At 39.0% G+C, this 43,193-nt stretch carries 35 protein-coding genes; 27 read left to right on the forward strand and 8 right to left on the reverse strand.

All coding sequences use genetic code 11. The features are described from left to right. Nucleotides 1-165: 165 nt before the first annotated feature. From F3D68_RS09265 to F3D68_RS09315, 11 genes are all read left to right on the forward strand, one after another. Nucleotides 166-1,464, forward strand: a complete 1,299-nt coding sequence (locus F3D68_RS09265; RefSeq protein WP_151194156.1) for an RHS repeat-associated core domain-containing protein — start codon at nucleotides 166-168, stop codon at nucleotides 1,462-1,464. Nucleotides 1,465-1,567: 103 nt separating this feature from the next. After that, on the forward strand, nucleotides 1,568-2,791 hold the full coding sequence (locus tag F3D68_RS09270) for an RHS repeat-associated core domain-containing protein (RefSeq protein WP_151194157.1): 1,224 nt from the start codon (nucleotides 1,568-1,570) through the stop codon (nucleotides 2,789-2,791). After that, entirely contained in the window at nucleotides 2,788-4,011 is a 1,224-nt protein-coding gene (locus F3D68_RS09275) for an RHS repeat-associated core domain-containing protein (protein ID WP_151194158.1), read from the forward strand. The genes F3D68_RS09270 and F3D68_RS09275 overlap by 4 nt, the downstream gene beginning before the upstream one ends. A gap of 73 nt (nucleotides 4,012-4,084) precedes the next feature. After that, on the forward strand, nucleotides 4,085-5,332 hold the full coding sequence (locus F3D68_RS09280; RefSeq protein WP_191092781.1) for an RHS repeat-associated core domain-containing protein: 1,248 nt from the start codon (nucleotides 4,085-4,087) through the stop codon (nucleotides 5,330-5,332). A 138-nt stretch (nucleotides 5,333-5,470) separates the two neighbouring features. Further along, nucleotides 5,471-6,838: an RHS repeat-associated core domain-containing protein gene (locus F3D68_RS09285; RefSeq protein ID WP_151194160.1), complete on the forward strand. Its 1,368-nt coding sequence runs from the start codon at nucleotides 5,471-5,473 to the stop codon at nucleotides 6,836-6,838. Between the two features lie 104 nt (nucleotides 6,839-6,942). Continuing rightward, nucleotides 6,943-8,145, forward strand: coding sequence for an RHS repeat-associated core domain-containing protein (locus tag F3D68_RS09290; protein WP_191092782.1), 1,203 nt, complete (start codon nucleotides 6,943-6,945; stop codon nucleotides 8,143-8,145). Between the two features lie 159 nt (nucleotides 8,146-8,304). Continuing rightward, nucleotides 8,305-9,417: an acyltransferase family protein gene (locus F3D68_RS09295; protein WP_191092783.1), complete on the forward strand. Its 1,113-nt coding sequence runs from the start codon at nucleotides 8,305-8,307 to the stop codon at nucleotides 9,415-9,417. Between the two features lie 30 nt (nucleotides 9,418-9,447). Continuing rightward, nucleotides 9,448-11,469 carry an alpha/beta hydrolase family protein gene (locus F3D68_RS09300; protein WP_151194163.1) on the forward strand — a complete coding sequence of 674 codons (2,022 nt, stop codon included), beginning with the start codon at nucleotides 9,448-9,450 and terminating at the stop codon, nucleotides 11,467-11,469. A 305-nt stretch (nucleotides 11,470-11,774) separates the two neighbouring features. Then, nucleotides 11,775-14,132, forward strand: a complete 2,358-nt coding sequence (locus F3D68_RS09305) for a glycosyl hydrolase family 18 protein (RefSeq protein ID WP_151194164.1) — start codon at nucleotides 11,775-11,777, stop codon at nucleotides 14,130-14,132. 88 nt (nucleotides 14,133-14,220) lie between these two features. Beyond that, nucleotides 14,221-15,306 carry a glutamate 5-kinase gene (gene proB, locus F3D68_RS09310; RefSeq protein ID WP_151194165.1) on the forward strand — a complete coding sequence of 362 codons (1,086 nt, stop codon included), beginning with the start codon at nucleotides 14,221-14,223 and terminating at the stop codon, nucleotides 15,304-15,306. A gap of 30 nt (nucleotides 15,307-15,336) precedes the next feature. After that, complete coding sequence (locus F3D68_RS09315) at nucleotides 15,337-16,596, forward strand: glutamate-5-semialdehyde dehydrogenase (RefSeq protein WP_151194166.1); 1,260 nt, start codon at nucleotides 15,337-15,339, stop codon at nucleotides 16,594-16,596. Here F3D68_RS09315 and F3D68_RS09320 read toward each other — a convergent pair. Further along, the gene (locus F3D68_RS09320) at nucleotides 16,593-17,993 is read right to left on the reverse strand and encodes a D-alanyl-D-alanine carboxypeptidase family protein (RefSeq protein WP_151194167.1); all 1,401 of its coding nucleotides are present in this window, start codon (nucleotides 17,991-17,993) and stop codon (nucleotides 16,593-16,595) included. The genes F3D68_RS09315 and F3D68_RS09320 overlap by 4 nt on opposite strands. Nucleotides 17,994-18,283: 290 nt before the next feature. Between F3D68_RS09320 and greA the strand changes: the two genes are divergently transcribed. Genes greA through F3D68_RS09335 form a run of 3 tightly spaced genes read left to right on the forward strand, consistent with a single transcriptional unit; the run spans nucleotide 18,284 to nucleotide 20,517 of the window. Further along, nucleotides 18,284-18,763 carry a transcription elongation factor GreA gene (gene greA, locus F3D68_RS09325; RefSeq protein ID WP_224728282.1) on the forward strand — a complete coding sequence of 160 codons (480 nt, stop codon included), beginning with the start codon at nucleotides 18,284-18,286 and terminating at the stop codon, nucleotides 18,761-18,763. A gap of 16 nt (nucleotides 18,764-18,779) precedes the next feature. Beyond that, nucleotides 18,780-19,673 (forward strand): DMT family transporter, encoded by an 894-nt coding sequence (locus F3D68_RS09330; RefSeq protein WP_151194168.1) that lies wholly within the window; start codon nucleotides 18,780-18,782, stop codon nucleotides 19,671-19,673. Nucleotides 19,674-19,731: 58 nt separating this feature from the next. Continuing rightward, nucleotides 19,732-20,517: a helix-turn-helix transcriptional regulator gene (locus tag F3D68_RS09335; RefSeq protein ID WP_151194169.1), complete on the forward strand. Its 786-nt coding sequence runs from the start codon at nucleotides 19,732-19,734 to the stop codon at nucleotides 20,515-20,517. A gap of 3 nt (nucleotides 20,518-20,520) precedes the next feature. On the opposite strand, the gene F3D68_RS09340 is transcribed toward F3D68_RS09335, so the two are convergent. The 3 genes from F3D68_RS09340 to rfaD are packed head-to-tail and all read right to left on the reverse strand — an operon-like array spanning nucleotide 20,521 to nucleotide 23,656. Further along, a complete protein-coding gene (locus F3D68_RS09340) occupies nucleotides 20,521-21,405 on the reverse strand; it encodes a polyprenyl synthetase family protein (protein ID WP_151194170.1) in 885 nt (294 codons plus the stop codon). Then, the gene (gene waaA / locus F3D68_RS09345) at nucleotides 21,399-22,673 is read right to left on the reverse strand and encodes a lipid IV(A) 3-deoxy-D-manno-octulosonic acid transferase (protein WP_151194171.1); all 1,275 of its coding nucleotides are present in this window, start codon (nucleotides 22,671-22,673) and stop codon (nucleotides 21,399-21,401) included. Before waaA ends, F3D68_RS09340 begins: the two co-directional genes overlap by 7 nt. Next, the gene (gene rfaD / locus F3D68_RS09350) at nucleotides 22,670-23,656 is read right to left on the reverse strand and encodes an ADP-glyceromanno-heptose 6-epimerase (protein WP_151194172.1); all 987 of its coding nucleotides are present in this window, start codon (nucleotides 23,654-23,656) and stop codon (nucleotides 22,670-22,672) included. Before rfaD ends, waaA begins: the two co-directional genes overlap by 4 nt. Before the next feature lie 159 nt (nucleotides 23,657-23,815). Here rfaD and ppk2 point away from each other — a divergent pair, with 159 nt between their 5' ends. From ppk2 to F3D68_RS09380, 6 genes are all read left to right on the forward strand, one after another. Next, nucleotides 23,816-24,634 carry a polyphosphate kinase 2 gene (ppk2, locus tag F3D68_RS09355; RefSeq protein WP_151194173.1) on the forward strand — a complete coding sequence of 273 codons (819 nt, stop codon included), beginning with the start codon at nucleotides 23,816-23,818 and terminating at the stop codon, nucleotides 24,632-24,634. Nucleotides 24,635-24,902: 268 nt separating this feature from the next. Next, complete coding sequence (epmA, locus tag F3D68_RS09360) at nucleotides 24,903-25,826, forward strand: EF-P lysine aminoacylase EpmA (protein WP_151194174.1); 924 nt, start codon at nucleotides 24,903-24,905, stop codon at nucleotides 25,824-25,826. An 89-nt stretch (nucleotides 25,827-25,915) separates the two neighbouring features. Continuing rightward, nucleotides 25,916-26,875, forward strand: coding sequence for a transaldolase (gene tal, locus F3D68_RS09365; RefSeq protein WP_411955180.1), 960 nt, complete (start codon nucleotides 25,916-25,918; stop codon nucleotides 26,873-26,875). Nucleotides 26,876-26,882: 7 nt separating this feature from the next. Then, nucleotides 26,883-28,088, forward strand: coding sequence for a flavodoxin-dependent (E)-4-hydroxy-3-methylbut-2-enyl-diphosphate synthase (ispG, locus tag F3D68_RS09370; protein WP_151194176.1), 1,206 nt, complete (start codon nucleotides 26,883-26,885; stop codon nucleotides 28,086-28,088). Between the two features lie 2 nt (nucleotides 28,089-28,090). Next, the gene (locus F3D68_RS09375; protein WP_191092784.1) at nucleotides 28,091-28,831 is read left to right on the forward strand and encodes a Fic family protein; all 741 of its coding nucleotides are present in this window, start codon (nucleotides 28,091-28,093) and stop codon (nucleotides 28,829-28,831) included. Between the two features lie 47 nt (nucleotides 28,832-28,878). After that, nucleotides 28,879-30,915 (forward strand): NADPH-dependent 2,4-dienoyl-CoA reductase, encoded by a 2,037-nt coding sequence (locus F3D68_RS09380; protein ID WP_151194177.1) that lies wholly within the window; start codon nucleotides 28,879-28,881, stop codon nucleotides 30,913-30,915. On the opposite strand, the gene F3D68_RS09385 is transcribed toward F3D68_RS09380, so the two are convergent. From F3D68_RS09385 to F3D68_RS09400, 4 genes are all read right to left on the reverse strand, one after another. Next, complete coding sequence (locus F3D68_RS09385; protein WP_151194178.1) at nucleotides 30,912-32,165, reverse strand: linear amide C-N hydrolase; 1,254 nt, start codon at nucleotides 32,163-32,165, stop codon at nucleotides 30,912-30,914. The genes F3D68_RS09380 and F3D68_RS09385 overlap by 4 nt on opposite strands. A gap of 38 nt (nucleotides 32,166-32,203) precedes the next feature. Further along, nucleotides 32,204-33,037 (reverse strand): 4-hydroxybenzoate octaprenyltransferase, encoded by an 834-nt coding sequence (ubiA, locus tag F3D68_RS09390; protein WP_151194179.1) that lies wholly within the window; start codon nucleotides 33,035-33,037, stop codon nucleotides 32,204-32,206. Between the two features lie 225 nt (nucleotides 33,038-33,262). Further along, nucleotides 33,263-33,838 carry a chorismate--pyruvate lyase family protein gene (locus F3D68_RS09395; protein WP_151194180.1) on the reverse strand — a complete coding sequence of 192 codons (576 nt, stop codon included), beginning with the start codon at nucleotides 33,836-33,838 and terminating at the stop codon, nucleotides 33,263-33,265. 60 nt (nucleotides 33,839-33,898) lie between these two features. Next, the gene (locus F3D68_RS09400) at nucleotides 33,899-34,186 is read right to left on the reverse strand and encodes a helix-turn-helix domain-containing protein (protein WP_151194181.1); all 288 of its coding nucleotides are present in this window, start codon (nucleotides 34,184-34,186) and stop codon (nucleotides 33,899-33,901) included. A gap of 759 nt (nucleotides 34,187-34,945) precedes the next feature. Between F3D68_RS09400 and F3D68_RS09405 the strand changes: the two genes are divergently transcribed. From F3D68_RS09405 to F3D68_RS09435, 7 genes are all read left to right on the forward strand, one after another. Continuing rightward, nucleotides 34,946-35,251: a hypothetical protein gene (locus tag F3D68_RS09405; protein ID WP_151194182.1), complete on the forward strand. Its 306-nt coding sequence runs from the start codon at nucleotides 34,946-34,948 to the stop codon at nucleotides 35,249-35,251. A gap of 193 nt (nucleotides 35,252-35,444) precedes the next feature. After that, the gene (locus F3D68_RS09410) at nucleotides 35,445-36,050 is read left to right on the forward strand and encodes a fimbrial protein (protein ID WP_151194183.1); all 606 of its coding nucleotides are present in this window, start codon (nucleotides 35,445-35,447) and stop codon (nucleotides 36,048-36,050) included. A gap of 150 nt (nucleotides 36,051-36,200) precedes the next feature. Beyond that, a complete protein-coding gene (locus F3D68_RS09415; RefSeq protein WP_151194184.1) occupies nucleotides 36,201-38,645 on the forward strand; it encodes a fimbria/pilus outer membrane usher protein in 2,445 nt (814 codons plus the stop codon). 22 nt (nucleotides 38,646-38,667) lie between these two features. After that, nucleotides 38,668-39,249 carry a fimbrial protein gene (locus tag F3D68_RS09420; RefSeq protein WP_151194185.1) on the forward strand — a complete coding sequence of 194 codons (582 nt, stop codon included), beginning with the start codon at nucleotides 38,668-38,670 and terminating at the stop codon, nucleotides 39,247-39,249. Between the two features lie 33 nt (nucleotides 39,250-39,282). Then, nucleotides 39,283-40,158 (forward strand): molecular chaperone, encoded by an 876-nt coding sequence (locus F3D68_RS09425; RefSeq protein WP_151194186.1) that lies wholly within the window; start codon nucleotides 39,283-39,285, stop codon nucleotides 40,156-40,158. 32 nt (nucleotides 40,159-40,190) lie between these two features. Then, nucleotides 40,191-41,012: a molecular chaperone gene (locus F3D68_RS09430; protein WP_151194187.1), complete on the forward strand. Its 822-nt coding sequence runs from the start codon at nucleotides 40,191-40,193 to the stop codon at nucleotides 41,010-41,012. Between the two features lie 247 nt (nucleotides 41,013-41,259). Then, nucleotides 41,260-42,534, forward strand: a complete 1,275-nt coding sequence (locus F3D68_RS09435; RefSeq protein ID WP_151194188.1) for a hypothetical protein — start codon at nucleotides 41,260-41,262, stop codon at nucleotides 42,532-42,534. Nucleotides 42,535-43,193: the final 659 nt, after the last annotated feature.

Genomic DNA, 43,193 nt, shown 5'->3' on the forward strand with positions numbered 1-43,193 from the left:
TCATAATGCAAAGAAGCGAGGAAAAGCATTAATTTTCTCGTTGTTAGAAAACGTCCTTTGTAAAAAACTAACGGTGCAATAAGTATGAATTATAATCTCCTTGCAACACAAATAGAGCCAAAAATAAAAAAGCAAATGACGGCAAGTCATAAGAGGATGGGGTAAGTGAATAATAAACGACATCAACAAATTGTGGTCATAACTGGTTGTATGTTAGCAATGCTAACTGCTCAGATCAGTTTCGCTCAAAAGCCGTTAACATCGGGTGAAAATGATATTTATTATGTGAATAATGGCAAAAATAATAGTATAACCTTGGATAAACCAACTAATAGTAATGCAGCAGTTGCCATTCAAAGCACGACAGATTATCAAGCCTATGGTGTGCATTCTGATACGTTTAACACCAATGTAGCAACGAACTTTAGCTACAATAGTGAGTATCAGGATCCGGTCTCTGATTTAGTCTATTTAAGAGCACGTGATTATGATGCCAATACACAACGATTTATCACGCAAGATAGTGCCAATGTCTGGAATAAGTATAACTTTGCTGACAGCAATCCGATTATGAATATTGATCCAAGTGGACATATGCCAGCATGGCTTAACTATACCTTAAACATAGCAGGTTTTTTTGGAGGAATTGTTGCAGGAACTGCCGCATTTTATTTCAGTGCTGGTACAATGCCTATGATCGCTGCAGTTTTTGGGGCAGCTGCAGGTGCTACAGGTTTTGCTGCCCAAGCACTTGGGAATAACTCAGGATTGCAGACAGCGTCACTGGTGCTAGGGATTACGAGTATGGCGTTTGATCTTACTTCTGGTTTTAGTGTAATGGGGAGAGGGAGAGAGGCTAACGATCTTGATGGTATTAGATTTAATCCCAGTTTGATAGATGGGTTTAATAATGATTTGAGTGAAGGACCAATCCAAGCTGCGATACGGCAAGAGAATGACTTAAGGCAAATGAAGGCATTAAATGTATTTAGACGACACTGGTTTGCTCTGCGTGCTGATGAAAATATAACAAATAGTGGTCTTGCTTATAGATTACCTATTCTATTACAACAACGAGAAGACATAGCTACTGCAAATGAGCTAAGGGGAGTGCTTCAGCAATCCACTTCTTTAAATGATGCACTGGATTTACCTATTTCATTTCCAACTAAATTTGAGAGACTTTTTGTCAATACTAGAGCTAAATTTATTTATGATAATGGTGCATTAAATATAGTGGGGTCAAGAGGGATTTCAGATGATTACGATATTAATCTCGGAGTATTTATAAGTACTCATAATCGAATAGGAGGAGGTAGAGAGGTTTGGGTGTTACCATCAGGCATGAGAGCAAATGCCGAAATAACCCTACCCAGTGGACGCCTACTGCCATTAAGTATAGAAACAACCGAGTTTCGTGGGTGGTTTCTAGCGATTGTCGATCAGAGATATACTCAGATATAGAACAGCCTGACTGCCTTATGTAGCAGCTTGTGAAGAAATAAATATTCAAGAGTCTTTTTGAGTGCGTTGTGGTTTTTAATATAAAAACGATATTGGGTAAAATATGAGAATTAAAATAATATGGTTACTAGGCTTAATAAGCCAATTAACTTTTGCGCAGATTGTTTTAGCTAGTGACCTTTATTATCTTGGTAATGGTAAAAGCAATAATGTAACGCTAAGCTTATCATGTAATGGGGGGCTTGAAGCCAATATTCACGCCACGACCGATTATCAAGCCTATGGTGCGCATTCTGATACGCTTAACACCAATGTAGCAACGAACTTTAGCTACAATGGCGAATATCAAGACCCTAGCTCTGATTTGGTGTATTTAAGATCACGTGACTATGATGCAGGAACACAACGATTTATCACGCAAGATAGTGCCAATGTCTGGAATAAGTATAACTTTGCTGACAGCAATCCGATTATGAATATTGATCCAAGTGGACATATGCCAGCATGGCTTAACTATACCTTAAACATAGCAGGTTTTTTTGGAGGAATTGCCGCAGCTTATTTCAGTGCTGGTACAGTGCCATTGATCGCTGCAGTTTTTGGGGCAGCTTCAGGTGCTACAGGTTTTGCTGCCCAAGCACTTAGGAATGACTCAGGATGGCAGACAGCGTCACTGGTGCTAGGGATTGCAAGTATGGGTTTTGATGTCGCTTCTGGGATTTCTTCAGCAGCTGGTGGAGCAGGTGAAATCACAGGAGTTCAATTGACTGATCGTGTAGCTCAAGATTCTACTGAGACTGGAATATCACCTATAGCATCTAGTGAACAACTAGATCCTAGATCCTATAATTATTCACCTCAACGACTACGTGAGGCTGACCTTGGGCGATTAAAAGAATCTTTACATAATCAAGGCATCTCCCTCAACATAGATCGCTCGACTTTTATTCAAGAAGGTTACGCCGTCTACAATAAATACAATTATGATGCCATTGTACCATCGATGAGAACGGCAATGAGTAATGTAGAAAGTTGGCTTAAGAATGATATGAATGTAATATCTGATGAACAAAAGACTATGCTGAAAGCTCCTGAATCTAAGAATTTGTTGCTATATGATTTTACTGAACAAGCATATTTTTCTGATTTGGTTGATAGCCATATAACCAATTTGACATCATTTGTTGATATATCTGCATTCCATTCGGCTAAGGCATTTCCTCAATTGAGAGCTACAGTACTTAATTATGAAGATCCTATTTCATATTCTTTGGTCGATTTCAATGATACATCATTAGATGCTTCTTTATTTGGTGCTTCTTTATGATATCTAAGAAGCTTTTAGAGTTGAGTGCCTATTTATTTATGGTTGGAATGGCGCAGATCAGTTTTGCACAAGAATCGTTAACAACAGGCGCAAATGATATTTATTATGTGAATAATGGCAAAAGTAATAGTTTAATCTTGGATAAGCCATTCAATAGCAATGCAGCAGTTGCCATTCAAAGCACGACAGATTATCAAGCCTATGGTGCGCATTCTGATACGCTTAACACCAATGTAGCAACGAACTTTAGCTACAATGGCGAATATCAAGACCCTAGCTCTGATTTGGTGTATTTAAGATCACGTGACTATGATGCCAATACACAACGCTTTATCACGCAAGATAATGCCAATGTTTGGAATAAATATAATTTTGCTGATAGCAATCCGATTATGAATATTGATCCAAGTGGGCATTTATCTTTTGGCTCTGTATGGAAACATTCATCAACTGGACTCTTGATGACACTGGTCATGACTGGCGTTATACTCACTGGAGGATCTCTGGGTATTATTGAGCTTGCTAGCATAGGTGCTGAGAGTGTTGCGACTTCAGACGTAGCAGGAGTTGCAACAGAGAGTCTTGAAGCTGGTGCTACTGCTACTGCAGAGTCAACTGATGTAGCGGAAGAATCATCTGCAGCATTAACGCAATCTGCAAATGATGATGTTCAAGCGTCTGAAGCGGGAGTTGATACTCAACAAGCTGATATCGATGCACAACAGGATTCTGTTGTTGGTACACAGGAGCGAGGGAGTGCCGAAGCTACTAACCGAAATGAACCAAAGTTTTTTCCATGTATATCACGCAAAACCGAGTTGCGTCTTGGTTTATTTGCTGAAGCATTAAGTGCTGTTGGTGTGGCTGGCACCTATGGCAGTCATTTTTCACCATTCTTAAAAAAATACGAACTACTATGGACTATTTTAGACTATGGTGGTGGTGGCGTTGCATTTGGATTGATTAAAGGGTTGAAGGTTGCAGAATATGTTGAAAATCCTAGTGAGCCACCAGGTTGTATTTTGCGTGTAGTAAATTATGTTATGCAAAAATTTAGAATGATTTTTCCACGCAATGCTCAAACGAATTTTATTCGTTCAGCTTCTGCAGGAGTGGCGTATATGGCCGTGAAATCACCATTCCTTTTGCTGAGTTATACAGGCGCTGAGGGTCTTTATAATCTGACTAATCATGGGGAAGATTTGCCTGATTGGGTTTAGGAATCAATTTGCATAACGGTAAACAAGTTATTATTGAAAGCGTCAATAGAACTAATGGTCACGGATGAAACATATGAATAAACTACCAATTATTTCGGTAACTATCGGTATCTGTCTTATAGCATTAATAACAACACAAATAGGTTATGCTCGTATAGCACAGCCTAGCATCAGTCTCTATTATCTTACTAATGGCAAAAGCAATAATGTAACGTTAACTTCATCTTCTAACGGCAATACAACAGTTGCTATCCAAGTCACGACAGATTATCAAGCCTATGGTGTGCATCCAAATACACTCAAGACAAATGTGGCAACAAACTTTAGCTACAATGGGGAATATCAAGACCCTAACTCTGATTTGGTGTATTTAAGAGCACGTGACTATGATGCCAATACACAACGATTTATTGCACAAGATAGTGCCAATGTTTGGAATAAGTATAATTTTGCTGATAGCAATCCGATTATGAACATTGATCCAAGTGGGCATATCAGTTTAAACACTATTGGGCTGTTAATGACAGTTGTTGTATCCTTAGCTAGCGTTCCTGTTACAGATGGCACCTCGTTGATTGTGTTAGCTGAAACAGGAGCAAGTGTTTCTAATATTTTGTTTGGTATTGGTGACATCATTCAGCATAGGTACTATGCTGCAGCTGGTGATTTTGCTATGGCTATAGGCGGCATGATCGGTGTCTATTCAGCCCAAGATAGTATATTTCCATTAGGGAGAAAAGTTTTGCTATCTAAACAAGCTAGAGAATTCTCTGCCACGGAGGAAACAGGTCTAGATATCAATAGTGAAGGGTTAAAGGCTAGTGAAAAGTTAAACGATGCTAAAGTGACTAGAAGTAGTGCGGGATCAAATCTTTTATTAGGCGTTGGTTCAGGGTTGAAAACATATCAAGACAACGATGGGAATCATTTTAACTTGAGTGACTTTGCAAGATTTACATTAATCAATGGTGCAACAGGATTTGCAGGTGGTCTAATCTATGGGAGGGTGAGTCGTATAATGGGCAACAATAATAGCATGGTTAAAAAAATTGTCTATGGGGCATTAAGAACAACACTTAATGGTGCAGTTGGTATGACAGGCAATATGATTAATAGTGCAATTAATCATGATATCAACTGGACAAATACAGCAGTTAATCTTGCTGCGGCACCACTTATGGGTGCATATTCTGGATTCTCACAAACTTACTTAGGTAATTATCCCAATAGTAGGTTAGCAAAAGCGATGAGATTTACTTATCTTAATTTAAAGACACCAATATTTGGTGCTTTGCTTAGTGGAGATATATCTGAGTTATGATTGAAGTATACGTTTATTTTGCCTGTAGAAAATTAGATATAACAGGATAATCTCGTGATTGGGTTAGGTAGTATGTTTGAATAAATGTGAAACAAATCAAATTAAATTAAAAATGTCTCATATTGAACGAGGTAGGTTATGAAGTTTAGAATTCAGCTTATAAGAAAGAAGTCGATGATTAGCGGCGCTTTGTCAGTTTGGTTACCATATCTTATTATTTTAGGTATTATTGTTAGTGTTGAAAGCTCCTTTTCCAAAGAGGTTGGGATTAACAATAATAATGCAGTCAACTTATATTATGTCAATAATGGCAAAAGTAATAACCTAACCCTGACTCAGCTAACTAATGGTAATACAACGGTTGCTATAAAAGGTACGACAGATTATCAAGCTTATGGCGTGCATTCTGATACGCTCAACACAACTGTAGCAACGAATTTTAGCTACAATGGAGAATATCAAGATCCTAGTTCTGATTTGGTGTATTTAAGAGCACGTGACTATGATGCAGGAAAACAACGATTTATCGCACAAGATAGTGCCAATGTATGGAATAAATATAATTTTGCTGACAGCAATCCGATTATGAACATTGATCCAAGTGGGCATCTAAGTAAAGAAGGATGGAATACCTTAATAGGGATAACTCTGATAGGACTTGGTCTTCTTATTCCATTAGGAGCTGTCGCTTTTACCCCAGTGGCTGAAGCTACAGTCGCATCAGCAGAAGCTACAGTCGCATCAGAAGAAGCTACAGATAGTTATGTAGCTGCAACTGAGATTGCTTCAGAAACTGCTGGCGCTTCCAATGAAAGTAGTGAGACTGCTCTAGCGAATGATAGTGTCACTAATAGTGAAGAAGTTTTGTTTAAAAGTCAATCAACAAGATATGGAATAAAGTCTTATCCTGTTACTCTTGTCGGCAATGGAATACAGGCACTTATTCAGAAAAAGACAATGGCGCTAAATGCATATTTAGAAATGGGGCTTGAGGATATTGGCGGTGCTTTTGGTACCTTAGGTATGATAGACCCTAAATGGGCTAAACTTTTTGGTGCCATAGATAACGGACTTGAGGGGGTGGCGACGGCATTATCTGCTGAGACTGTTGGTGGTTCATCAATGCTTGCAGGGATACTTGGTGGATCTGCATCAGGGGGAATAAGCGGATTTGTGGGCGGTTTTTTTGTTGAGAATATGTGGAAGGAAGGTTTTTTAAAGTATGAGGTAAATGTAGGCACCAAGTTTGGTGCCTCTCTTGCCATATTTGCGGCACGAGGCGAAGCAATGGAAGTGGCAAGAGAAGGAGTAATGTCAGTACTGTCATGGAAAAATGAAATGTCTTTTAAAAATATCTTAATATCCTCTGGGGTTACCGCCGTTGAAGGTGGGGTGTTTACGGCGGCGGAACTAAATTTTCATAGCTTGGAAACTGTGCGTAGTTATGCGTTTACTTATAATGTGGGCGGGGCGGTTTTTCAGGTAGGTATTCCGTTTTTAATCTAATAAATAAGGCAACCTATCATCAGATAGGTGTAGGTAAAATGAAATCATATCTAATAAATACAATAATAGTAAGCACCCTTGCATTTTTAACCTTAGCTGGAATTGTGAAAAATAGTTTTTCCCAAGAGGTTTTTATAAGGGATGATAGTCACACTAACTTGTATTATGTAAGTAATAGTAAAAGCAATAGTTTAACCTTAGATAAGCCAGCTAATAGTAATGCAGTAGTTGCTATTCAAGGCACAACAGATTATCAAGCCTATGGCGTGCATTCTGATACGCTTAAGACAAATGTGGCAACAAACTTTAGCTACAACGGCGAATATCAGGATTCTAGTTCTGGTTTGGTGTATTTGAGAGCACGTGACTATGACGAGGGAACACAACGATTTATCACGCAAGATAATACCAATGTTTGGAATAAATATAATTTTGCTAATAGCAATCCGATTATGAACATTGATCCAAGTGGGCATATGCCAGCATGGCTTAACTACACCTTAAACGGGTTAGGGATTGCTGGTGCAATTGGTGCAATTATCGCAGGTGTTGCTAGTGGTGGTGCAGCATTGCCATTGATCGCTGCAGTTTTAGGGGGAGCTTCAGGTGCTACAGGTGTTGTTGCCGAAGCAGCTGGGAATGACTCAGGATGGCAGACAGCGTCACTGGTGCTAGGGATTGCGAGTATGGGGTTTGATGTGGCTTCTTTCGCAACAACTCCTGTAGCGGCAGTTGCTGAAACTCCTGCAGTGCCAGGTGTTGAAATTCCTGCAGTGGCAGGTGCTGAGGAAGGTGTTATACAATTTAATACACCAGATACAATTGCACAAGAGTTACAGAGGAATGAAGTTGTAATCATTGCTACAAGAGCTAGCCAAGATGGTACATATAAACACCATGCTGCATTTGATGTAGTTACAATTACTGATCGTGCTAACATGTCCATTAATGTAATCAGATATCATGTTGCTGATATACGTAACCTTACCGAGTATAAAGCTGTTACAAACTATACTCATGACTTCCTGTCAAATAAGCCAGTCGGTATTGGCTCCACAATCAGAAAGATTAATTCAGTTGAGGATTTAAATAGTAGTTATGTAAGATATTTCAATAGTAATTTCAGTTTTTATATCGTTAGGCGCCCAGTTGGCGAATTTAAAAGAGTTTTTAATTTAGTACAAAGTGATTATCTTAGTCAAAATAGACCTTTTTACGCTGAGGTTATTCAAGATGGCTTTAATCCATCAACTGACGTATGTAGTTGCAATACGTTCGTTGATGATATCTTAGAGCGTTTAAGATAGAGAGTAAAGTTTGCCCTACCTGTGGGTAACTATGTTGTAGCCAGAATCTTCCCTTTGCCATTTGGCTGCTTTTGGGATGTATAATATACCTCTAAAATGCCGCTGCATATTTAATATGCTCAAAGTGTGTGGAAGTAACTATAAATGAAAGGAGTATATGTGTCTGCAATAGCAACTAACAAGCGATTAGATTATTTAGATAACCTTAAGTGGGTATTGATTTTTATGGTGATTGCTCATCATACGTGTATTGCTTTTGGCGGACCAGGTGGTGGTGGCTATTATTGGGTGCCGGCATCAAGCAAGTTGTCAAAGGAAGTATTCCTAGTTTATTTAACCTTTCAGCAGTCATTTTTTATGACGTTATTTTTTGCGATTTCATCCTATTTTTTACTGCCTGCGCTATTAAAGAAAGGCAATAAGGTGTTTCTTATTGATCGCTTGAAGCGCTTAGGAATTCCATTATTATTTATGGTTTTAGTTTTTGTGCCCATTATGAATTTATGGCGTGAGTATTTATATGCCGAGCCTCTTCATTTTTCAATCAATCTCCTAGATGTAGATCAGCTTTGGTTTGTAAGAACCTTATTAATATTCACAGTGTTTTTCTTGATTTATCATAGAGTGTTTGCTGCGAAAAAAGATGTTCAGCACTCAGTGGATCGACCATTAACTCATAAAAGGATATTGAGCTTTATTATATTGTTGACGGTTGTACAAATTGTGGCAATGTATACTATTCCGATGATTATGTCGCCACATACACTTGGGATAGTCATGCCTTTTTTCAGTGCAAGTGGGTTACCTGATATGATGATTTATATATTTTTCTTTGGCCTTGGGATAAAGGCTTGGAAGGAAAATTGGTTGGCGTCACTCACTGTGAAAATAGCATTGCCATGGTTTGCTGGAGCGGTGGTCGTTTTTGTCGCTGCAGTGATCTTTCATGTGTTTGGCTATGATCATGTCGCTACTGTAATTATTAATGTTGTAGGTAGACCTTTGATTTGCTCTGGCATATGCCTTTTCTTAATTGTACTGTTTAAAACATGCTTTAACAAACACAGTTGGTTAACTAAAAACCTCGCCTTAGCAGCTTATACGGCTTATATTTTGCAAAGACCTTTTATCACAGCTGCAACGCTAATAGTAGCAAAGCTTCATCTAGGTTCTATTACAAGCTTTTTTATTGCGGCAGTTATTGCGATTGTCAGCACTTTCTTTGTGTCACATTTCATTCGCCAACTTCCGGTTTTGCGCAAAATATTGTAATCTACAGCGTAAATTCTACTGGAGTGATTCATGCTTAGAAAAATTGCACTATGTGCTTATTTGAATATCGTTGGCATCATGCCGATATATGCACAAATGGCTGATGTTAATATACCTAAAAAGTCAATGCAGCCATTAACAGCTGAGGCATCATTATCACAACCTTGGTTTGGGTTTGTGTCACCTTCAGATGATGCTAAAGAGGCAGTTTATATACAGAAGAAAGGTGAAGAAAACAAAAAAACGGGTAAGTGGCAGTGGCGTTATCAGCTTTTTTACGTCAAGCATCTTGATGCTAGCGCTATGACAGCCGCGCAAAAGCTTTTTAATTTTAATTTTAATGTATTGAGTGTCTCTTGGTTTCCAGATGCACGTAAGTTATTGCTTGTTAAAGAACAGCATGATCAATTAAGCCTGTGTGTTTACGATGTGAAGCTTAACAAGTTATACCCACTACAAATGCCTGTGCAAGAATTAGTAAGCTATCAAATTTCACCCAATGGGCAAATGATCGCTGTGAGTGTGCATGAGGATAAGCGTGATAATTTTTCGGTACTCGATCCAGCGACAATGTATGCAGGTAATAAACTTTATGTGTTAATGCTGTCAAAAGATCAAACGCATGTTCAAAGCATTAAAGCGTTAAGCCAGTCAGGTGATTATGTGATAAATGATCGTTTGACGTGGTTAAAAGATAATAGCGGTATTATCTTTGTTAGTGTACATTCATTGGCGCCAGAGCGCTCAAGAAAGCGCGCGATTAAAAGTGTTGATTTAGCAGGGCATGTGATGAGCTTAACAAAAAGTGAAGCTTATTATGATCAGACAGTTTTATCACATGACGGTCAAAGTCTTGCCTATTTTTATAATCAATTGCCAAAAGGCTATCAATATGCGGATTACCTTCTAAGATACAGCAATCAACTGTGTATTTTGAATTTAAACGACCATAAACAGCGATGTTTAAAGCCTTTGTTTGAGGGTGGTGCCGAGTTACTCTCATGGGATCAAAAAGATGAGAATCTGTTGATGGTGCAAGATGATCATTTAACGAAGCGTCTTGTCAAAGTTAATATCAAGACATCAGATACTTTGCCTCTGAACCGTGATGAATCAGTTGTAAGCCCTGTTATTAACAACCAAGCAACAGCGATCGGCTATATGCAAATGAATAGCAATAAAGCGCCTGAAGCAGTCGTTAGTCGTTTAGATGAGTTTTCACCAGAAGTGATCAATCCGCAAAGAAAACTGCCTTATGCATTAGGGCAAACAGAAATAATCCATTGGATTGGTAGCAATAAGGAAAGTATCGAAGGCTTTGTAACATACCCGCCAAACTATAAGAAAGGGCAAAAATATCCACTGATTGTTGCGGTGCATGGCGGACCTGCTAATCATTGGTGGGGCAGCTTTATTGGCTCCCCTCATACGCTAGATACACCTTTTTGTGTGGGCTGTATGGCGGCAGAAGGTTATGTAATCTTTAGACCGAATGTGCATGGTAGTACGGGCTATGGCGTGCCATTTATGGCATCTAACTATCAGAAAATTGGGCAAATTGACTTGGAGGATATTACTCTTGGTGTTAAGCATTTAATCGCCGAGGGGATTGTTGATCCTAAGCATATTGGCATCTGGGGTTGGAGTTATGGTGGCTTTCTTGCGGCAGTAGCAATGGAGCGTGAAAGTCTTTTCAAAACGGCAGTCGATGGCGCTGGAGTCAATGATTTGGTGAGCCTTGAGGGTACTTCGGATTATCATACACTGACTTATCTTATGGGGGTGCCTTTTTGGCAAGATGCTAAACCTTGGGTAAATATATCACCGATTTTACATGTGGATTCAACTCACGGTAGCATATTGATTCAAGGGGGTGATAGAGATAGTGAGGTGCCGCTTAGTCAATCGTTAGAATTATATTATGCTTTAAAACAAGCGCATAAAAAGGTCTCACTAAAAATCTATCGTGATCAAGGGCATGAGTTCTCAGATCCTAATCAGCTATTAGCAGGGATGAAAGATACGGTAAATTGGTTTCGGGAAAATCTCTAAATACCTAATGTATATAAAAATCTGGTGCTGATGCAATTAAAGAACAACAAATATCAGAAACCATGATGATAAATTTTAAAGTTTTTTGTGATACCCCTGCCATTTGGACTCTGTTGGCGCAAAAAATAGTTATTTATACTGTTTCGCAGTGGAGAGTATCACGTTTTCTCAAGGGAATGAGGCATTTAAAAATATGATTATTAGGTGATTATTGGCATGCTAATTTTGCGAATTGCGCTTTAGTGATATTTTTAAATTTTAGCAAGATAGGAAATTTATATAACCTAAATGTAAGGACTATAATAATGATAAAAAAACTGTTAAACCGTAAATTAATATTGGCATGTGCCAGTGTCTTAACTTTGCCGATATATAATCATGCAGCTAGTAGATATTATTCAACAGCAGCAGCAAAAAAAGATCTTGATGGCCTAAAACTCATTAGCTGCTCGGGAGGGGATAGTTATTTTAATGCAAACTATATCAATACAGAGAATAAAGCTTTGGGGCTTGATGGTGTTCAAATAAGTTACCCATCACCATCTGTGTTAAAGGCTCAGCAAATACATGTTTTAGCAGGAGGAAAGGTTATAGATACCCCAGAGCCATTATATCAAGACGGTGTTGTTGAAATGGTGCCGAATTTTGCTCAAGAAACCTTAAGCCCTAACGGGGTTTTAAGTATTACTGTAGTTGCTGCTTGGCCTGCATTTAATATACCTTCAGATCTATGTGATCATTTAACTTTATCACGGGGGAAGGCAAGTACGGGTAATATCAGTATTCATAATAAAACCTTAAAGCCAGTCGGAGCAAGTGGCAACCCGAACGTGGAGATTGATAAAAAAGATGGAAGTAAATTAGGTGATTATATAGTGCCTTGGGGTGAAAATTTTGGCGTCAACAATATAGTCCCTGGGGAATATACGATAAAAGCGCCAGTTTATATAGTTGACAATTCACATGTTTACGCTGCAAATGTTAGCCCAGCAATCTTAACCGTATTGAAGGGTGAAACCGTTGAGGCTGATGTTAGTTATAGTTTGCTAGCACTTGATGGAAAAATAACATTGCAAGCACATAAACCTCAAGCACTCCAAGGTTATAGTGAAAATCCAGTCGTCACATTAACTGATACGGATACAAAAAGTTTACTTACAACAAAGACGGTACGCTGGGATGAGGTCGCTTCCATTGATGGTTTAATGGCAGGTGATCATTATACGCTTTCAAGTAGTAATATTGTCTATAATCAAAATCTATGTTCTGCAAGCTTTTCTCCTGCATCAATCACAGCTTCTAAGAGTGGAAGCAGTGTGTCATTAACTTATCAATGTCAACCTATTCCTACGGCTTTGGCAGAGGTAATGGTTAATGGTGCGCCTAAGACGCAATCTAGTGTTAATGTCCACTTTACGCCTGAGGATACCGCGCGATACAAAAGTATTACTCAAGCAGTTAAACTTGTGGATGGTAAAGGTAGTGCAAAAACTGGGGCAAGTTTTGCTGTTGGGCAAACTTATAATATTTCAGTTGATGGTATTGCAGGCTATACGCCAGATATTAATCCAGCCAAAATAAAAGTGACTAAAGATGGATTTAAAGAACAAATTACTTATGCTAAAGCATCTGATCAGGTAAGGGTTGGTTATTTGCCACAATCATCTGTGGGACCAAAGGCAAATATGAATGTTAAAATATCCGATGCTGTCAAAATGGGTTACAACATGATTATTGTTGCCTTTGGTGAGGACAAAGCAACTGCAGACATGCAGTATACTTTCAATGTTTTTCAAGCTTATAATGGTTGGAATCCTATAGATGACAAAGTCAGACAAACGATTCTTGATGACATTAAATCTGCTAAAGGAAATGGACTTAAACATGTTCTTATTTCGGTGGGTGGCTCCGCTAATACGTTTACCTTAGCTTCATCACAGACTGAATTGCAAGAGCAGGCTGGTAAAATATGGACGTTCTTAGAAGCAAATGGTTATGATGGTATAGACTTTGATCTTGAATCAACATTTAATGGTGATAATTTACATACGTTGATTGGCTATCTTAAGTCTGATGCACAAAAAGCAGGGAAGAGTATCATCATTACAGCAGCGCCGCAATTAAATATGGTTGGAGATGGTTCAGCTGCATTGGTATCCACTGCAGTCAGTCAAGATTATGATGCCGCAATTAAGGCAGGTGATTTTGATTATCTTATTATTCAGGAGGGCTTTACGGCAGGTTATACAATAAATGGTACGAGTGAGAAAGACCCTGAATTTGGTATTAATAGCTATCTTTATTTAACCCATCAATTAAAGTTAAGCACAGGCAATCAAAATGAGGCACCTGTCACAAAGCCATTTGCATACACTATTCCTGCTAATACTAAGCTTTTGATAGATCCATTGGCTGGACCTAATTCTGTGGCACCTGCAACAAATACTATATGGCATGTTTGTGATGCTGAGTCATTGCAATGTCCAGACGATTTATGGAGTAAATTAAAAGCAAGTTATACGCAATTAAAAACAGAGTCACAATTTGGTGGACCCGCTGTATGGGATATAAGTCATGATGCGTATAATCAGTGTGCGTTTAGCATGAATATTAGTCCTATATTTGGGATCAGTCAAGGAGACATTGTTTGTCCTAAGATATAGCAAATTGGTTTAGGCAAAATCTGTAACCCGTGGCAGAATAATAAGCAGTTATAACTTGGAAAGTTAAGAGCACAAGAGCTTATTATCTATGAATTTAAGTGGCTACAAACGCATAGTGATTAAAATCGGCTCATCGCTGTTAGTTGATGATAATTACGAAATCAGAAAAAAGTGGCTTGAAAGTTTAATCGCTGATATTGATCAGTTATACAAACAAGGCATTGAAATCATTATTGTCTCATCGGGTGCTGTGGCATTGGGGCGTAAGGTGCTTAACTGCATGGGGCGTAAATGCACCCTAGCGGAAAAGCAAGCCGCTTCAGCGATTGGGCAAATTAAGTTATCACAAGTCTATCAATCACAATTTGCAGCCTTTGATATTCATAGCGCACAAGTGCTATTGAATATCGATGATATTGAAACGCGTCAACGCTATGTCAATGCGCAAAATACCTTGGAAACGCTGCTTAGATTTCGCGTAATTCCGATTATCAATGAGAATGATACCGTAGCCACGACTGAGATTAGCTATGGTGATAATGATCGTTTAGCCGCGCGTGTTGCGCAAACGATCAATGCCGATTTGTTGATTTTATTTTCAGATATCGATGGACTATATACCGCTAACCCAAATATGGATAAAACAGCCCAGTTTATTAAAAGCGTTGATGTGATTAATGACGAGATCAAAGCGATGGCAGGAGAAAGTCATACCAAGATTAGCTCAGGTGGTATGATCACTAAAATTCTAGCTGCTGAGATTGCGGTTAATAATGGTTGTAATATGCTGATTTGTAATGGCAAGGCACTTAAGCCATTAACAAGCTTACAAAACACGGGACGATTTACGTTGTTTAAGGCGCAAAAAATTGATCAAAGTGCTAAAAAGCGCTGGCTGGCGCATCATGTGAAACATAGTGGTGCGCTTACTATTAATGAGGGGGCACTGCGCGCACTACGTCTTGGTAAAAGTCTGTTAACTGTTGGTGTGATTGAGTGTGTCGGTAATTTTAAAGCAGATGATGTGCTTACGATAAAGGATGAGCAAGGCAACACAGTAGCAGTTGGTGTGGCAATGTTGCATGCAGAGGTATTAAAGCAGGTACTATTAGCTAAAAGTTATACGCCAGAGACAAAAGTGATTGTTCATCGCAATAATATGGTATTGGTTTGAGAGAGAATTCAGTTTTAGGAGTTAAGATAAGTGGTAAATGAATATCAGGCAATAGAAACACTGTGCAAACAAGCTAAACAAGCAACATATCACTTGGCGTCAAGCACGAACGATATGCGTAATCAAGCATTGTCATTAATCGCTGATGAGATTGTGCACAATACGGATAATATTCTAAAAGGCAATGCCAAGGATATTGAAAATGCAACGGCAAAGGGCTTAAATAAAGCCATGCTTGATCGCTTATTGTTAACGCATGAGCGAATTGTCGCGATGAGTGATGGCTTGCGTGAGATTGCAAAACAACCAGACCCACTTCATTGTGTGCTATCACATGTGCAAAGACCAACAGGACTTGATATCAAAGCAGTCAGTGTGCCACTAGGTGTCATTGCAGTCATTTACGAGTCACGTCCAAATGTCACCGTTGATGCAACTGGACTGTGTTTAAAATCGGGCAATGCCGTAATTTTAAGAGGTGGTAGCGAGAGCTTTTATTCAAATCAAGCGATTATGCGCGCAATACAGATGGGATTGGCAAAGTCAGAGATTGCCAGTGATGCCGTACAAATGCTGCCAACTCAGGAAAGAGCTGCGATCGAGTATCTGGTAGCTCAAGAGCAATATCTTGATGTGGTTGTGCCACGTGGTGGGCGTGCGTTGATTGAATATTTGACAAAGCATAGTAAAGTGCCTTTGTTTAAGCACTTAGATGGGATATGTCACACCTATGTCCATCATGCAGCTGATTTACGCAAAGCACTTAATGTGTGTGTCAATGCCAAAATGCGTCGCCCTGGCATTTGTGGCGCAACAGAGACGATTTTATTGGATCGACAGTTGCCAATTGAGCATATTGAAGCACTATTAACCGCATTGGATAAAGCAGGGTGTGTTCTGCGTCTTGATCAGGATTTGTGGCAGCAATTTTCACAATATGAAAAAGCAACAGAGTCTGATTGGTCAACGGAGTATTTAGACAGTATCGTCTCAATCAAGCATGTTGATGATGTTGCAGCAGCAATTGAGCATATTAATCATTACGGCTCACATCACACCGATGCGATTTTGACCGAAGATCAAACAGCTGCACAATTTTTCATGCAAAATGTTGATAGTGCCGTCGTGATGCATAACACCTCAACGCAATTCTCAGATGGTGGAGAATTTGGCATGGGCGCTGAGATTGGGATATCAACAGGCAAGCTTCACGCTCGAGGACCTGTTGGCATTAAACAATTAACCACATTTAAATATCAAGTAGTGAGTGATGGCAGTGTACGTGCTTAAGCAAACCACAAAGACACAGTGCCCTTAATGCGTTGCCATAATGAGCCAGTTGCATCATCTTTTAATGCAACGACTGGGAATGTCTCAATGGTTTTGCCTTTATAAACCATATCAACACTTCCAGCATCAGTGCCTGCTGTAACTGGTGCAACAAGACCTTTAGGGTTCTTGTGTAATACAAACTGAATATCTTTGGCATCGATATAGCTTGGGAAGCTAATTGCTACGGGTTTTTGCACACCGATATCGACGGTGTCACTCTCGCCTTTGTAAATGCGGATATTGCCTAAGGCGTAATTAGCTGGATAGAACGTTTTCGTCTGGAAGTTAGAAAAACCATACTCTAGTAATGTCTGGCTATCACGAGCGCTTTGCAAAAGGCTGGTTGAACCAATAACTACAGAGATTAAGCGATCATGATCAGGCTTCACTGCTGAAGACACAAGCGAGTAACCGGCAGAGTCTGTTGAGCCTGTTTTGATACCATCAGCATAAGGATAAATATCTAATAATTTGTTGTAATTACGGGTAACAAAACCATTCATGCTAACACTAGACATTTTGTAGTAATGATAGTATTGCGGGTAGTCATAAATAATATGTTGCGCAAGAACAGACAAGTCACGCGCTGTCGTGTATAAGTTAGGGGCTGGTAAACCCATAACATCACTAAAATGCGTGTTATTCATGCCTAGTTTCTTCGCTGTGAAGTTCATAATATTGACGAAACCTTCTTGTGTACCGGCAAGCGTCATTGCTAAGGTGACTGCAGCATCATTACCTGAGGCAACAATGGTGCCTTCTAGTAAGTCCTGGATAGTCACTTCTTGGGCTGCTTTTAAATGCATGCTTGATCCTGCGGTATGCCAAGCAATGGCAGGAACTTGTACTTTTTGATCAAGCTTGATGCTACCTGCAGCTAGCTTCTGCTCCACGATATAAAGTAACATCATCTTGGTTAACGAGGCAGGCGCAATACGCATGTTGGCATTTTTCTCAGCTAAGATATTACCTGTTTTAGCATCAATCAGTAGATAGCTTTTAACATTAAGCATTGGCGGTGTAACAATTTGATTGTGCCAGATCGCAGTTGCCGGTGTAATATTCGGTAATACCAAATTCGCAGGTGCAGGTGGTACTTGCACCTCAAGTGGAACATTGGCACTGGATGAAACTGCACCATAGGCATTAAGTGGCACACCCATATAATTAACAGATGTCGCGCCATAAGTATTAGGTTCATTTTGTGCCGCGGGTTGCGCTACTTGTGTTGTTTGTGTTGATTGTGTTTTTTCTGCTGTTTGTGCTTTTACTGCATCTTGAGCAAATGACAGTTGCGTGGCTAGCAAAGCGATAGAGGATGCTGCAATCAAAGAAATTTTTTTAATAGTAAACATGTTATTACCTATTATGTTGACGTTTGAATTTATAGTGACATTTCAATGCAGTCATTATACTGATCTTAAAAGTCTTTTAAACATAAATACGGCGAAACTTAGCGATTGATTTTGATCCGATGGATAGACATTTTAGAAATTGCAAACAAAGCACGCTTCGGTATAATACATGCCAGTGAATAAAAGATGAGTAAAAGAGTTGAACAATGCCTAGCATGTTGCATGCTGGGCGTTTTTTATTATTTAGATTTAAAGTAAAGACTAAAAGATAAAAGAATTAAGGATAAAAAATGGCAGTACGAATTCCAATGACTGTTGCCGGTGAAGCGGCGTTAAAAGCAGAGTTACAAGATTTAAAAAGTGTTCAGCGCCCAAAGGTGATTGCTGCAATCGCTGAAGCACGTGAGCACGGTGATTTAAAAGAAAATGCCGAGTATCATGCCGCACGTGAGCAGCAGAGCTTTATCGAAGGGCGCATTCAAGAGCTTGAGGCGAAGCTTGGCAATGCGCAAGTGATTGATATTGCTAACATGACTAATAATGGCAAAGTGATCTTTGGTGCGACGGTTACCTTGATAAATATTGATAGTGATGAAGAAATAACCTATCAAATCGTCGGCGAAGATGAAGCGGATATCAAATACAATAAAATCTCATTAAGCTCACCATTAGCGCGTGGGCTCATTGGCAAAGAAGAGGGTGACGAAGCCAATATCGCAACGCCTTCAGGTGTGGTTGATTATGAAATTGTGACGGTTGAATATCGATAAGGTGTGATCGTTAGCAATGAATTATATTTTACTGTTATTTATCGGGGTTATCTGGGGTGGTCAGTTTGTTTTAATCGACTTCTCGTTAGCCAATTACACGCCTGAGCAGCTTGCTTTATTACGAACATTTTATGCCGCAGTTTTTTTGATTGTCTTTTGTTTGGTTGCCAAAAGAAAACGCTATAAAAGAGACCTTAAAACATGGTCTAAAGTTGCAGCAATTGGTGTGCTTGAAGTGGTGATTCCATTTACTTTGGTGATGTGGGGGCAACAATCTGTTTCAGGTAGTATGGCATCGATTTTGATGGGCACGATTCCATTTTTCACGATTATCTTAGTGTTGTTAACGCGTGTTGAGCGCGCAACAAAAGCTAAGTTTGTCGGCATGCTCATTGGCTTTATTGGTTTATTGGTTTTATTTGCGCCTGATTTAATGACAACAGGGCTATCAAGCGCATTATTGCCACAATTAGCGATTATGCTTGGCGCTTTATCGTTTGCTAGTGCGTTAATCATTATCAGAAGTTTGCCCAATGAAGATGCATTTTTGCTATCACGTGATGCGTTTATCATTGGTACGATAATTATGCTTGGCATAAACCTTGGCAATGGCTCGCTACAAGGTATGCACTTAGCCCTACATCCTTTTATTGCATCGATTATCTTAGGTGTGTTTTGCTCGGGGTTGGTTTATGTGCTGTATGTCAGTTTAATTAAACGTGCAGGCGCTGGGTTTTGCTCATTATCGAACTATCTTGTGCCTTTATTTGGCAGCGTGCTTGGTGTCATCATTATGGGCGACCATATTAGTATCAACATGATATTCGCTTGCTTGTTGATTTTATTATCTATTGCTGTTGAGCCAATATTGAGCCTGTTAAAGCGCCAAAGTCGCGCAAATGCAAGCTGACATTAACACACAGTAAGCTATACTTGGTCGCACGGACACTGAAAATGAATTTCAGTTTATGAGAAAACATGTCATCACTTCGTTGCTAAAAATACAAGAAGAAGACCTTGAAGCGATGCTCTATGATAGTGCCACTAATGCGGCAATTATCAGGCAAATTTTAGATATTATTTGTGAAGATACGATTAGTACCTTAACGTGGGTACGGCGTTTTGAGGCAAACCAATATGCGATGATTACAAGCTTTACTAAAGCGTTGATTAAGCCCTATCTTGAGTTTGACTTATGGCGTTATGACCCCTCAATCATCCCTAAGCAAACCAATGTATTTAAAGTATTTAGCTATGATGAACTAACCTGTGATCAGATGAAACATAAGCTGATCACTCAAGATGCGCATAATATCGTGCTGTATATTGTGAGGTGTTATCACAATTATACGGATCATTTTTCATTTGATATCAATGCGGATTATTTTAATCAGCTAACATTTGAGGATAAAACCAAGCTTTATCAGTGTTTGACAGACTGTATTGATCTATTGATGAGTGTGGTGCGATTTCATACCTTAATTGAAATTAAGGACTTTAGTGATAACACCGTAATGCCTGATATCGTGCGTTTACCTGAGAGTTTACAGCAGCGCTTGAAATTGACAGATTTGAATGTCGAGTATTTACGCTTTATTGCCACGGGTGCCACGGCGAAAGAGATTGCGATGCATGCGGGGCGTTCCTATCGCTCAGTGCAGGGCAGTATTGCCAGTTTGTGTGAGAAACTGAATTGTCAGAATAAGAATCAACTGATTAGTCTAGCGCGAATTATTACCAGCTATATAGAGTAATGACTAATGCGTGCGCCTAATAATATATTCAGCCAGTTGCGCTAACGATGTCGTATCACACCCTTTGATTTGTTGCAGATGCGCCATGGATTGAGTAAACAACTCATCCAGTAATTGTTGCGTCTTTTCAACACCTAACAAAGAAGGGTAGGTTGACTTATTGAGCTTAAGATCACTCATGTTGTTTTTGCCTAAAGTCGCCGTGTCGGAAGTTACTTCAAGCAAATCGTCTTTGACTTGAAAGGCTAACCCAATACATTGACTAAATGCAATAAGGTGTTTTTCAACGGTTTGATCCTTGTAATAAGGTGAAGCAATAAAAGGCAATACAACGGCAGCGGTTAAAAGCTTACCTGTTTTTAAGCGATGTATTGTCTCAATGCTTTTGATATCCTGAGTTTGACCCTCAGCATCAATATCTAATTGCTGACCATCAACCATGCCTTGGCTGCCTGCGTGTGTTGCCAACAGATAAAGCGCTTTTTGCAGTTGTTTAATATCGATAGCTTTTAATTCACTCAAAGCCTGAAATGCAAGTGTTTGCAACGCATCACCGGCTAAAATGGCGGTGGCTTCATCAAATTGAATATGGCATGTCGGTTTGCAACGACGCAAATCATCATCATCCATTGCTGGTAGGTCGTCATGAATCAGTGAATAAGCGTGAATTGCCTCTAGTGCCAAAGCAATATGTTTGATGTTGTACGGATCACAGTTAAAACAGGTACCACTTAAAAAGCTCAAGATGGCACGAATACGCTTGCCACCATTAAGAAAGCTATATGCCATTGCTTCTTTCAAACGTGGGCTTTGAATGGATTGCGCTAAGAAATAGTCCTTGGCAAAGTCTTCAAAATCATCCTTTATTTGTATGAATTCGCTTAGCATAAAAATCCTTTAATGATTGAGAGTTGTTTGTCAAGTGCGCCTTTGTTTTGTTGAAAAACCGCTAATGCCGCATTGCCTTGGGATGCTGCTAATTGCCGGTTATTAAAAAGTGTCTGTAATTGCTTAACTAATTCATCGCTATTATTGATTAGGGTTAAAGCGTGATTGGCTTGTAATTTCTCGGCAACCAAAGCGAAATTAAACACCGATGGACCCGATAAAACAGGCTTAGCAAGTGCTGCAGGCTCAAGCATATTATGCCCACCGTTATTGACAAAACTGCCACCAACAAAAGCAATATCACTTGCGGCATATAACAGCATCATCTCACCCATGGTGTCTCCTAGATAGACATCATCGTTATGATGGTATTGATCTAGACTTCTACGGCTGTAGTTAAACTTGCGTGCTTTAATCAGTTCAGCCACTTGATTAAAGCGCTCAGGATGCCTTGGCACTAAAATCAACAATGCATTAGGCATTGTTTGTAATAATTTGCGATGCGTTTCAAGAATAATCTCATCTTCACCTTGATGCGTACTTGCAGCAATCCAGATATGCTGTTTTGCAAAACGTTGGCGTAAACTTTGGGCATCTTCAATAAGATCATCCGCAATTGGAAAGTCATATTTGATATTGCCATCAACGCTTACTTTATCTTGGGGCATACCAAGCGTTATAAAACGAATCGCATCATCATCAGATTGCGCGCTGATATGACTGATTTGCTTAAGCATGTGACGCATAATAAAACCAATCTTGGCGTAACCTGTCGCTGATTTTTGTGATAAACGCGCATTGATTAAAATGCTTGGAATATGGTGTTTTTCGCATTGTGCAAGTAAGTTTGGCCAAATCTCTGTTTCCATAATAATACAGAGCTTAGGGTTAGTGCGTTTAATAAAGCGCTTTAACAAGCAGGGGATATCATAGGGGATATAGCTGTGTTTTATATTGCCAAAGTCTTTATAAAGCTTTTGCACCTGCGCACTTCCCGTTGGCGTCATGGTAGTGACCACAAAGGTTTTATGTGGGTAGCTTAAGGCAAGTTTTTTTACCAAAGGCGCGATAGCAATACTTTCACCCATAGAGACTGAGTGAATCCAAATGCTTTCATCTGTCTTAAAGGGAGTAAAGCCAAAGCGCTCACGCACTCTTTGGCGATAGCCTTTGTTTTTGCGACTGCGAATTAATTTTTTGATACTGATAAAGGGTAAACCTAGACAAAACAATAGGCTGTAAGTTAGGCGAATGAGTGTGTAGATCATATTTTATTATGTTTTTCAAGCCATTGTAAGTAATCCGTAACACCTGTTTTGACATCTCTGAAATTAACATCGCAACCTGCTTCACGCAATTTGTCTAAGTTGGCTTCGGTATAGCTTTGATAGTGTCCTTTCAAGTGTTCTGGAAACTCGATATATTCAATACTACCTTCTTTGTAAAAATCAATGACAGCATGAGCGATGTTGTTAAAAGGCTCAGCTGTGCCTGTGCCACAGTTAAAGATCCCAGAGACTTGTGGGTGATCCAAAAACCATAGATTAACCTTGGCAGCGTCTTCGACATAAATGAAATCACGCATTTGCTGACCTGCGGCAAAACCATCATAGGCATCAAATAGTTTAACTTGTTTATGTGCTTTAAACTGATTGTAATGATGAAAGGCGACACTTGCCATTGAGCCTTTGTGTGTTTCATGTGGTCCATAGACATTGAAGTACTTTAAACCAACGATTTGGCTTTGTGCATGTGGCAAAAATTTGCGAACGTATTGATCAAATAAGAACTTAGAGTAACCATAAACATTCACCGGTTTTTCATATTGGCGCTCTTCAATAAAGGTTGTGTTATTGCCATATGTAGCAGCACTAGAGGCATAAATAAATGGAATCTTGTGGCGCATCGCAAAATGCAAAAGGATCTTGCTGTATTCGTAGTTGTTCTCCATCACATATTGACCATCCCACTCTGTGGTTGCCGAGCACGCTCCTTGATGGATGATGGCAGTAATATCGTTAGGGTTAAGTTTCAAACCCGCGTTTGGTGTGTAATAACCTAAATCAGACTCAATCGCTTGCAAAAAAGGTGTTTGATCACAATAATCTGCAATTTCATAATCAACTAAATTGACAAATTTATGCCCGTCTTTTAGGTTGTCAACAACGAGAATATCTTCATGTCCGCGCAGGTTAAGCTGCTTAATAATATTTGCGCCAATGAATCCGGCACCACCTGTAACAATAATCATTGATTTGCTCCATGTGTTAAAACGACGGCAATTCTAACAAAAAAAACGCAAGTTGGCTGTAATTTCTGTGATTAACTTTTATGGGCGCCAGATGCTGACTTGTAGTTATTCTCTTTAGCGCTACAATGAGGATATGTATAGATAAGAAAGCACATGGATATGACCGACATCTCACTTGATTTATTAAATCGTCGTAAACTCTTTACTGAGAATATTTACCCTTATCAGGAAAAAATGCCAAGAAAGGTTTATGAGCAGCAGAAAACACAATTACAAATTGAGCTTTTGAAGATGCAGCAGTGGGTAAGATCAACGGGGCAAAAAGTACTGATTATCTTTGAAGGACGTGATGCAGCAGGCAAAGGGGGGACGATTAAGCGGATGATGGAGCATCTTAACCCGCGGGGTGCGCGCGTTGTGGCATTAGAGAAGCCATCTGAGCGTGAGCAGGGTCAGTGGTATTTCCAGCGTTATATTCGCCATTTGCCAACCTCTGGTGAGATCGTTCTTTTTGATAGATCGTGGTATAACCGCGCGGGTGTTGAAAAGGTGATGGGATTTTGTACCCCTGAGCAATATCAACTATTTCTAACGCAAGCACCAGATCTTGAAAAAATGTTGGTGCAAAGTGGGATTAAGCTATTTAAATTCTGGTTTTCAGTCAGTCAAAAAGAGCAAAAAAGACGCTTCCAATCGCGTGCAGTGCATCCACTAAAGCAATGGAAACTAAGCCCGATTGATAAAGCGAGTCTGGATAAATGGGATGATTACACCGAAGCCAAAGAAAGTATGTTTTTGCATACCGATACTGAGCTTGCTCCGTGGACGGTGATTAAATCAGATGATAAAAAGCGCGCACGTATCAATGCAATGCGCTTTGTGTTATCAAGACTGGACTATAAAAACAAAGATATGAATATTGCGATTAAACCTGATCCACTGATTGTTGGCTTGGCGAGTGAGATTTATCCGGAGTAAGTTTAATTATAATCGTTAATAACTAAAGTTACGTACTTTTTCTATTTCAACACCCCACCTCGCAAGCTCGGCACCCCTCTTGAAAAGAGGGGAATATAAAATAACCGTTGCCTAATTCCCCTCTTTTCAAGAGGGGTGGCAGCCATAGGCTGACGGGGTGTTTATGAAATCATAGTTTTTTTCTAAAGTGGGTAACTCCAGTTAATAACAGTTATTTTTCCCTTCCATGTTTGCTAGAATGGTCAAACTTTAACATATGATCTAGATTATGCTGCCATCAAATAGCGCACTGATTCAGCGTGCTGAATATATTACAAAAATCCGCAAGTTTTTTGCCAAAAGAGATGTATTAGAAGTCGATACTCCTTTGTCTTACCCATATCCTGTGAGTGATCCCTATATCGATGCTTTTGCTATTGATACCCAGTCAGGCACACGCTTTTTGCAAACCTCACCGGAATATGCGATGAAGCGATTATTAGCACAGGGTTCAGGCAGTATTTATCAGATCTGTAAAGCATTTCGTGATGATCCTAAAGCGCAATATCACAACCATGAATTTACGATGCTTGAATGGTATCGTGTGGGATTGGATGATATGGCATTGCGTGAGGAAATCGCACAAATGTTGCTTATATTGAAGCCTCAAGCATCCATGGAGTATTTTAGCTATAAAGCGTTATTTGAGCAGTTGATAGGCATAAATCCACATACGGCAGACTTGAGCTCTTTGCAAAAAGCGCTTTCTCAGCATGTGGGAGATATTCAAGGCTTAGCCAGTCCAAATAATATCGAGTGCTTAGATGTATTATTTACCCATGTCATTGAGCCTAAACTTAAAGCGCATCAATTTGTGTTTGTCTATGATTACCCTGAAGTGCAAGCTGCCTTGGCGCGCGTGATGCCAGATAGTGGTGGGCAAATGGTTGCCAAGCGTTTTGAGCTTTTTTATCAAGGTGTTGAGTTAGCCAATGGTTATTATGAGTTAACAAGTGCCATTGAACAAGCAAAGCGTTTTGAGCATGATTTACATTTGCGTCAAAGCCTTGGTAAAGCAGCAGTTCCCATTGATCAAGGCTTATTAGCCTGTCTTGATCAAATACCAGAGTGCTCAGGCGTTGCCTTAGGATTGGATCGCCTTGTGATGTGTCTTGAGGGCTATGCAGATATAAAAGAAGTGTTATATTGCTAGATTGCTGGGCGTAAAGCTTGAGCGTGAAGCTAATCAACTATATGCTATGGCACAGTCAAATAGATAAAATAAAAAAATGAAAATGGAAAATTAAGATGAATAAATTAGAACAATTAAAACAAATGACCAAAGTGGTTGCCGATACCGGTGATTTCGCGCAAATCGAAGCCTATCAACCCGTTGATGCCACAACTAACCCAAGCCTGTTATTAAATGCGGCTAAAATGCCTGCATACAATTATGTGATTGATCAAGCGTTATCAAAAAGTGCACACTTAAGTGGTAAATCACGCGTTGATGAGGCAATGCTTGATATGGCAGTAAGTTTCGGTGTTGAGATTTTAAAGGTGATTCCTGGACGTGTTTCCACCGAAGTTGATGCCCGCTTATCGTTTGATACAGAGGCGACCATTGATTACGCGCGTCGATTAATCCATAAATACCAAGAAGCCGGTGTTGATAAGTCGCGTGTGCTTATCAAGATTGCATCAACTTGGGAAGGGATTAAAGCTGCTGAAGTGCTTGAAAAAGAGGGGGTGAACTGTAATTTAACTTTGATGTTTAGTATTGCCCAAGCCATCGCCTGTGCTCAGGCTAAAGTCTTTTTGATTTCACCTTTTGTTGGGCGCATTACTGACTGGTATATGAAAGAGCAAGGTGCAACAAGCTTCCCTGATGTCAGTGAAGATAACGGTGTGTTGTCGGTTAAAGAAATTTATCAGCATTACAAGCGTTATGGTTATCAAACGATTGTGATGGGGGCGAGTTTCCGCCATGTGGGACAGGTCGAAGCCTTAGCAGGATGTGATGCATTAACGATTGCACCAAACTTATTACAGCAGTTACAGCAGGATGATAATACGTTAAGTAGACAGTTAGTTGAGATTGAGAAAACCAATCAACCAGATCGTAAATTAACAGAAGGTGATTTTAGATGGGCAATGAATGAAAGCCCAATGGCAACGGAGAAATTAGCCGAAGGTATTCGTAAGTTTGCCATTGATACAGTAAAACTTGAGAAATTAATCGAACATAAATTAGGACTATAGCCACACTATGCATAAGTCTATTGCGGTAAAAGTAGGGAATATCACAATTGGTGGTGGTGCTCCAGTTGTCGTGCAATCGATGACGGATACAGCGACTGCCGATATTGAAAAAACAGTGTCACAAATTTTAGCACTTCATCGCGCGGGTAGCGAGCTTGTGCGCATTACGGTGAATGATGAAGAAGCAGCTAAAGCCGTCCCTGAGATCAAAAAGCGCTTATTACAAAAGGACTGTGATGTGCCTTTAGTTGGCGACTTTCACTACAATGGTCACAGATTATTAGCAGACGTTCCAGAATGTGCTAAAGCACTGGATAAATATCGTATTAATCCAGGCAATGTTGGCTTTGGTCGCAAGAAAGATACACAGTTTGCTGAGATTGTGCAAAAGGCGATTGAATATGATAAACCAGTGCGTATTGGTGTCAATTGGGGTAGCTTAGATCAAGCGCTACTGGCAAAGCTAATGGATGAGAATAGTCAGCTGACGGTACCGTTATCCGCGCGTGAGATTATGCACAAAGCGCTGATTGAGTCAGCATTATCAAGTGCAGAATATGCTGAGCGTCTGGGGCTTAAGGCTGATAAAATCATCGTATCATGCAAGGTCAGTGATGTTCAGGATTTGATTGAAGTTTACCAAAAGCTCGCACGTGAATGCCCGTATCCTTTGCATTTAGGATTAACTGAAGCAGGGATGGGGATTAAAGGCATTGTTGCTAGCAGTGTAAGTCTTGGCTATTTATTACAACAAGGCATAGGTGATACGATTCGTGTATCCTTAACACCAGAGCCAGGTGCGCCACGCACCAATGAGGTAAAAGTCTGTCGCGAAATATTGCAAACGATGGGCTTAAGAGCGTTCACGCCAACGGTTTCCTCATGCCCTGGATGCGGGCGGACAACCAGCAGTTTTTTCCGTGAGCTTGCCAATGATATTCAAAACTATCTTAGTGAGCAAATGCGTGAGTGGAAACATCAATATATCGGTGTTGAAAACATGAAAGTTGCGGTAATGGGATGTGTAGTGAATGGTCCTGGCGAGAGTAAGCATGCCAATATCGGTATTAGCCTGCCAGGCACAGGTGAGGCACCTGTTGCTCCCGTGTTTGTTGACGGACAGAAAAAGCATACATTAAGAGGTGAGCATATTGCTAAAGAGTTTATGGTGATTGTTGATCAGTATGTTAAAGCTAAGTATCACAGAGATTAACGATGGACTTTAGCAAATATACTTTAATGAAGCAAAAGCTTGATGCATACCGTCCTTTGCCTAAAGAGGTTGTTCATAATTTACATGAAAACCTTATTCTAAACTGGACGTATCACTCTAATGCGATTGAAGGAAATACGCTGACACTTAAGGAAACAAAAGTCGCACTTGAAGGGATTACCGTTGGGGGTAAAACGTTAAGAGAGCACTTTGAGGCAATCAATCATAAAGAAGCTATTCTATATATTGAAACTTTGGTTAATGAGAATACGCCAATTAATGCGTGGGTTATTAAGTCTTTGCATCAATTAATTTTAAAGCAAATTGATGATGATAATGCAGGAAGATATCGACAAGTAAACGTACAAATTGTCGGTGCAACTCATGTGCCACCTGAGTATATCCATTTGGATGAGTTAATGTCTTCATTAATAAGTGATTATGCTTCATGGCACAACATGCATCCGATAGAAAAAGCAGCTCGTTTGCATAGTGAGTTTGTGAAAATATACCCTTTTGTTGATGGTAATGGGCGTACCAGTAGACTATTGATGAACTTAGTTTTAATGCAACATGGTTACCCACCTGCAGTATTACCTGTCAGTAAGCGCTTGGAATATTATAATGCATTAGATGATGCTCATGTGAATCAGCATTATGCGCCTTTTTTACAATTAATAGCTGATATTGTTGAGGAGGCATTTGCCAGCTATTGGTTTGCTTTAGGTATTAATCATCAATAATTTATCTATTGATTGCAGGGAGAAACATAAATAGGAGTTTAATTATTATGACGGATCAAAAAAATCCTTACCCATTATTATCAGAGCCTTTGGATCTGGGCTTTACGAAGTTAAAAAATCGCGTGGTAATGGGGTCGATGCATACCGGTCTTGAGGAGCAAAAAGGTGGGTTTGAGCGTTTGGCTTATTTTTACCAAAAGCGTGCTGAGGGTGGTGTTGGTTTAATTGTCACAGGAGGAGTGGCACCTAATATCTCAGGGTGGCTTTACCCTTTTGCTATTAAGCTGACCAATCAAAAGGAAGTTAGAAAACATCGCTTAGTGACTGAGGCGGTTCACAAAGCAGATGGCAAAATTCTGATGCAGATTTTACACGCTGGACGCTATGGATATCATCCTTTGTGTGTCAGTGCTTCAAAGCTTAAAGCGCCGATGAATAAATTTAAACCCAGAGCATTAAGTAATTGTGGTATTAAACGCACGATTAAACACTTCGCACGTGCGGCTAAACTTGCCAAAGAGGCAGGTTATGATGGTGTTGAGATCATGGGGTCTGAGGGGTATTTAATTAATCAATTTCTCGTTGAGCATACCAATAAACGCCAAGATAAATGGGGTGGCAGCTTTGAAAATAGGATGCGCTTGCCGCTTGAAATCATCAAAGCAACGCGACAGAAAGTCGGTGAAGACTTTATTATTATGTTTCGTTTGTCGATGCTTGATCTGGTTGAAAAGGGTAGCAGTTTTGATGAGGTCGTCACTTTAGCTAAAGCGTTAGAAAAGGCGGGTGTCACGATTATTAACTCAGGCATTGGTTGGCATGAAGCGCGTATCCCAACGATTAGCACGCAAGTGCCACGTGCGGCTTTTGTACCGATTACCGAGGAAATCCGTAAGCATGTTAATATCCCTATCGTTTGCGTTAACCGTATTAACACACCTGAGGTGGCTGAGGATATTTTACAAAAACAAAAGGCAGATCTTATTTCGATGGCGCGTCCATTATTGGCTGACCCTGATTTTGTCAAAAAAGCACAAAATAACCAATCCCAAGCGATTAATACCTGTATCGCGTGTAATCAGGCCTGTTTAGATCATGTCTTTGTTGGCAAACAAGCTTCTTGCTTGGTCAATCCTTATGCCTGTAATGAAAGTGTCATGCAATCAAAACCTGCCACAGATAAAAAGAGTATTGCTGTGATTGGTGCGGGACCTGCTGGCTGCACTGCGGCAATTGAGCTTGCCAAGCGTGGGCATCAAGTTGATCTCTATGAAGCATCTGATAAGATCGGAGGGCAGTTTAAGTTAAGTGCAAAAACGCCGGGTAAAGAGGAGTTCTCTGAAGCGTTGCGTTATTTTGAGTATCAGTTAAATGCGAATGAGGTCAATGTTAAGCTTAATACCAAGGTCAATATAGAGGATTTAAAATCACTAAACTATGATGAGATTGTGATTGCGTCAGGTGTTATGCCTCGGATTCCTAAGATCGATGGGATTGATCATCCGATGGTTGTTGATTATATGCAGCTGTTAAATGGTGAAGTGGCAGCTGGTAAAAAGGTCGCAGTTATTGGTGCCGGTGGCATTGGCTTTGATGTCTCTGTTTTTCTGGTGTTTGCCGGTAAAAAAATTGGTGAGAATACGGAAGACTATTATCACGAATGGGGAATTGATGTGACGTTGGCGCATCGCGGTGGTTTGACCAAAGCGCATGAGCCTGTGCCGGAAGCGGAAGTTTATCTATTGCAACGCAAAGATGAAAGACTCGGCAAGCGTCTAGGTAAAACAACTGGTTGGATTCATCGCACCACCTTGAAGCATCAAAAGGTTAAGATGTTAAGTGGCGTGAGCTATGACAAAATTGATGATGCTGGGTTGCATATCACACTTAAAGGTGAGAAGAAGCTACTTGAGGTTGATCAGGTGGTGATTTGTGCCGGACAAGAATCCGAGAGATCGTTATACAATAGCTTAATAGATCAAGGCATTAAAAATGTGCATATCATTGGAGGTGCGCATATTGCTGCAGAGGTTGATGCGAAACGCGCGATTAAAGAGGCAACTGAGTTGGCATTAGCGCTTTAGTTAAATCCTAAGTTTTTGGCATCATTTAATCCTGGAATATCATTAATGGATAATACCCCTGAAATCTGATCCTCGGGGGTGATCTTTAGTCCTGAATTTAATTGCTCTGGTGTATGTGCCGTAAAATCCATCTTTGTTAGATCATACTCAACAAAACCATTGTTTAAGGTGTTTTGTTTTATGCGATCACGATCGTAATACAGTAAATCACGATAGTAGATACGTTTATTATCAAGATCTTTAATTGATTGCCATAAGGTTGCCGTTGCCTCATAGTAGGGTACGGTCACACTTGAGAGAATTGTCTTGGCTTGGTAAAGTGCTTGATTCGTGTTTTGTGGCGTTGGCGATTCACGTGTCAAAATGCTGGCACGTACAAAGCGTGAGACGGATGTGTAATCTCCAGGCATGCCAAGAAGACCAGCATCCTCAGGTTGTGCATATTTAATTACCGTTTTATAGTCAGGGATAAAATGAGCAAACGGCAGACTTGCTTTGGCATCTTTATCACTTAACGTTTTATAGTGTGTCAGGTTTTTAATCTGCCATTCATAATCAGGCGCATTGGTGAGTACATTCGTGGCATGGTCATAAATAACGGTTTTGCCATCGATAAACTCAATGACGGCACTGTGTCCTGTTTTATCACGAATGACAATATGTAACGGTATATCCTTGATGTATAAGCCACTGGTGGCATACATGGCTGATTCGACAAGTTGATATTGCATAATAAGCTTTAATGCATCTTGAGTTGAATTTGCCATGCCTAAGATAAAATTGGATAAATCATAAATTCCAAGTGCTGGACGCGGGTCATGAGGATTGTATTTGGGGTAAACGCTGCCTGGTAAATAAAGCGCTGCGATACTTACGCCTTGTGTATTTATGCCATCGGTTAAGGTATAACCAATAAAACCTAAGCGTCCGAAAAAACCATATTTGTTTTGCCAATGAGCAAGGTTATCTTCGGGGACTTTATCGCGATTGGCAATGAGATTAGTTGTATTCTCAACATCAAGATATCCAGTATAAAAGCTAAAAGCACGAGAAGTGATGTGGGTGAGATTAATATCTGTTTGAAATATCTTTTGATACCAACTATAAGTTTCAAAGCTTTGAGTATATAGCTTTAATGGAAAATCAAGTGTGCGGGCTGTGATATGAAAAGGGGTTTTATTGATAAAAATATCAGTACAGCTAAAACCAAACTGAACATATCCTAAAAGTAGAATGCTTAAATAGCGCATGTAAAATCCTTTTTGTGCATTGAATGTATAAAGTATAGCTACTGCATCAAAATTGCCAATAGAATAACAAGACCAACCCAATGATTATCTGAAAATGCCTTAATGCATTGGGCAATGCCACCTTTTTGCCACGTCTTATGCTGATAGAAGAATAACACGGCAATGATGACTAAGGCTAAGAAAAAGACAGTATTATAATGTTGTAGCATGCCAAAGACTGCAAGACAAATAATGGTTAGTATCTGGAAAATGCTCATGATCAATAGATTATGTTTGCCAAAAGTAATCGCAGAGGAGTGTAAGTTAAGTGTTAGATCATAATCTTTATCAGCTAACGCATACATCGTGTCATAAGAGATTGTCCAAAAAATGGTGGCAAGATAGAGCATCCAAGCAGATAAAGGAACTTGATTAATCTGGGCTGCATAAGCCATGATAATGCCAAAATTAAAGGCGAAGCCTAAGACAAGTTGTGGGACGGCAAAAAAGCGCTTAAAAAGCGGGTAACTAAGCGCCAATATCACAGCAATGAGTGACAGTAAAATAGTCATAAGATTAAGCTGTAACACGAGAATAAAAGCGATAACAAGTAATAACACACCAACGAAAACAGCTTGTTTAACGGTGATATCACCGGTTGCTATGGGGCGCGTGGCAGTGCGCTTGACTTGACCGTCAAAATCGCGATCAGCAATGTCGTTAAAAATGCATCCAGCGGTACGCATGATAATCACACCAAGCACAAAGATAATAAAAACTTTCAAACTAGGCAGCGCAGGGGTTGCTGCAAAAAGCCCCCATAAAGTGGGATAAAGAATGATTAAGATAGGAATTGGGCGATGCAGGCGCATCAAGTAAAAATAAGCTTTCATATATAGTGGTATTAGTATTATTTATAGTAAGAGGTTAAGTATACTTGTTTTATACCCATCATAAACCATTTTACAGAATTTTTTGCTTTGTATTTTGCGTGCTTTTGGCAAGTTGAATTTTGATAATAGTCCTAGCTATTACCTGCAATCCGACTTGCCAAAATCTTCACAAACTACTTTACAAGTAAACACCGCAAAATGATTTACGATGGGTATTGCTTAATTTTAAACAGGTGGTATATGCACAAAAAACTCTTCAATTAACAATTGATGCTCAGCATCCAGTGTAAAAATGGATGCGCGTACCCATAATGGATTGGTGGGAAAGGTGTCATTTAAGTTAAGTTTGTGCTTTAAGAGATCAAATGGGCAGTGTTTGACATAGAATTCACTACGTGTGATATGCGTGTTTTTAAATAAAAAGTGTTCACCAATGGAGTTGTTACCTAATGAGTCAAAACAATCTTGATAACGTTTATATGTGCTTTGTGGGATAATCGTCCGCCCAAACACATAAGTGTTATCTTGGTGATGGTGTTTAATCAAGCGAATACGACTTGCGCGCTCATTTAAGTTCAAAAGCTCAGCTTCATCATCATCCATCGGCGCATGATATTCATTGATGCACTTTAAGCCAATATTAGGGATGGACTGCGCCAAAGTGACACCCAATCGTTTGACATCAAATAGCCAGTGCTTAAGCTCGGCAGGTAGTGTAATCGTTTCTTTCGTATTCCAGTGGTTTGTCATACAGCAAAATAAGTTGCCAAAAAAAATTTGGCTAAGGGTATCATATGACATGGTTGATAACCACAATAATACGCCTATAGCGTGATAAATTTCAGATTTATGATTAATCTGTTAACCCCAGCGGCGACTTAAAATATTATGGCAATTAAGTTTGTTTGAATTAAACGCTTCTTGAAAGGCAGTCGCTGGTTGAGGTGAGCTGCGTTCACGAGGAAATGAAATATTATATTTTCGTGCCCACTTACGTATCGTAGTGACGGCAAAACCGGTGATTTTTGAAATCTCAGAGTAGGATAATTGTTGTGCGTGAAACTCTAACAAAACTTTTTTTGCAGGGCTTTGATATCGTAAAAGCATGGCTGCTTCAAAACTATTTCCGTATTGATTACTAGAGGGCATATTTCTTTCTTAGTATGGTATGGAAATGGCGCCTATGAGAGACGAAAAATTTAAACCCGCGAGGCTTTTGCCATAATTAGGTTGGTATTTCGATAATTTTTGATTGACAGGGGAGATGGATAAAGCAACCGTTGGTTGATAGTATAAACCATCAAACACATGACTTTGATGCGTGATACTAGCGATAGCCAATAGTAATAGAAATTTTTGCATATATACTTCCCCAAGTATAGCATTAGAGCGTCTGAAAGCTTGATTAACAAGCTTTCAGTACTCCCCCTATAAACAAAGTATGACATGAGTTTGTTTTGTTACTCACGCTCTTTATTAGTTGAGTGATTAACAATCTATTACGCCATTGTATAGTTAGCTTTTTATAAGACGATAAGTATCAAAATTTTGATTTTGGTTATCGGTTTTTACTGCTGTTTATCTCCTACTGTGTCGCTACGCAAGTGAGTAACTTAAGTTTATATTTTCTCAAAGTTGTATTAGTTCTGAAAACTCCCCACTGTATTCAAAAGCTATACATCAGTGGACGCTGTTTTCAGGATTGCGTTATCAAGGCTAAATGTCAGAAGATTGGGCAGTATCATGTTGTTTTAATGACGCTGCTTGATCGCAAGGGCAAAGAAGCTTTTGACGAACCGATGCTTTTAATCACGAATAAACAACTTGTGAATCAATATGACGTTTACAACGTATATGATTGCTATTTAAAGCGCTCGCGTATTGAGGGTGTGTTTAAATTTATCAAAGGTGAAGCTAGGCTGGGAAGAGTTTAGGCTTAAAGACTTTGAGGGGATTAAAGCCATTACTGCTATTGGTTTCTTTGTTGCATCTTATTTATATGAGATTGGTCAAGGTGAAGTTTATGATGACTTTGTTGTATTAATTGCACAGCTTGGCGGCTCTAAATCAGGTGACGTAACACGGCATTACATCTTGGAAGGAATGAAAACATATCTTGCAAAACTACGCGTAGATCAGTTTATTGAGGAACATCAGATAAGCCAAGCAGACTTGAAAGCCATATTGAATTTTATTGAGCGAGGAGAAGTTTAAAAAATGGGGAGTTTTCAGATTAGTTATGCCTGAAAAATAATTTTTCGATGGCTTAATGTAAAAAATAGATACATGTAGAATATTTTGATTGTCTTTTGTACTATGCTTTTCGAGGTCTTATGCGGTCATGCAAATTGGTTTGACGATAAGCCTGTATAAATATCAATAATAGAATCCACAAGTGGGGGTAAAAATGAAGAAAACAGCAATTCAATCAATAACAAAGTTAACTATTTTAGCAATGTTAACAGGTATGTCAGCTGCCTCTTTTGCGGCAAGTAGTGATTTGGGAGGGGCGCAAAACCAACTACAATTTTCTGGCAGTATTACAGCTTCAGCTTGTCAGATAAACGTCAATAATGGTGGGTCTACATCTGCTAAATTACTTTTTAATGAGACGGTTCCAACTGGCCAAACTTATACGGTGGGAGAAGCTATTAATAATGACTCTAAAGCACTTGATATTTCTTTAACAAATTGTGGAAGTGCTTTAACAGATCCATCAAAGGTAACAACAACATTTAGCTATGCTCCAGCAGTTTCAGGTCAGCCTTATATTATGAACACTGGGACAAGTGATAATACTGGTCTAGCATTTGAGATTTTTGGCAAAGATGGAAAAGGAGCTATAACAAATACAGCAACATATCCGTTGAGTTATACCCCAATAACAGGTGCTTCTGGCACTGTGACTGGTGTTAATTTGAAATATACTGCTGAAATGATTGCTTTAAATAGCTCGCCTGCGACAGGTAAGAATGTTTCTGCACCGGTTACATTCACAGTTCAAACTGCTTAGATCTCTACATAACTATTCTCGCTCGACAAATCATTAAATTCACGCAGGTAGATACTTACTTTGAAGTCTAAGTTCTTATCTTTAGTAATGATTTTTGTTGATTTAGTATGACTTGTATGCTTATCAATTTTTATTAATGGGGTGTGTTTAATGCAAAAGAAAATACTATATATTGTCTATGCAGCTGCATTAGTGCCGATGTTTGGAGGAGCGGCTCCTAAGTTCGATACCTCATTTTTTAATGATTTCAATTCAACTGATGCCAATATGTTATCTGGCAAATTATCACCCGGCTTACATGTATTGACGCTGAAGTTAAATGGAAGATATTTGGGAGTGTACTCTGTTCAAGTAATTAATAATAGAAAACATGGCTTTCTTTTGCAGTTAACAGAAAATGTTATTAATAAATTTCATGCAAAAAAAAGCTTTTTGAATGCTTTAAAGGTGCAAGGCTATAAAATTGGTCAGGATAATCTTAAATATGTTAAATACCATTATGACGCGAGTAATCAAAGTGTTGATATCAGTGTCCCACAAGCTTATCTTTATACAATTAGACCAGGAGATGTGGCACCTGCGTCACAATGGCAGTTTGGCATAAATGGCGGTGCAATACACTATAATATAAATGGTGCTAGCAGTTATACAACTCATACAATAAATAACAGCTTTTTTACCTCAATTTTTGCCAAATATAACCTTGGTGATTGGCAGTTTTATACAAATTGGAATGCAGGCGTTTCTAGCTCAAATGGTTCAGGTAGTCAAACGAGTAAAGTAATGACGAACCAAAATTTTTCCTATACCTATGCAACCACTATTTTACCTTCAATTAAAAGTAGATTAATGATTGGGTATAATTCAATAAATAGCGCATTATTCGGCGGTGGTAGCTTTTATGGCTTGACACTTAATAATGAGCTGCAAATGTTACCACAGGATCAGCAAAGTTTTAAGCCAGTAGTTCAGGGTGTTGCACAAGAACCCATTACGCTTGAATTATATCAGCAGGGAAAATTAATTTATAAAACTCAGTTAAACCCAGGTCCTTATGAAATCAGTAACTATAATGCTTCATCTGCTCAGGGAGATATTACAGAAGTTATTACTACAACAAGTGGTAAAAAAACAAAATATACGCTACCTTATCAAATCGTTAATGAAGCATTATTCCCTGGCGTTTATGAATATGCGCTAAACGCAGGGTATCTTGAAAACCATTACAGTTTATCCCCTTTATTTTTGGAAGGTGAATTGCGTTATGGATTAAATAATTTTCTAACACCATATGTAGGCGCTTTTTTAAATAAAAACTATATTTCACAAGGGTTAGGCACCACACTTAATCTTGGTGAGTTTGGAGGGGTGAGCTTAGAGTCAGGCTACTCGATATTTCACTCAGATGCTAAGTATAATATGGGTGATTCTAGAGGGTTTGATGCTCAAATAACCTATTATAAGTCACTTGACTATATCGGCACATCCTTTAATGTCGTCGGTTATTTATATGAGTCTAAGGGCTACACGAGTTTGGGAGATGCGCAAGACTCTTCAGATATCAATTTATATCATCACGTTAAAAACCAAGTACAATTAAGCATAAACCAATCCTTAGGTAATCAGTTTAACATTAACTTAGCTGCTGATTATAAATCAAATTGGGATGGCACTAGTAGTGTGACAGAAAATGGTACATTAAGTTATTATGTGAATCAGTATTTTAACATGAGCCTAAACTATCAACAGTCTAATGATCTTGAAAATGACTTGTCACAGCAGATCGATCGCAGTATTTCTTTAACTTTTAATTTTAATTTGGGTAACCATAGTTTCAGCAATACATTAGGTTATGATCAAACTGATAATAATATTCAAAATAATCTGCGGTATAACTATAACAGTAGTTCAGGAAAATATAATGCAGGCTTGGGGGTTACCACAGCAGATCAGTTGCATCAACAATCAGTACATGATGCGATCGCTAACTCAAGCATTAATGGCAATATTGGTATCGATACTAATAATGCCTACTTTAATGCTAATGCAAGTCTCCAAAATAAGGGTGATTATAGTTTAAGTGGATCGATGATTGGCGCGATTGTATACACACCTGAAACCGGTGTGATTTTATCACGTGATCTTGATAATACTTTTGCTGTCATTGATACAGAAGGTGTTGCTGGCGTCTCAACGGGTTATAATCAAACAACTGATAGCAATGGTTATGGTATATCTAGTGATCTTATGCCTTATAGCTATAACAATATCATACTTAAAGACACACAGCGTCAAAATGGCGTCTTATTAGACTACCAAGCCTATGCTGTTCCGGTGGAAGGTGCTATTTTGTACAAAAAATTCAAAAGTAAAGTAGGTCAACCATTATTTATTTTGCTAGATAGTAAATATAAAACAACAGTTTTGGTAAAGGATATCACGAGTAATAGCATGGCTGAGCATGTTTATGGTCAGCTATATTATCTTCCTACCGCAAGACCTTTTGATAAGATCATGATTACAAAAAATAACAAATTGCTGCAGAGCAAAACACTGCCAGCAAAATTACCACAACAGTTAACGTTATTAAAATAACTTACACTAGGAGAATAAAGAAATGGCAATTTCCACATTAAAATATTTAGGGTTAGGAGTTATGTTTTATTGTAGTTTATTATCATTTGCTGATGCTGCAGATCAAGATGCAGTTCAGCTGAATTTTACAGCTACTATTCAAGCCGAATTGTGTCAAGTCGATGGTTCGAGCACATCATTATCCTATGGGTTTGGAGCTTTTACTCTTGCTAACGCTAAGACGACTCAAGATGGGTATCCAGTAAGTTCAGTATCTCCTATTTCAAAATCAATTACACTCGACTGCTCATCTGACCCTACAGGTAAACTAAAACTTAGCTTTAGCAGTGAAAGCCAAGCATTGGAGGGCAATACCATCCTACCACTAACTATTAATGGAACTGACAGTGGCATAGGTGTTCAGCTTTATAACAAGAGTGATGCAAGTGGCTCTCCTTTGAATATGCAATCAGGGACTACAACAAGCATTGATAATATTTCACCAGTGTCAGGTGATAAGTATAGCTTCCCGCTAACTGCTCAACTTGTATATGATAGCAACATAGCAAATGCAAAAACTGGTGATGCCTCTGCGAGTATTGTGTTAAATGAGACTAGTGCTTAGAGTTTAAGTAAAGATATCAAAAAGGTGGAAAAAATGATTAAATTTAATAAATATTTATTTGGAATTTTAGTATCCTCCCTGTTAGGAGTTAGTTATGCTCATGTTACTCCTGTTGCTACGAGAGTTATTTTTAATGGTAATAATCGTTTTACAAGCGTTGAGGTTCATAATAATGATCCGCAAAATGCTTATGGCTTAGAGAGTTGGGTTTCTGAAATTAACCCAAAATTTCCATTGCAAACTAAGCCTCAATCAAAAGATCATGCATTTATTGTATCCCCAAAGTTTTCAGTAGTTCCTGCTAACAATAAAATTATGACTCTGCATATTGTAAAACTTCCGATAACCACATTACCGCAAGATAGAGAAACATTGTTTTATTTGGAGTTCCAAGAAGCCCCACCGCAACAAACGCTCAATCAATTGCTCGATAAAACTAACAAATCAAGTACGGCAGGGGGGATTAATATTGCTGTGCATTCACAAATCAAAATGATGTATCGACCTGCTTCAATTCCGCCTATTGAAGAAGCCAATTTCAAAGGAAAGCTTGAAATTAAAGTTTATAAAAATGAGGCTATTGTTGACAATCAGTCACCCTATGTACTGAATGCACTTAACTTATATACATTTAAACCAACCCAGCAACAACTTAATAATTACCATAAAGATTTAGAAGGTAAAAGCTATATAAAGCATGCACCAATATTTCTCCCCTTCACACAAACATACATAAAACTAAAGAAGCCCTTTATAAAGGCTATGGCTAAAACTTTATATCTAGAATATATCAATGATTATGGTGGTTTCGGTTTTGCACAAGTTATACTACAATTAAAGCCAAAAGCGCTTTTTAATAAACAAAATCAACCTAAGAGTGACCAAGTGATTGGGTATTACAAGCATTAATGATGGGTGATTTCTAAACTAGGAGCTAAGATATGCTAACAAAACAATGTTCAGGGTTTATAGGCAAAGTAATGTTATTATCGACCTTGGGTGTTTCAATGGCAAATGCGCATGTTTTTCCAACCGTTACACGTGTCATCTATCATGGTGGAAGTGAGTTTACGACAGTGGAGGCTAATAATAGTGATAAAAACAACTACTATGGCTTAGAAACATGGACAGAAACAGCTAATACCAAAGCTCCAAGTCAGTCATTAACGAACTCAACAGACCATATGTTTATGGTATCGCCTAAGTTCACTACGGTAGCGCCAAAAGAAACAACTAGCTTAAGAATTATTCAGCTGCCAGATACCAAGTTGCCACAAGACAAAGAAAGCTTGTTCTATCTAGTATTTCAAGAGGCGCCACCAAAATTAGATATCAATAAGCTTATCCCCACTAAAAATCCTACTACTAGTGTGGCTTTGCAGCTTGTTTTGCGTGCGCGAATTAAATTAATTTATCGACCAAAAGGAATAGCACAATTATCCACAGCAGCAATTTTTGATAAAATATCCATGCAAAGCACTAAACATGGTTTTTTAATTAGCAATCGCTCACCTTATGTCATAACTAGTGTTGGTATGCAATCAAACAAGCAGGATATTGTTAATCGGCCAGTGATCTTTCTACCTTTTACAATCACGTACATTCAAGCAAATGCTTCAATCAAGTTGCAAACTCCAATTGTTATGAATTACATAAATGACAATGGTATAACAAGGAAGGTTAATATTAAGTTAGTTTCTTCCAAGGCAAAGGAGTCAACTAGCAATTTTAAAACTGGCCAAGTTATACAGCAGTTAAAATAATTCATTAAAGCAGAAATTAACTTATATTATTAAAGAGGTATGTGTTATGTTGGGAAAACTAAAATTACGACTCGCTAAGAATAAACCCTGCCAAGGGTCGGTTGTGTATAGATTTAAGAGGTTAAGGATAGAAATATTTCCCCTGAATAATTGCAACGTTATATATAGTAATATCCTAACAGTTTACTCTGTTTACAAGTTTTTGAGTTATTTCACTGGTTGTTGTCTTATGCTAATGCTAGTGACTGTGCAACCACTTCATGCTAACTCTGTCAATATAAGCGCCCTTAAAATTACTAATAATTACACTTATGTTGGTCAATATGGTATAGGGACTCTCTTATATTCAGGGAATAATAGCTGGTCTTATGGTAGCGGTGATGTCAACTCATGGCGGGATGCTTTACTGTTGCTTACTGGTTCTGTCTCAGCCTCCGGTGGTAGTTGTGGAATTGATCAAACTAATGGGTATATAACCTGTAAAGTTACTGGGACGAGTATCACAGTACAGCTCCGTCCATCTACACCATTTTCATTCAAGACTGTAATGAACACCACCTCCTACGCCGGTGGGAACAGTAGTAATTATGTCTACACTTATGACGGGAAGGGATCATCAAATAAACAGTCAGTGGCGTTTGGGAGTAGCACAAACATCAATACTAACCTCTCTATTGATGGTCGTAAACTATACCAGTTACTATATGATAATAAGCCCCTAAACAACAGCTCTGCCTATAACCTCCAGACCGGAGAGTATGTCAGTTATGGCGCAGAGGTGCCGCCGCTAACTGAAGTGGGTATAATGGGTACGGGCTTTTACAATTATTCATGTGATAATCAAGTTAAGTATTGTGGGGGTGGAATTGGTGTTTCGCTTAAGCAAACCCAGCTAACGGGTCAATATGAACTCTATATAAAAGCAGACTCGCCAATACAACCGACTACTACTGCTACAATAACCCCGGTCATATCCTTCTTTGCCCGATATAACGACCTGCAAGGGGGGGATCTGGGAGGCGCTGAAACCTTCACAAGCAGTGTTATTCGCATCAATATAGTAGCCGCAAAAGCTAGTTATAGTATTAGTGCCATCTCACCACCGCCTGCCAAATACTACTTAAGCCAACTGCAGGGGAACAGTTCAATTCCTCAAGGTTCTGCCTATCTAGTAGTTACTCCTGAAAAAATTTATAACGACACTTCAGTGACGGTGAGCTTTTCGATAGTAAACTCAAACCAAATAAGCAATTATAATGTAGTGTACGCCTGCAAGGGTCAAGACAGAAGTAACTGTGCTAAGACCAACTCTTATTCCTGGGGGTGGGGCTTATATTACAAAAATGAACAGATGATTATTGGGAAATCGTATTCCTCTACGTTGCATTTCACCACTGGAGCACATGATGCACAAAGAATACCTATCGACGTAAAGTTTCAGCCTCAGGGATACTCCTCACTACCACTACCTGACCCAGGAGCGATATCGGGTAAAACTGATATCGAAGTTACCTTGAATTAAAGGCTCTATTAACATGGTCAAAAGTTATAACAGGCCTACCAGCAGGTTATGTATACCAATTACTTCAAAGTGGTAATTATCTATACATGGCGCAAGATACGACTAATCAAGACGATACTATAAGTGAACTATATAAAGTTGACGGTACACAGTACAATTTCATCAAACTATTGCCTAACACAAGTGGTAAAGGTTTATCGATATCTCATCTACCATCCGCTGATTGGATAGACACACCCTTAGGCTTGTATGGGGATGGTCAGCTTATGCTGTCACAATAGGAGACAAAGTTGATCAATTCCCTTATTGATCCTTTTTCATAATATTTTGGAGTATTTTGATTCGTGACTGTCTCTGTACACGAAGAAAAATTTGCAAATTGCTGCTTGAAGCGTTATTTTTTCTTGATTTGCACAACATGAAAAAGCACCTCAAACAGCTGACGAATAGTTTAAAGGAAATTTGTAACTACCCAGCAGGTTAGATTTTGATAAACAGTAATTTTTGGAAATTTTTCCAGATTTGATATTTTCATTTGCAGTAACTACCCAGCAGCTTGTTAATTGAACTGTGGGATTTTGCCATTAAAGACATCCGCAATGGTATCAATAACCTTCCAACCCTGTTTGCGAGCAGTCGATAATAATGTGCGAATACGC

It is taken from the genome of Cysteiniphilum sp. JM-1, from assembly GCF_008711525.1.
Classification (GTDB): domain Bacteria; phylum Pseudomonadota; class Gammaproteobacteria; order Francisellales; family Francisellaceae; genus Caedibacter.

What these genes read in the sequence shown, in the direction of transcription:
- proB (WP_151194165.1), top strand. Translation starts at nt 14,221, where the DNA reads ATGAATTTAAGTGGCTACAAACGCATAGTGATTAAAATCGGCTCATCG.
- F3D68_RS09420 (WP_151194185.1), top strand. Translation starts at nt 38,668, where the DNA reads ATGGCAATTTCCACATTAAAATATTTAGGGTTAGGAGTTATGTTTTAT.
- F3D68_RS09305 (WP_151194164.1), top strand. Translation starts at nt 11,775, where the DNA reads ATGATAAAAAAACTGTTAAACCGTAAATTAATATTGGCATGTGCCAGT.
- F3D68_RS09425 (WP_151194186.1), top strand. Translation starts at nt 39,283, where the DNA reads ATGATTAAATTTAATAAATATTTATTTGGAATTTTAGTATCCTCCCTG.
- F3D68_RS09335 (WP_151194169.1), top strand. Translation starts at nt 19,732, where the DNA reads ATGAGAAAACATGTCATCACTTCGTTGCTAAAAATACAAGAAGAAGAC.
- ispG (WP_151194176.1), top strand. Translation starts at nt 26,883, where the DNA reads ATGCATAAGTCTATTGCGGTAAAAGTAGGGAATATCACAATTGGTGGT.
- F3D68_RS09430 (WP_151194187.1), top strand. Translation starts at nt 40,191, where the DNA reads ATGCTAACAAAACAATGTTCAGGGTTTATAGGCAAAGTAATGTTATTA.
- F3D68_RS09275 (WP_151194158.1), top strand. Translation starts at nt 2,788, where the DNA reads ATGATATCTAAGAAGCTTTTAGAGTTGAGTGCCTATTTATTTATGGTT.
- waaA (WP_151194171.1), bottom strand. Translation starts at nt 22,673, where the DNA reads ATGATCTACACACTCATTCGCCTAACTTACAGCCTATTGTTTTGTCTA.
- F3D68_RS09380 (WP_151194177.1), top strand. Translation starts at nt 28,879, where the DNA reads ATGACGGATCAAAAAAATCCTTACCCATTATTATCAGAGCCTTTGGAT.
- ppk2 (WP_151194173.1), top strand. Translation starts at nt 23,816, where the DNA reads ATGACCGACATCTCACTTGATTTATTAAATCGTCGTAAACTCTTTACT.
- F3D68_RS09385 (WP_151194178.1), bottom strand. Translation starts at nt 32,165, where the DNA reads ATGCGCTATTTAAGCATTCTACTTTTAGGATATGTTCAGTTTGGTTTT.
- F3D68_RS09320 (WP_151194167.1), bottom strand. Translation starts at nt 17,993, where the DNA reads ATGTTTACTATTAAAAAAATTTCTTTGATTGCAGCATCCTCTATCGCT.
- epmA (WP_151194174.1), top strand. Translation starts at nt 24,903, where the DNA reads ATGCTGCCATCAAATAGCGCACTGATTCAGCGTGCTGAATATATTACA.
- F3D68_RS09280 (WP_191092781.1), top strand. Translation starts at nt 4,085, where the DNA reads ATGAATAAACTACCAATTATTTCGGTAACTATCGGTATCTGTCTTATA.
- F3D68_RS09300 (WP_151194163.1), top strand. Translation starts at nt 9,448, where the DNA reads ATGCTTAGAAAAATTGCACTATGTGCTTATTTGAATATCGTTGGCATC.
- F3D68_RS09330 (WP_151194168.1), top strand. Translation starts at nt 18,780, where the DNA reads ATGAATTATATTTTACTGTTATTTATCGGGGTTATCTGGGGTGGTCAG.
- F3D68_RS09340 (WP_151194170.1), bottom strand. Translation starts at nt 21,405, where the DNA reads ATGCTAAGCGAATTCATACAAATAAAGGATGATTTTGAAGACTTTGCC.
- F3D68_RS09285 (WP_151194160.1), top strand. Translation starts at nt 5,471, where the DNA reads ATGAAGTTTAGAATTCAGCTTATAAGAAAGAAGTCGATGATTAGCGGC.
- greA (WP_224728282.1), top strand. Translation starts at nt 18,284, where the DNA reads ATGGCAGTACGAATTCCAATGACTGTTGCCGGTGAAGCGGCGTTAAAA.
- rfaD (WP_151194172.1), bottom strand. Translation starts at nt 23,656, where the DNA reads ATGATTATTGTTACAGGTGGTGCCGGATTCATTGGCGCAAATATTATT.
- F3D68_RS09375 (WP_191092784.1), top strand. Translation starts at nt 28,091, where the DNA reads ATGGACTTTAGCAAATATACTTTAATGAAGCAAAAGCTTGATGCATAC.
- F3D68_RS09270 (WP_151194157.1), top strand. Translation starts at nt 1,568, where the DNA reads ATGAGAATTAAAATAATATGGTTACTAGGCTTAATAAGCCAATTAACT.
- F3D68_RS09410 (WP_151194183.1), top strand. Translation starts at nt 35,445, where the DNA reads ATGAAGAAAACAGCAATTCAATCAATAACAAAGTTAACTATTTTAGCA.
- ubiA (WP_151194179.1), bottom strand. Translation starts at nt 33,037, where the DNA reads ATGAAAGCTTATTTTTACTTGATGCGCCTGCATCGCCCAATTCCTATC.
- F3D68_RS09395 (WP_151194180.1), bottom strand. Translation starts at nt 33,838, where the DNA reads ATGTCATATGATACCCTTAGCCAAATTTTTTTTGGCAACTTATTTTGC.
- F3D68_RS09400 (WP_151194181.1), bottom strand. Translation starts at nt 34,186, where the DNA reads ATGCCCTCTAGTAATCAATACGGAAATAGTTTTGAAGCAGCCATGCTT.
- F3D68_RS09415 (WP_151194184.1), top strand. Translation starts at nt 36,201, where the DNA reads ATGCAAAAGAAAATACTATATATTGTCTATGCAGCTGCATTAGTGCCG.